Annotated in this window: 45 protein-coding genes and 1 pseudogene (2 of these 46 only partly in view); 32 read left to right on the plus strand and 14 right to left on the minus strand. The window is 40.5% G+C overall.

The window, feature by feature from the left end:
• On the plus strand, positions 1–517 hold the 3' portion of the coding sequence (locus tag LG336_RS07475) for a hypothetical protein (RefSeq protein ID WP_404331946.1). 290 nt of this gene lie to the left of the window's left edge; the window shows 517 of its 807 coding nt (coding positions 291–807); the start codon falls outside the window, past its left edge; its stop codon occupies positions 515–517.
• Between the two features lie 134 nt (positions 518–651).
• On the opposite strand, the gene LG336_RS07480 is transcribed toward LG336_RS07475, so the two are convergent.
• From LG336_RS07480 to LG336_RS07500, 5 genes are all read right to left on the minus strand, one after another.
• Positions 652–1932, minus strand: a complete 1281-nt coding sequence (locus LG336_RS07480) for a S8 family peptidase (protein ID WP_404331947.1) — start codon at positions 1930–1932, stop codon at positions 652–654.
• An 83-nt stretch (positions 1933–2015) separates the two neighbouring features.
• The gene (locus LG336_RS07485) at positions 2016–2492 is read right to left on the minus strand and encodes a glucosaminidase domain-containing protein (RefSeq protein WP_404331948.1); all 477 of its coding nucleotides are present in this window, start codon (positions 2490–2492) and stop codon (positions 2016–2018) included.
• Positions 2493–2555: 63 nt separating this feature from the next.
• Complete coding sequence (locus tag LG336_RS07490) at positions 2556–3383, minus strand: N-acetylmuramoyl-L-alanine amidase (RefSeq protein ID WP_404331949.1); 828 nt, start codon at positions 3381–3383, stop codon at positions 2556–2558.
• 468 nt (positions 3384–3851) lie between these two features.
• A complete protein-coding gene (locus tag LG336_RS07495; RefSeq protein ID WP_404331950.1) occupies positions 3852–3998 on the minus strand; it encodes a GTP-binding protein in 147 nt (48 codons plus the stop codon).
• Between the two features lie 20 nt (positions 3999–4018).
• On the minus strand, positions 4019–5386 hold the full coding sequence (locus LG336_RS07500) for an NAD(P)/FAD-dependent oxidoreductase (RefSeq protein WP_404331951.1): 1368 nt from the start codon (positions 5384–5386) through the stop codon (positions 4019–4021).
• Between the two features lie 356 nt (positions 5387–5742).
• On the opposite strand from LG336_RS07500, the gene fbp reads away from it, so the two are divergent.
• The 7 genes from fbp (at position 5743) to LG336_RS07535 (ending at position 16724) form a co-directional block, all read left to right on the plus strand.
• A complete protein-coding gene (gene fbp, locus LG336_RS07505) occupies positions 5743–7716 on the plus strand; it encodes a fructose-1,6-bisphosphatase (RefSeq protein WP_404331952.1) in 1974 nt (657 codons plus the stop codon).
• Positions 7717–7849: 133 nt separating this feature from the next.
• Positions 7850–9334, plus strand: coding sequence for a helix-turn-helix domain-containing protein (locus LG336_RS07510; RefSeq protein WP_404331953.1), 1485 nt, complete (start codon positions 7850–7852; stop codon positions 9332–9334).
• A 294-nt stretch (positions 9335–9628) separates the two neighbouring features.
• The gene (locus LG336_RS07515) at positions 9629–11209 is read left to right on the plus strand and encodes a BCCT family transporter (protein WP_404331954.1); all 1581 of its coding nucleotides are present in this window, start codon (positions 9629–9631) and stop codon (positions 11207–11209) included.
• A 20-nt stretch (positions 11210–11229) separates the two neighbouring features.
• Positions 11230–12768, plus strand: coding sequence for a histidine ammonia-lyase (gene hutH, locus LG336_RS07520; protein ID WP_404331955.1), 1539 nt, complete (start codon positions 11230–11232; stop codon positions 12766–12768).
• 51 nt (positions 12769–12819) lie between these two features.
• Positions 12820–14496, plus strand: a complete 1677-nt coding sequence (gene hutU, locus LG336_RS07525; protein ID WP_404331956.1) for a urocanate hydratase — start codon at positions 12820–12822, stop codon at positions 14494–14496.
• A gap of 2 nt (positions 14497–14498) precedes the next feature.
• Entirely contained in the window at positions 14499–15758 is a 1260-nt protein-coding gene (gene hutI, locus LG336_RS07530; RefSeq protein WP_404331957.1) for an imidazolonepropionase, read from the plus strand.
• 3 nt (positions 15759–15761) lie between these two features.
• Positions 15762–16724: an agmatinase family protein gene (locus tag LG336_RS07535; RefSeq protein ID WP_404331958.1), complete on the plus strand. Its 963-nt coding sequence runs from the start codon at positions 15762–15764 to the stop codon at positions 16722–16724.
• 894 nt (positions 16725–17618) lie between these two features.
• Here the strand turns inward: LG336_RS07535 and LG336_RS07540 are convergent.
• Positions 17619–18122: a DoxX family protein gene (locus LG336_RS07540; protein WP_404331959.1), complete on the minus strand. Its 504-nt coding sequence runs from the start codon at positions 18120–18122 to the stop codon at positions 17619–17621.
• 557 nt (positions 18123–18679) lie between these two features.
• On the opposite strand from LG336_RS07540, the gene LG336_RS07545 reads away from it, so the two are divergent.
• From LG336_RS07545 to LG336_RS07600, 12 genes are all read left to right on the plus strand, one after another.
• Positions 18680–20227 carry an NADH dehydrogenase subunit 5 gene (locus LG336_RS07545; RefSeq protein WP_404331960.1) on the plus strand — a complete coding sequence of 516 codons (1548 nt, stop codon included), beginning with the start codon at positions 18680–18682 and terminating at the stop codon, positions 20225–20227.
• Positions 20227–22854 carry a DUF2309 domain-containing protein gene (locus LG336_RS07550; RefSeq protein WP_404331961.1) on the plus strand — a complete coding sequence of 876 codons (2628 nt, stop codon included), beginning with the start codon at positions 20227–20229 and terminating at the stop codon, positions 22852–22854. The genes LG336_RS07545 and LG336_RS07550 overlap by 1 nt, the downstream gene beginning before the upstream one ends.
• Positions 22855–22912: 58 nt before the next feature.
• Positions 22913–23434, plus strand: coding sequence for a carbonic anhydrase (locus LG336_RS07555; RefSeq protein ID WP_404331962.1), 522 nt, complete (start codon positions 22913–22915; stop codon positions 23432–23434).
• A gap of 1077 nt (positions 23435–24511) precedes the next feature.
• Complete coding sequence (locus tag LG336_RS07560) at positions 24512–25318, plus strand: GntR family transcriptional regulator (protein WP_404331963.1); 807 nt, start codon at positions 24512–24514, stop codon at positions 25316–25318.
• A 34-nt stretch (positions 25319–25352) separates the two neighbouring features.
• Positions 25353–26375, plus strand: a complete 1023-nt coding sequence (locus LG336_RS07565) for a tripartite tricarboxylate transporter substrate binding protein (protein WP_404331964.1) — start codon at positions 25353–25355, stop codon at positions 26373–26375.
• An 80-nt stretch (positions 26376–26455) separates the two neighbouring features.
• A complete protein-coding gene (locus tag LG336_RS07570) occupies positions 26456–26908 on the plus strand; it encodes a tripartite tricarboxylate transporter TctB family protein (RefSeq protein ID WP_404331965.1) in 453 nt (150 codons plus the stop codon).
• A 27-nt stretch (positions 26909–26935) separates the two neighbouring features.
• Entirely contained in the window at positions 26936–28441 is a 1506-nt protein-coding gene (locus LG336_RS07575; RefSeq protein ID WP_404331966.1) for a tripartite tricarboxylate transporter permease, read from the plus strand.
• Positions 28442–28524: 83 nt separating this feature from the next.
• Entirely contained in the window at positions 28525–29694 is a 1170-nt protein-coding gene (locus LG336_RS07580; RefSeq protein WP_404331967.1) for an acyl-CoA dehydrogenase family protein, read from the plus strand.
• A 27-nt stretch (positions 29695–29721) separates the two neighbouring features.
• Positions 29722–31311 (plus strand): class I adenylate-forming enzyme family protein, encoded by a 1590-nt coding sequence (locus LG336_RS07585; RefSeq protein ID WP_404331968.1) that lies wholly within the window; start codon positions 29722–29724, stop codon positions 31309–31311.
• 49 nt (positions 31312–31360) lie between these two features.
• Complete coding sequence (locus tag LG336_RS07590; protein ID WP_404331969.1) at positions 31361–33241, plus strand: alkyl/aryl-sulfatase; 1881 nt, start codon at positions 31361–31363, stop codon at positions 33239–33241.
• 188 nt (positions 33242–33429) lie between these two features.
• The gene (locus tag LG336_RS07595) at positions 33430–35145 is read left to right on the plus strand and encodes a SulP family inorganic anion transporter (protein WP_404331970.1); all 1716 of its coding nucleotides are present in this window, start codon (positions 33430–33432) and stop codon (positions 35143–35145) included.
• A 270-nt stretch (positions 35146–35415) separates the two neighbouring features.
• Positions 35416–36330, plus strand: coding sequence for a VOC family protein (locus tag LG336_RS07600; protein WP_404331971.1), 915 nt, complete (start codon positions 35416–35418; stop codon positions 36328–36330).
• Between the two features lie 250 nt (positions 36331–36580).
• Here the strand turns inward: LG336_RS07600 and LG336_RS07605 are convergent, their stop codons facing one another.
• A complete protein-coding gene (locus tag LG336_RS07605) occupies positions 36581–36706 on the minus strand; it encodes a hypothetical protein (RefSeq protein WP_404331972.1) in 126 nt (41 codons plus the stop codon).
• A 119-nt stretch (positions 36707–36825) separates the two neighbouring features.
• On the opposite strand from LG336_RS07605, the gene LG336_RS07610 reads away from it, so the two are divergent.
• From LG336_RS07610 to LG336_RS07635, 6 genes are all read left to right on the plus strand, one after another.
• Positions 36826–37446 carry a LysE/ArgO family amino acid transporter gene (locus LG336_RS07610; RefSeq protein ID WP_404331973.1) on the plus strand — a complete coding sequence of 207 codons (621 nt, stop codon included), beginning with the start codon at positions 36826–36828 and terminating at the stop codon, positions 37444–37446.
• A gap of 716 nt (positions 37447–38162) precedes the next feature.
• On the plus strand, positions 38163–39191 hold the full coding sequence (locus tag LG336_RS07615; protein WP_404331974.1) for an autoinducer 2 ABC transporter substrate-binding protein: 1029 nt from the start codon (positions 38163–38165) through the stop codon (positions 39189–39191).
• A gap of 79 nt (positions 39192–39270) precedes the next feature.
• Positions 39271–40221 (plus strand): sugar phosphate isomerase/epimerase family protein, encoded by a 951-nt coding sequence (locus LG336_RS07620; protein WP_404331975.1) that lies wholly within the window; start codon positions 39271–39273, stop codon positions 40219–40221.
• A gap of 321 nt (positions 40222–40542) precedes the next feature.
• Positions 40543–40881: a PadR family transcriptional regulator gene (locus tag LG336_RS07625; protein WP_404331976.1), complete on the plus strand. Its 339-nt coding sequence runs from the start codon at positions 40543–40545 to the stop codon at positions 40879–40881.
• 130 nt (positions 40882–41011) lie between these two features.
• Positions 41012–41365, plus strand: a complete 354-nt coding sequence (locus LG336_RS07630; protein ID WP_404331977.1) for a DUF1048 domain-containing protein — start codon at positions 41012–41014, stop codon at positions 41363–41365.
• Positions 41362–41694 carry a DUF1048 domain-containing protein gene (locus tag LG336_RS07635; protein WP_404331978.1) on the plus strand — a complete coding sequence of 111 codons (333 nt, stop codon included), beginning with the start codon at positions 41362–41364 and terminating at the stop codon, positions 41692–41694. The genes LG336_RS07630 and LG336_RS07635 overlap by 4 nt, the downstream gene beginning before the upstream one ends.
• A gap of 220 nt (positions 41695–41914) precedes the next feature.
• On the opposite strand, the gene arr is transcribed toward LG336_RS07635, so the two are convergent.
• Entirely contained in the window at positions 41915–42331 is a 417-nt protein-coding gene (gene arr / locus LG336_RS07640) for an NAD(+)--rifampin ADP-ribosyltransferase (protein WP_404331980.1), read from the minus strand.
• Between the two features lie 187 nt (positions 42332–42518).
• Between arr and LG336_RS07645 the strand changes: the two genes are divergently transcribed.
• The gene (locus LG336_RS07645; protein WP_404331981.1) at positions 42519–43151 is read left to right on the plus strand and encodes an FMN-dependent NADH-azoreductase; all 633 of its coding nucleotides are present in this window, start codon (positions 42519–42521) and stop codon (positions 43149–43151) included.
• Positions 43152–43384: 233 nt separating this feature from the next.
• Here LG336_RS07645 and LG336_RS07650 read toward each other — a convergent pair whose 3' ends face one another.
• From LG336_RS07650 to LG336_RS07660, 3 genes are read right to left on the minus strand one after another with little or no spacing between them, the layout of a single operon-like run.
• Positions 43385–45505, minus strand: a complete 2121-nt coding sequence (locus LG336_RS07650) for a hypothetical protein (RefSeq protein ID WP_404331982.1) — start codon at positions 45503–45505, stop codon at positions 43385–43387.
• Positions 45506–45512: 7 nt separating this feature from the next.
• Positions 45513–45953 carry a hypothetical protein gene (locus tag LG336_RS07655; RefSeq protein ID WP_404331983.1) on the minus strand — a complete coding sequence of 147 codons (441 nt, stop codon included), beginning with the start codon at positions 45951–45953 and terminating at the stop codon, positions 45513–45515.
• Positions 45954–45972: 19 nt separating this feature from the next.
• Positions 45973–49014: a hypothetical protein gene (locus tag LG336_RS07660; RefSeq protein ID WP_404331984.1), complete on the minus strand. Its 3042-nt coding sequence runs from the start codon at positions 49012–49014 to the stop codon at positions 45973–45975.
• Positions 49015–49488: 474 nt separating this feature from the next.
• Here LG336_RS07660 and LG336_RS07665 point away from each other — a divergent pair, with 474 nt between their 5' ends.
• The 3 genes and pseudogenes from LG336_RS07665 to LG336_RS07675 all read left to right on the plus strand — a co-directional run bounded on the left by LG336_RS07665 (position 49489) and on the right by LG336_RS07675 (position 51988).
• Entirely contained in the window at positions 49489–49764 is a 276-nt protein-coding gene (locus LG336_RS07665; RefSeq protein ID WP_404331985.1) for a hypothetical protein, read from the plus strand.
• Positions 49765–49826: 62 nt separating this feature from the next.
• Positions 49827–50025 (plus strand): annotated as a pseudogene (locus LG336_RS07670) (cold-shock protein).
• Between the two features lie 727 nt (positions 50026–50752).
• Positions 50753–51988, plus strand: a complete 1236-nt coding sequence (locus tag LG336_RS07675; protein ID WP_404331986.1) for an IS110 family transposase — start codon at positions 50753–50755, stop codon at positions 51986–51988.
• A 758-nt stretch (positions 51989–52746) separates the two neighbouring features.
• Here the strand turns inward: LG336_RS07675 and LG336_RS07680 are convergent.
• The 3 genes from LG336_RS07680 to LG336_RS07690 form a co-directional block, all read right to left on the minus strand.
• Complete coding sequence (locus tag LG336_RS07680; RefSeq protein WP_404331987.1) at positions 52747–53358, minus strand: YhcN/YlaJ family sporulation lipoprotein; 612 nt, start codon at positions 53356–53358, stop codon at positions 52747–52749.
• A 670-nt stretch (positions 53359–54028) separates the two neighbouring features.
• Positions 54029–54913, minus strand: coding sequence for a hydroxymethylglutaryl-CoA lyase (locus tag LG336_RS07685; RefSeq protein ID WP_404331988.1), 885 nt, complete (start codon positions 54911–54913; stop codon positions 54029–54031).
• The gene (locus tag LG336_RS07690) at positions 54910–55581 is read right to left on the minus strand and encodes a GntR family transcriptional regulator (protein WP_404331989.1); all 672 of its coding nucleotides are present in this window, start codon (positions 55579–55581) and stop codon (positions 54910–54912) included. Before LG336_RS07690 ends, LG336_RS07685 begins: the two co-directional genes overlap by 4 nt.
• A gap of 222 nt (positions 55582–55803) precedes the next feature.
• Here LG336_RS07690 and LG336_RS07695 point away from each other — a divergent pair, with 222 nt between their 5' ends.
• The gene (locus LG336_RS07695; RefSeq protein WP_404331990.1) at positions 55804–57006 is read left to right on the plus strand and encodes a CaiB/BaiF CoA transferase family protein; all 1203 of its coding nucleotides are present in this window, start codon (positions 55804–55806) and stop codon (positions 57004–57006) included.
• A 13-nt stretch (positions 57007–57019) separates the two neighbouring features.
• Positions 57020–57671: the 5' portion of a 3-isopropylmalate dehydratase large subunit gene (gene leuC / locus LG336_RS07700; protein ID WP_404331991.1), read on the plus strand. The gene runs 773 nt beyond the window's last position; the window shows 652 of its 1425 coding nt (coding positions 1–652); the start codon lies at positions 57020–57022; the stop codon falls past the right edge of the window.

Below are 57671 nucleotides of genomic sequence, written 5' to 3' on the forward strand. Positions count from 1 at the left end.
GCTAGAGATTCTCCGCCATAAAAACTATCTTTTTATTTTAGAAAAAAATAGAGTCACTAAGATTGTGACCTTTGCCGATTTGCAAAAACAACCTATTCGGATGCTGGCCTTTAGTTTGATTTCTCTTTTAGAAATGCTGTTAATTTCACTCATCAGAGAAGCGTATCCTGATGAAAGTTGGAAAGAAAAGCTGTCGGAGGAAAGGCTGCAAAAAGCAGAAGAAATGCTGAAATTTCGAATTGAAAAAAATGAAGCTTTAACCTTATTGGATAATACCCAACTGGCTGATAAGGGAACAATCGTAGTGAAGACGGATAAGCTAAGGAAACAACTAGGCTTTGAATCGAAGACAAGATGTAAGGAATTTTTCAAAAATATCGAGACATTAAGGAATAATACCGCACACGCTCAAGAAGAAATCTATCATAATTCCGAAGAATTAATTGATGTTATTTTAGAACTAGACAGAGTATTAGATAGCAATGCAAGAAGTGAAAGTAATGTGACAAGCCACTAGTGGCTTGTCACAACTTCTTTTTTTTCTTATCCATAGAACACAATGTGATACAAGATTCTTCGGGGTTTGCATTGGCACCATCTCTTTGGCTTGCCCCTTAGAATAAGTCAGTCCTAATGTTGTCTTATCTGCATTTACATTAGACTAGCAGCATTTAAATACCCATTTCCTTGAGTATACTCGTCACGTCCCATATCATCACAGGCTTGAATAAGTTTTAATTTCACGTCGTCAGGGGATTGGTTTGGATTGTTTTGGAGCATTTGGGCGACGACACCTGCACAGATTGGTGTGGCCATGGAGGTTCCTGATAGAGAAAAATAGTTTGTATCGACACGTGCCGAGGCGTTAGTTTTATCTAGAAAGGAACCTGGTGCGCGTAACGAAATAATATTGACGCCAGGTGTTACAAGGTCAGGCTTCATCAAACCATCAATGGTCGGACCGCGGCTTGAAAAGTCAGCGACTCCATCATCGGAGCGGTCGACTGAGTTATAGTCGTTCGCAGCACCTACTGTAATAACTTTTGGGCTTATTCCAGGGCTGGCAACCGTTGAAGAAGTTGGCCCCGAGTTTCCGGCAGCTACACAAACAACCATGCCATTATCCCACGCTTTTTCGACGGCTTTTACTACTGGGTCGTCCTCAGCAGACTGCCGGGCATCACTGCCGAGCGATAAGGAAAGAATGTTAATATTGAATTGTGATTGGTTTTGGATACACCAATCAACACCGGATATGACAGTCGAAAGGGAACCGGAACCCAATTTATCTAGCACCTTTACCCCAACTAAATTGGCTTCAGGGGCAGGTCCAACATACTTTCCACCGGATGAAGCTCCGTTCCCTGCTGCATCTCCTGCACAGTGCGTACCGTGGCCATTATCATCATAGGGGGTCGTTCTGTTGTTAATAAAATCTTTAAATCCTATAATCCGACCTTGCAAATCTTGGTGAGAATAAATGCCTGTATCGATGACCGCAATGGTGACATCTTTTCCTGTTAATCCCGATTGCTGCAATTGGTCGGAGTGGATTGCGGGGGTAGCGGTATCAAGCAAGGCCGTTACTTTCCTGTCATAATAGACTTTTTTTATGTGGGAACAGGTATTAAGTAAATGCTCAATGTCTTCAACGGATAATTTAGTGGAACAGCAGGAAATGGAAGGGTGTTCGTGGAGTGTGCGGTATTTTGTTTTCTTTACATCATTTACACCAAGGTCAAAACAATTCTCTTCAAACTCAATGACAAGTGGCAATTTTTTCACCTTTTTGGTGAAAAATTCAACTGGGCGATGCAAAAAGCATGGCAGGGAAGGAAAAAGGGAATACATTTGCACCAGTTCTTCTCGTATGTTTTTATCCAATTTATGTCCCATTCGACGAACCAATTGAATAACCGAAAAACTAAACATGTGAATCATCCTTTCTTTAAAGTTTTTACAAATTACTAGACTACTAGTAAAGTTGTGGTGAAAACTAGCAACAGGACAAAATCCTAAGAAGATGTCCTTTTGATCTCATTCTCGACTTCTTCTAGATTTTGCCTTGCTCCATTGATCATTCTCCCGTATAGGTCCAAAATGGATTGTCCATAAGTTGTGCCCGGGACAGCCCATTTTCCGTTTAAACCAACCCATGTTGTGGCAGACCCTCGATCAACCAAATCAAAACGTGGATCCACTAATGGATATCTTCTGGGCAATGGTTTCGTCGATGCATAGGCATACAAATGTTGAAGATGGGCTAGTACACCTTCTCTTGGTGTCTCAAAGCTTGCGCCAGGATTATTTGGTCCTGTTGCCCCCAAACCACAAAAGTTGTTTTGCTCTGGCTGCACGACTCCGGTAAAGCGAAGATAATCTGTTTCATGCATGGATTGGGCAAAAGCTACATCTCCTCGGATTCCATAATATTCTCCGAAGGTTAGGTAATACATCCCCAACTCAATGGCATCAGGATTGACCGTTTTCACAAATAGATTCATATGCTCTGGAGAAAGATAGGTTTTCCCGAGGATTGAATATCCAGATGAACCTTAGCTATTTGAGTTCCCGCTTGTGCTTTCAGTAAGGATATAGGCATCTTCAATGCCGGTCCTTTTCACTTCCTCCAAACGTTTTTCTGCATTTTCACGGTTTGAAAAGGCCCCAGCCTGAACCCGGTACCATGTCTCACCTGAAATCGAAAGGGTAACAACAAACGAGTCAATGCCTTTTGAGCGAAGAAATGTGACACGCTCATCTGCATTTTCTCTAGACTTGAACGCTCCGGCGATTACTTTGTAAACTGCATCTGTTTTAGAGTCATCATTTTGCTTTTTTATAAGACTAAATGCTTTTTCAATCCCATTCGCATGACCTTGTGCCACCTTTTGACGCCAAGAAGATTGCTTCATTAGAGCGGCATCTTGTGCATTGTCAATAAAACCATTTTCTGTTAAAAGCGCTGGCATTGCCGATTCGCGCAGTACATGGAAATTGGCCTTTTTCTGACCGCGGTCTTGGAGCTGATTTACTTTTATCACTTCTGCATGGATGATATCCTGGTATTTTGCTGTCGTTGAAGAGTCGGCTAAGCTTGTGTGAATATAGTCTTCATATCCTTTTGCTGAGCCATTGAAGGCATTGCAGTGGATGGACAAGTAAAAATCAGCGTCCCAAGAATTCGCCTCATTTGTTCGCTGACTCAAGCTTTTACTCGTGTCACCGGTGCGGGACATTTTTACCTGGACATTTTCATATTGATTGGTTAAGATCGAGCGTATTTTTAGAGCAATGTCTAAGGCAATATCTTTCTCCCTTAATCCATTTCCAATCGCCCCCGGATCTGAGCCACCATGCCCTGGATCTAAATAAAGTTTCATTCCATTCACCTCCAATTCTTTTTAATAAAATGATCTTACACTTACATATGTATGAGATGGATGGAAAAATGGTTGGGACAAGGTCTATTTTTGTTAAAGAATGAGCATAAAACCTATTGAATCTATAGTGAGGATCTTTTGCTTCCTTTTAAGTAGGTAGTCTAGCATAATGAAGGTGTTTAACTCGGAACATACGTTTGTTTCAGTTCGGGGTGTAAAAAAACAAAGGGTCCCCTTTGCTTTTTAGACAGAGCTATGCAATTGTTAAATTGTCTTTCTAATTCCTCTTTGTTTAGATCATCCCAATCAAGGGCTGACAGATTGTTTTTCTAAATTAGAAAGGGTAACCCGCAGTTTGTTATGGTCTAAATCTTCTCCGATAAAAACAAGTGTATTCTTCATCTTTAGACCTGAATTGGTATGTAGGTGCATGCCATAAGAATATTGAAATAGAAGGGTATCCGGATTTCATTTGAAACTGATATATCCTTTTATACGGTAAATAGTATCAGGCATTGTTCTTAAGAAATTTTCAAACAACTGTTCATCAATTGGGTGTAAAAAGGTATGGACATATGTTTTTATATGGGTATATAGGTGACAGGCACCTTCCATAATGTGGGAGGTGCCTGTCGCTATTTTGGCTTGTTTTCGCTGGGACGATGGCCCTTTGTCCACCTTGTTAAGACACGGATGGAAGTTGTAGGGCGCATTAATTCGGTTATCGGTCGGGTCAAGTTCATGACTTTTATAAAAGAATCATAGATACTCGGGTACTGTGACGATAGTAGGAAGACGTTTTTCGCATACCATTGGAGCAAAGAAAGTCCTAGAGGTTTTTTTCCTTTCGTAGCTGGATAACGAAAGTCCTCTGTTAATACCATATTCCAGATGGGAGCGATGATGTTTCCTGCTTTTTTATGAAAAGCTTGAATCAATTTCTGCTGAGAGTGATGTTGGTTTTGCAACAACTTTTGTAAAGCGAGTGCCTCCAGTACGGCAATACTCATCCCTTGACCAAAAAAAGGATCGATTCTACATAGGCTATCGCCAATCAGCAAAAGGCCATCAGGGAGTTTCTGCCCCTTATCGATTTTTCTCCATAGGATGTTTGGTACACGGTAAACGGCCATAGGAGATAAAACATTTGCATGTTGTAGTTCTTCATAGATATCTGGCTTTGGGAGTTTACGAGCGATTTCAAGGAGCCCCTTATCCTTTTTCAGCAGCTCTTTCTCATTAATTTCGTCATGATATCCGATCATTGTGACGATATAACGATTGCCCTCTACTTTTGAAAGAGATCCACCTATTTTTTCAGAAGGGGGATTGGGGTAGAGGAGTTTGATTTCCCAATCCCTCTTTTTAATGGATGGAAGTTCAACAAGTTGACTCACATAAGTCAAACCAATTTTCACTTCTTCAGTCGGGATATGGATTCCCTGTTCCTTTAACCAACGAAATGACATGCTGCTTGCCCCACTAGCATCTACAATCAGGTCTGCGGTAAGAGTGGTCAAGTTATGTGTTCCATTTATCACTTCAACCCCAGTGATTCGATTATCCTTGTTGTTATAAATATACTTTTTGACCGTTTGGTTATACATCACATCAACATTTGTGATTTTTTGTATGAATTGATCAATATGCCATTCAAGATGGGGACGAGTTTGCAAGGTGGTTGTGTAACCACCATCATAGCGATACTTCCAAACTCCGTGATGAAACCATGCTAGGTCTTTAGTAGAGTTGATTTTTATTGCTCCATTTAAGTGAAAGCGTTCGCTAATGCCTGGAAATAGATTTTCAAGCCCATGCTCCCCCGCATGGAGAAGGGCATGGATATGCTTGCCTTGCGGGACGCCCTTTCTAGGAGTTGGCGTAGTTGTTTCAGAATCTCGTTCTAAAATAATAACCTCTTGGAAAAAATCAGAAAGGACACGAGCAGCAAGTTTACCGGCAATACCGCCGCCGATGATAATCACTTTTTCTCTTTGTTGCAACGGATCAGACACTCCTATCAAGAATTGATGAATTGTAGTTAAATAGATATATTGTGAGATTAATTGTAACACTGTAGAGGAGATATGTTTATTTTTTATTAATAGTTTGTGACTGTGGGGGAGTGTCGCAGATGATCACTGGGACAAGGAACCTGTCCCTTTGTCCCAAAATTTTAGTATTCTTACATAAGGAGAAGTATGGTAATATCATATATAATTAAGAAAATTCTTTTAGATTAAAACTAAATACAATCGAAAAATATTATTCGTTTTATAATTTTATATATAATGGAACGATAAAGTAATGCATCTTTTTAACGTAACATTAAGACGAATAAAGAAAGGGATGCTAACTTGTGAATACAAAATACCTAGATTTACTGGCACAAACATATGACAATGAGGAAAAGGTAGTTACTGAAATTATTAATCTAGAAGCCATCCTTAATCTACCAAAGGGGACAGAGCATTTTGTTAGTGATTTACACGGGGAGTATCAAGCTTTTCAGCACGTGTTAAGAAATGGCTCGGGGAAGGTAAAAGAGAAAATCGAAGACATTTATAAAAAGGTATTAACGGAAAAAGAGATAAAAGAATTTGCAACCTTGGTTTACTATCCTGAAGAAAAAATCAAGTTAATTAAGAACGGGTTTGACAATGAACAAGAATTGCATCAATGGTATATAGTGATTATTGAGCGTATGATTAAACTCATTTCCTATGCCTCCTCTAAATATACCCGGTCGAAATTACGTAAAGCCTTGCCTAGTCAGTTTGTTTATATTATCGAAGAGCTTCTATACAAAGCGGATGAATTCACCAATTTTAAGGAACCTTATTATACAAAAATTGTTCAACAAATTATTTCCCTCGGTCAAGCGGATAAGCTTATTACGGGACTAGCCTATACGACGCAGAGATTGGTTGTTGACCATCTTCATGTGGTAGGGGATATTTATGATCGTGGACCCGAACCTGATAAAATTATGGAAGCTCTCATTCATTATCATTCTGTCGATATTCAGTGGGGAAATCATGATGTCCTATGGATTGGTGCCTTTGCGGGTTCAAAGGTTTGTCTGGCCAATATTATTCGGATTTGTGCTCGTTATAATAATTTGGATATTATTGAAGATGTGTATGGAATCAATCTTAGACCACTACTTAATCTGGCGGAAAAGTACTATCAAGATAATCCGGTTTTTAGACCAAAAATCCAATCAGGTGAAACCATATCTGAGGAAGAACGATTACAGATTACGAAAATTCATCAAGCGATTGCCATGATTCAGTTTAAGCTTGAAAGCCCAATCATCAAGAGACGACCTAATTTTGATATGTCTGAAAGACTTTTACTTGAGAAAGTAGATTATGATAAAAAGGAATTAACGATTCGTGGAACTTCTTATTCACTAGAAAATACTTGCTTTGAAACCGTCAATCCCTTGCAGCCTGATCAGCTCTTGGAGGAAGAAGCACAAGTGATGGACAAGCTGTTATTTTCTGTTCAGCATTCAGAAAAGCTCGCAAGACATATGAATTTTCTTGTGAAAAAAGGCAGTCTCTATCTGAAATATAACGGAAACTTATTAATACACGGCTGTATTCCTTTAGATGAAGAAGGAAATATGGAAAAAATGATGATTGAAAACAAAGCCTATGCAGGTCGTGAATTACTGGATATTTTCGAACATTATTTACGCCATGCTTTTGCCCATCCCGAAGAGACAGATGATCTTGCGACAGATATGGTCTGGTATTTATGGACAGGACAATATTCATCCCTTTTTGGCAAAAGAGAAATGACGACCTTTGAAAGATATTTCATTAAGGATAAGACAACCCATAAAGAAAAAAAGAACCCCTATTACTATTTACGTGAGAATGAGGAAACTTGCCGCAACATCCTAGCAGAATTTGATCTTGATCCTAATCAAGGTCATATTATAAATGGACATACACCCGTTAAAGAAATTAATGGAGAAAATCCAATTAAAGCAAATGGGATGATGATTGTCATTGATGGGGGCTTTTCAAAGGCTTACCAATCAACAACGGGTATTGCTGGTTATACGTTATTATATAATTCCTTTGGCATGCAGCTTGTCGCACATCAACAATTCAATTCGAAAGAAGATGTCCTACTAAATGGCACAGATGTTTTGTCAGTCAAAAGAGTGGTAGATAAAGAGCTTGAAAGAAAAAAGGTTCTCGAAACGAATATTGGAGCGGAATTATTACAGGAAATAAGTATTTTAAAAAGTTTGTTGGAATATCGGTATATGAAGCGGGAGAAGGGGCCTAAGGGAAGTGTTCCTGTCCAGCAATGAAAAATCCCCCCACTAATTTTCTACCGAAAATTAGAAGTGGGGGATTTTTTATGTATGCATTATATTACGATGCCGGGAACCTTTATTGATAGTATACTTTATCTAGTTTTCATCGAAGAGGTGGTCAGAAAATATGAAAATAGTAATTGCAGAGCGGGATAATCATGAGGGAGTTGCGATCGAATGGCTGATTTCCACCTATTCGATCCCGATTAACACGGTTTTTATTACTAATACAGTAAAGGAAACAATGGCTACACTTGAAAAAGAGATGCCAGAACTTCTATATCTCGAATTAGATATGATTCCCGCTGAACATTGGCTGCAAATTCAGCGATATGTAAAAATCTTTTCTCCTAAAATTATTGCGGTCACAGCAGAAGCGACTTTTGAACGGGCAAAACAGGCAATTGAACTAGGGAGTGTTGACCTGCTTGTAAAACCACTCGACCCTGTAAAAATAAGGCAATGTCTTCAAACGGCATTGTCACTTGTTGCTCATCGCGAGACGGTTGATGTCTTTGCCTCACATCATGATGAGGGGTATTCGTATCAAACATTATTTTTAGATCATGAGCAAAACAATGGAGAAATGGCATTGATGTTATTACATACGGAAACGAACGATAAGGTAGCTGATTTGCTGCAATTTCTAACGTATTTTCCCTTTCGTGAACATCCAACGATTCTTCCGTTAACCGATATGGTTGTTTGTTTATTCCAAAATCCGTCCCAGCATTTAAGAGATGAGGCATGGAAGGTATTGACCGAATGGGAAACTTCTAGTTTTGAGCCCCTTGCTGCGGTCATTATCCCAGCTAATCGAGAGATGAAGTCCGTGCATGAAATGTATCTAGCTGCAAGAAGGCTGTTAGAAATGACCTTTTTTATTGGGTATCGCCAAGTGATTTCACCGAAAGAAGGGTATGAATCGTGGTATGAAGTGGACCCGTTTTTAACGTCTGCGGAACAGCGCGAATGGGTCGAGATGTTAAATAACTTTGATAAACAGAAAATAAAAGAATGGATGCATGAAGAGTTTTTGCATATGGAATCGCCTTTTCCTAATCCAGAGAAATTAAGGACAAGACTGACGAGTATTTTAGCTCAAGTACGTCGCTTTATGAAAACATACCAACTTGATCAGGATGAAATGGAAACGTACTATATGAAAATTTTTTCTGAAATCTTGTACAACCGTGTGTTATACAGAATTGTCCAAGAAATGCTTTTATTTCTTTATGAGTTACTTGATCGGTCAAAGATTGCTGAAGTCTTTTCGAAAAAGGATGTGATTGAAAGAGGGATCCTTTATATCGAAAAGCATTATAGTAATCCTGATTTAACATTAGAAAATGTTGCTGGAGCAGTTGGAAGAAGTACGGCTTACTACAGCCATTTGTTAATGAAAAGGCAGGGAATGTCGTTTCGCCAGCTGTTAGCTGCTAAAAGGATTAACGAATCGAAACGACTGCTGAATGGAAGCCAGCTTTCAATTAAAGAAATCGCCAATCAAGTGGGATTCCGTAATCCTAGTTATTTTACACGATTGTTTAAAGAAATGACAATGATGTCCCCTCGTGAATATCGGTTGCATATCAGAGAGGGAATGGAGTAGGTGCTGAGATTATCGTTGTTTTCAGTGTCTTTCGATTTACACTTAAAATCGTAAATAATTATAAAAATCGTAAATAATTATTATTTTTTGAACAGAAAACGAATAATAACATCGCCCTCTTCAAAAAAAAGTATCGATTTTCGAAAATGAATCATCTATTTTTCCGTACAACTATTGTTTATAATTTTTGTTATATTATGATAAATGAATTCATCCAAAGGAGCTTTCCAAGTTTCTGAGAGCTGTCTCTTTTAGATGCTAATTCTTTTATTATTAAAAAAGGGGGAATCGATCATGTCTTTGCCAACAGAGAAGGGAATCGCATCTGAAGTTGTCACGAGTAAAAAGCAGCAAACGCGTCTTTCCGTATTCTTGCCCGCCTTTCTTGTCGTTGGAGGAGGAGCCATTTTAGGAATTGTAAACAATCAATTATTAGCAGAGATTTCAATGAACGGATTTATCGGCTCTTTACGAGGACTTGGCTGGCTTTATCAGGTTATTTCGATTGTCGCACTTATCATTGTATTTTTGGTAACGTTTTCAAAAATAGGGAACATTCGCTTAGGAGGTTCTGACGCAAAGCCGAAATATTCATTTCTCGCTTGGTTTGCGATGGCTTTGACGGGCGGAATTGCGACTGGAGTCATAACTTATGGTGTAAATGAACCAATCATTTATTTTGGAAGCATATATGGTGAAATGGCCAATACGGGTGTGGAGCCTGGTACATCCGCGGCAGCTATTTATGCGATGGGAAGATCGTTTTACAACTGGACATTTATTCCTTATGCGATGTATTCGCTGAGCGGTTTAGTTGTTGCTTATATGTATTTTAATCGTAAACAACCATTATCGGTGACGGGTACATTAACGCCTCTTTTTGGCAGCAAAATTACAAAGGGAATTTGGCCAGGGATTATCGATACTTTAGCTGTGTTAGCAATTGCGCTAGGTTTAGCTTCTTCCTTAGGTGCAGGCTTGGCATTAGTAGGTTCGGGGATTGAGACGGTTTACGGGATTAAACAAGGTCCGCTGGTTTGGTTCATTTTAGTGGTTGTTATCACTGGATTGTTTACGATATCTGCGTTAAAAGGTTTGGATAAAGGGATTCGCCGGATGTCAGATATTAATGCAAAGGTGTTTTATGTCCTGCTTGTGGTTTTGATTATTATTGGTCCTACTTTATACATTTTACAATCGTCAACAGCTGGAATGGCTCATTGGCTGCAAAACTTTTGGGAGTGGGGTCTTGATCCAGGTCTAATTGGTGGAGAAGCACTTGTTATGTGGTGGACTTTATACGACTGGGCCATTTGGATTGCTTATGCACCGTTAATGGGGATTTTCCTTGCGATTATCTCATATGGCCGAACGATTCGACAGTTCATGGTGATTAATTGGATTTTACCAGCGGTATTCAGTATTCTTTGGTTCGGTGTGTTTGGTGGAACAGCACTCAATTGGCAGCAAAACGGGACAGTTGATTTAGTTGGAACGATTACGGAAAGTGGTGCGGTTGCAGGGTTATGGGCATTCTTAGCTAATATGCCGTTAGCTGCCGTGATTATTCCAGTCGTCATGATTGCGCTCATCCTTTCATTCGCGACAGCAGCGGACTCGATGGTGCGGGCGATTGCGACGTTATGCACGGTCAATATTCGATATGATGAAGAACCTGCGAAATGGAAAATGTTGGTCTGGGCAATTACGATTGCAATCATTGCCTATGTGATGGTTACGTTCGCTGGCGGGGTCCAGGGCGTTGATGGCGTAAAATATTTAGCTGCGCTGGGCGGCTCTGCTGTACTCTTCGTCTTTGTACTGCAAGTCATATCAGCCATCAAAATGTTTTTTATCGATAAAATCGAAAAATAAAACGAGAAAGAGGGGGTCACATGGCGGATCAAGAGGTGAAAAAGGTTGCCCTAGGGAATGCAATAACATTAGAGATGTTTGTCTCGGTAGCACGTTATCGAGCTGATGTAGATTTTACTGAAGTTTACCGCCAAAGAGTCGAAAAGTCTTTTCAACTTGTCAACAAGTGGATTGATGAAGAGAAGATCATGTACGGGGTAAATACAGGATTTGGTGCGTTATCAACCCAAATGATAACCAAAGATCAGACCGCTTTATTACAAAGGAATATCCTATTATCTCATGCAACATCTGTTGGGGAACCATTGGAAGCAGAATGTGTCAGAGCGATTATGCTCATGGTACTGCAAAATTTAGGTCAAGGGTATTCTGGGGTTCGGATTGAGACATTGGAGCTTTATCGCCAATGTTTAAATCGTGGAGTCATTCCATTTACACCACGAGAAGGTTCGGTTGGATATTTAAGTGTTGAAGCGCATATTGCCTTAGTGATGATTGGTGAAGGAAAGGCCTATGTTGATGGGGAGTTGATGTCTGGAAAGGATGCTCTTCATAAGGTAGGCTTGAAGCCGATTGAACTCTCGGCGAAAGAAGGCTTAGCCTTAATTAGTGGAACGACAAGTCCAACTGGCCTTGGTGCACTGGCATTAGCCGATATGTTGCAAGCAGTAAAGGCTGCCGATATTATTGCGGCAATGTCGTTAGAGGTGTTACGCGGTACAACCCGTGCCTTTGATGACCGATTGATGAGAGCTCGTCCACATGAACACCAGCGAAATACGGCTGCAAATATAAGAAAGATTTTAGCAGACTCAGAGATTGCAAAACAGTCGATCGATCATCGCTTACAGGATGCCTTATCATTAAGAGCGATCCCGCAGCTTCATGGAGCAGCGAAGAAAACGCTCCTAGATGCGTTAGCTACCTTTGAAATAGAGATGAATGCATGCTGTGACAACCCGATTTTATGGCCGGATGAAGAAGAGGGGGGTACGATTTCAGGAAGCAATTGCGATTCATCGTATGTCGGAATCGAATTAGATTCCACGTGTATCGCGGCTACGGCGATTGCCAAAATGTCTGAACGAAGAAATTATCGTCTAATCAACTCGCATCTTTCAGGCTATCCTCCGTTCCTTGTTCAGAAAGCGGGACTCAATTCAGGATTAATGATCCCGCAGTATTCACAAGCAGGACTTTTGAATGATATGAAACGACTATCTCATCCTGCAACGGTTGATAGCATTCCGACTTGTGCGGACCAAGAGGACTATGTAGGCATGGGCTACAATTCAGCAAAAAAAGCACTTGAAGTTGCGCGAAAGCTTGAATATGTCGTCGCAATTGAGCTTTTATCGATCTATAGTGCTCATCAATTTGTGGAAGAGAATCGAACCCCTGGCTCTGCAACGAAGGCTGTGTTAGAGCGGATTGAACAGTCCATCCCGAGACTGACGGAAGACACCTATCTTTACCCTTATCTAGAACGATTGAGAGATTTTATTCATTCAGGAGAGATCATCTCAGTGGTAGAAGAGAAAGTCGGTACACTGCTTTAAGTTTTTATTTTTATTAAAAAGAAATAAATGGATAAATCAGAGGAGGCCATTATGGTGGAACAAACAAAAACGCAAAAAGTCATTCGTTATCGCGGAACGGAATTAAATACAAAAGGCTGGTTACAAGAGGCTGCACTGCGGATGTTAATGAATAATTTGGATCCAGAGGTTGCAGAACGGCCAGAGGACCTTGTTGTCTATGGCGGGATTGGAAAAGCGGCCCGAAATTGGGACTGCTTTGATGCGATTGTAAAATCGTTAAAAGAACTCGAAAGTGATGAAACATTATTGGTGCAATCAGGTAAACCAGTCGCTGTTTTTAAATCGCATGCCGATGCACCGCGTGTATTGATTGCAAATTCCAATATTGTCCCCGCCTATGCGAATTGGGATACCTTCCATGAATTAGATAAAAAGGGGCTTATGATGTATGGACAAATGACAGCTGGGAGCTGGATCTATATCGGTTCGCAAGGGATTGTCCAAGGAACGTACGAAACGTTCGCGGAGTTAGCCAAGCAACATTTCGAAGGTACTCTTAAACATACAATCACGGTCACTGCGGGTCTTGGTGGCATGGGTGGTGCTCAACCACTTGCGGTCACAATGAATGGCGGTGTTTGTATCGGAATTGATGTGGATGAAAGCCGAATCGACCGCCGGATTGAAACGCGTTATACCGATGTGAAAACAGATTCTTTAGATAAAGCCATCGAGCTTGCTACTGAGGCAAAGCTTGCAGGGGAAACATTATCAATCGGTCTGATTGGCAACGCTGCTGACATTCTGCCGGAGATGATTGCGAAAGGGTTTATTCCTGAGATTGTGACCGATCAAACGTCTGCCCACGATCCTTTGAATGGTTATGTTCCTTCGAAAATGTCCCTTGCTGAGGCGGCGCAATTGCGGGTGAATGATTCAGCAGAATATGTTAGACAATCGAAAGCTTCAATGGCTCAACACGTTCAAGCAATGCTTGATCTGATGGAGAAAGGAGCGGTTGCTTTTGATTATGGGAACAATATCCGCCAAGTTGCTAAGGATGAAGGGGTAGAAAACGCGTTTGCTTTCCCAGGTTTTGTGCCAGCCTATATTCGCCCGCAATTCTGCGAGGGAAAAGGACCGTTTCGATGGGTGGCCCTTTCAGGAGATTCAGAAGATATTTATAAACTCGATGAAGTCATTTTACGTGAATTTAGTGACAACGACCATTTATGTAACTGGATTCAGATGGCAAAGGAAAAAATTCAATTTCAAGGTCTGCCTTCTCGAATTTGCTGGCTTGGATATGGAGAGAGAGCACGCTTTGGGAAAATTATTAATCAAATGGTTGCGAGTGGCGAGCTAAAGGCGCCGATTGTGATTGGCCGTGACCATCTTGATTCAGGATCGGTTGCCTCCCCGAACCGCGAAACAGAAGCAATGAAGGATGGCTCTGATGTGGTTGCCGACTGGCCGATTTTAAATGCGATGATTAACGCTGTCGGTGGCGCGACATGGGTGTCCTTGCATCACGGTGGTGGAGTTGGTATGGGGTATTCGATCCACTCGGGAATCGTCATTGTCGCTGATGGCACGAAGGAAGCAGAAGCACGGATTGAACGCGTGCTAACAACAGATCCTGGAATGGGCGTTGTCCGCCACGTTGATGCTGGCTATGAAATAGCGAAGAAAACAGCGCGTGAGCGTGGAGTGAAAATTCCTATGTTAGAAATGGAGACTGAATAAACATGACAAAACCGATTTGGATCAAAAACATTCATCAATTAACAACTCTTGCATCCAAAGAGGAAGGTCCACGCTCAAAGGCAGCGATGTCTGCGTTGGGCATTATTGAAGACGGCAGTTTATGGATCGAAGACGGAGTGATCCAATCAGTCGGATCCACCGAAGAAGTAGAACGACTGTACGCAACAAGAATACACGAAGCTGACATTGTGGATGCAACCGGGCACCTAGTCACCCCCGGTTTAGTCGATCCACACACACATATTGCTTTTGGTGGAAGTCGTGAACGTGAATTTGAAATGCGCCTTGAGGGCGTATCGTATATGGATATTATGAATGCGGGTGGTGGGATTCATGCCACTACTCGCATGACCCGTGAAGCGAAAGAGGAAGAGATCATCAGCCAAACAACGAAGCGACTTGATTCTTTTTTACACCACGGTGTCACAACTGTGGAAGGAAAAAGTGGCTACGGAATGAATTTGGAAACAGAGTTGAAACAGCTGCGTGTGATGAAGCAGTTGCAACAATCCCATCCAGTTGATCTTGTGCCAACCTTTATGGGCGCACATGCCGTTCCGCCCGAGTTCAAAGGCAGAGAGGACGAATTCATCGATCATTTAATTGATGAGATGCTTCCGGTAGTAGCGGATGAGAAATTAGCGGAATTTAATGATGTTTTTTGTGAAAAGGATGTTTTTACCCCAGAACAATCAAAGCGAATATTGGAAGCTGGAAAAAAGTACGGTTTGATACCAAAAATTCATGCAGATGAAATCGTTGCCTACGGAGGAGCGGAATTAGCGGCCAAGGTTGGCGCGATTTCAGCAGAACATTTATTAAAGGCATCAGACGAGGGCATCAAAGCAATGGCCAAGGCAGGAACGATCGCCTGTCTGCTGCCAGCTACCGCTCTCTATTTGCGTGAGGATGCAGCGAATGGCAGAAAGATGATTGATGAAGGTGTTGCCGTAGCGATTTCAACTGATTGCAACCCCGGCTCTTCGCCGACAACCTCGATGCCGCTTGTCATGAACTTAGCCTGTATCTCAATGCGGATGACACCGGCTGAGGCCTTAACTGCTGCTACATACAATGCAGCTTGTGCTATCAATCGTCAAGACAAAATTGGCTCTCTTGAAGTAGGAAAGCAAGCTGATGTCGTGTTATGGAACGTGAAAAACTATCAGGAATTACAATATCTATTTGGCGTGAATCACACGAAGACCGTTTGGAAAAAAGGTGTAAAGGTGGTTGGATAACAAATGAGTCAATGGCTTCAACCATCCGAATGGTTATGGAATGTAAAAACAGACCAGCCAACTTATGTACATCAATGGGTTAAGCAGCTTTCAGCTATCGAGGGGAAACCGGACCTCGTTGTATATGGGGCACCGATTTCTCGGTCTTCGATCAGTGTATCTGGAGCATCGTTATATCCGAACGAATTTCGGCGGTTGTGGAAGGGATTTGCAACCTATAATTTAGATGAGGATGCCGATTTAACTGATTTGAAGGTGGCTGATGCAGGCGATATCGTGATGCATACAACCGATATTCTTTTGTCTCACCGTCGAATTGAAGAGGTAACAAGTGAAATAGTTAACAAATATTCCGAAAGCATTACATCGATGATTGGCGGTGATCACTCCGTAACGGCGTGTGCTGTTCGGGGAGTGAAGAAGGTGTATCCGAGTGAAAGAATCGGAATTTTGCAGCTTGACACCCATCTCGATGTCCGGGACCCTGCTGATTTAGGGCCGGCGAACGGTACCCCGATTAGGCAGCTAATTGATGAGGGGATTGTTAGGGGGGAAGATATCTTCAACATTGGCTTACATGGCTATTTTAATGCAAAACCATTGATTGACTATGCAAAACAACATTCGATTCAAATGGTGACATTAAAAAACGCTCGGAAAGCTGGGGTTGTTGAATCCGTTAAGGAAGCGCTTAGTCAATTATCCGAAAAAGTAGATCGAATCTATGTAACTGTCGATATGGATGTTCTCGATATTTCAGTAGCTCCAGGAGTGCCTGCCTCCACACCAGGAGGTTTGTCTGCATCTGAGTTATTCGATTCTTTGCTCGTGGTTGGAAAGTATCCTTCAGTCCGTCATATCGACTTTGTCTGTTTGGATCCGAGTAAAGATTCTCCAGTAGCAGAAACCACTAAAACCGGAGTATATGCCTGGCTGCAATTTGTAACAGGCCTAAAATTACGGTAAAGGGTCAGCGGGGACAGGCACCTTGTCCAGGGAAAAACATGGGACCGGGTTCGGCTGCTTCCTATTTTGGAATGGATGAAGCCGTCTTCCGTCCCCGTACTTTTAGCCCCCCATGTTTTTCGGTATTTCGAAGGAGTCATTCCCTTTAGTTTTTTGAGGACCTTTCAAGAATAGTCAACGCAAGGGGATGTACCTTGTGCTTGAAACACCCGTTTGAGATGTTAGAATGAGTTTTTTATGCTATTACCTAAGGGTACTGAGGATCGTGAGAGGCATAAAACACAAATTGGGCTCAATCCTATAATTAACAGGATTGAGCTTTCTTATTATTTGTCGATGTTTTTCGGGGCTCACCAGCTCAGGACGTCGAGATCAAATTTTATCGAAAACATTTTGTAGTTAAGTCTCAAAACTTAGTCTATTTCAAAAAGTCCATTAATTTTTGGGACGTACCATTGCACCGAGTTCAAGAAGAATGGTAACCTTCCTATGTCTCCATAGACTAAATAGATTTTTAAACTATTAAAATAGAAGCAAAAGGTACATCCCTTTGCTTCTATGGTGATTGGATATTTAGTATTTAAGGCTGAACTCATACTCATAAACAGCAAAGGGTACGCCCCCTTTACTCATTCTCATTTGGGACAATGTACCTGTCCCTTGTGTCCCTACCCCCACTTAATTTTCTACTAGAAGATTAAGTGGGGGTATTTTACGTATGCGCTATACAAGGACGTTTAACAGTCAGTTAACTTCCAAGTTGGTTTCTTTGACAAGGTCTTTCAATTCTTGGGTAGTGCCAGGCACCGAAACAATTGGACTAGTGGGAAGGATCTGCCGTTTGCCTGAACATAATAGTTCAGGAGTGGAAAAGATAAGAACAGTCCCTATGCATCAATTCTCTTTAATTATTAACATACCTCTTTTTGTGTGAAAATGCTTTTTAAAATATGGGATAACAAATCTATCGAGGCCATAGTAATATCTGCTTTTTCCAATAAATAATAGAATCATTGCTATGACGAAAAGTTTTGAATCTAGGCTAGATAAGCCAACCCCTGACATGATAAAGTTCGCATTCATGAAAGCACCAGCAATTAAGGCTGGAACTGTCGCTAATCCTGAGATTAATCCTAAGCCAACAAGAAGTTCTCCCCAAGGAATTAGAATGTTAAAAAACTCTATATTTGGTAACGCAGCTGTTTCGAGGAAGCTGGCATACCAACCTTGAACTCTAGGATTCTCTCCACTAGCACTTGCAATGGCTCCTTGTATAAATCCACTTGCATCAAATTCAGATCCAAGTTTAGAATAACCTGCTTTGAGCCATTGAAGTCCTAACCAAATTCGTACAATCGATAAACCAATTGCTACTAGTCCATTTAAATGTTTTCTCATAATGAGTGTCTCCTTTTAATTTCTATACGCTTATTTTAACGAGCCACTTCATCAATTACGGTGATTGAGGTCAAATTTTCAGGATTTTGTTTGGGAGATGTTGAATTCCATTAAAATCGGAAAAGTGTTTTCTTGTTGACATTTTTTAAAACTTGCCATAAAATTTTAAATTAATAATCGATAGATGTTTATTTTTAACTTCTTAACCATTTAGGGCTTTAGCATTCTTTTAATATTTTCATATTGACTGGATGAAAAGGTTCTAAAAGATAAGAATGGAAGAATATCGTAAATCGGTGCATGTTCGTTTATACATATCCCGTTTCTGTTTAGAAAGGGAATTTTTAACATCGTTCATTTTTCCATAAAAAGGTAGTTCTTTAAAAAACTTAGTTTAAGTTAGTTGAAGGAAAACCGACAATTTTCAAAGCTGCAATGATTTTAAAGAATCATTGAAGTTTTGAAGTTGTCGGTTTTTTTTATTTTAAAAAACATATGGGCAAACAAAACCTATGACTTTTAGAAACTTTTTCTAAAAGAAAATTTATTATGTTTTAATGCTGTTTGAAAGGAGATTGTTTGATGTGAGTTCATCATTATTGTTATCTGTATTTCTTATGATGCTTGTTGTTTCTGGAATTAGTAGTCTATTATTTTTACACCCGCGAGTACCCTTGAGGTTTGTTCGGATACATATTGGAGTTGTTGCCGTACCGCCATTGGTTGCCTTATTGGCTGTTACGAATACTCGTACGACTGAAGTTGTTGGGCCTTTGTACTTAGATACATTAGCTTGGTTAATGGCTTTCTTTGTCCTTTTCATTGGTTTAATTATTCAGCGTTTTTCTGTTCGCTACCTGATGGGTGATCGCTCTTATCGGAAGTATTTTACGCTGTTTACCTTTACGACAAGTGTGGCTTCGATTGCATGGTTAAGTGGTGATTTCCGTTTAATGGTGATCTCCTGGGGAGCCACTCTTCTTGGTTTAATCTTGCTTATCAAGCTAAATAGTGGATGGAAAGTAGCCAGTGAAGCAGCCAAGGTTACGGGTCGCTTATTTACATTGAGTTGGTTTTCATTATTCTTCGCGGTGATTTGGCTTTTTCAAGTCACAGGTCAATGGCAGTTATCACTCGCGTTAACAAATGAAAGTTTGGCTCAACTTGGAGTGTGGGATAGAACTGGGGTTAATTTATTGATCGTATTAGCAGTAATTATTCCTGCAGCCCAATGGCCTTTCCATAGATGGTTAATTGAGTCTGTCGTTGCTCCGACTCCTGTTTCTGCGATTATGCACGCAGGTTTAGTGAATGCTGGTGGGATTATGCTCACTCGATTTTCCCCTCTTTTTAACGGGGAGATCGCTTCAATTCTGTTACTGATTCTGGCAAGTATTTCTGTATTGATTGGATCTGGAATTAGTTTAGTCCAGGTTGACTATAAACGTCAGTTAGTAGGATCCACGATTGGGCAAATGGGGTTTATGCTCATTCAGTGTGCATTAGGTGCGTATATCGCAGCCATCATTCATCTGATTTTACATGGTTTGTTCAAAGCGACGCTGTTTTTACAGGCTGGTTCAGCGGTACGTCGTTTCGAAGTATCGAAGAGTGTGAATGAAAGGTCATCCTATTTATGGATCATAGCGGGAAGGGCTTTAGGATTAGTGGTAGGGGTTGCTTTTTGGCTCATCGCTCCTGGAGAAGGATATCAATTAATCAGTGCGCTTATTTTAGGGTGGTCATTGTCCGTTTCTTGGACCCAGCTCGTCGCTTTTGGAGAGGGGAGAATTGGCAAAATCGCTGGCGTATCCTTTTTAGGAGGAGCAGCCATCATTTATTTTTTCATTCATTCCCTTTTCTATGAGATGTTGCATACAACCGTTTATCAAAGTGTTCAACCACCAATGACGGTTGTCATCCTTGTCATTTGTCTCTTGCTTTTAGGCAGTGCTATAGGGGCGTGGGTTGCTCGGAATACTTCTTCCGTCTCCTTCGCAGTCATCTATCTGTGGTTAGTACGATTGGGTGAAGCAAAGCCAAAGTCAGTAGAAAGTCATCCAAACTACCTTAAACATTATTTAACACAAGGAGGTAAGCAGTGATGGGTGTAGCATCAGCAGTAATGAAAGAAGATTTTAAAAAGAAAACTAGATCTATTCATCTCGAAATAAGGGAAATCAGCGTTTTAGTTGAGTCTGCCAGCCAAGTGATTGCACCGCTTTGGCCAATTTCTTCCTTTGCAGCACGTAATCCGTGGTTGGGACTTGAGAAGCTATCTTTTGACCAGGTTGCAGGGGGATTAAAACACAATCATGATGTGGACATCTATCCAAGTGCTTCGATGATTCTATCGGCAAAGAAGAAAGGGGAGATAGATGAAGCAAATGTGGGCGTGGAGCTACAGCGCTGGCTTGATTCACAATCACTTTCGATTCCACGGGATGTTGCCGAGCGATTCTGTCAGGCGGCACTAAAGTTAGAAGCATTGCCTTCTGAACTTTTATCATCACGAGAGGTAGAGAAATTAGTCGGTGAAGTTGGTGGACTGAATACGGAGGGTGTTGAGACTTGTTCGATGCAGCCAATCAGTTCTCAAATCGAGAATCAAGATCGTGAAAAGCTAGTCCATCTTCTCGATCACCATATGATCAAGTGGTGCAAATTATACCTCGATAACTCTCAGGCAGGTTGGACGATGCCAAATCGCGAAGAAGGATTCTATCGTGCGTGGCAGCGTCTCGTTCGATACGATCCGGCCCTTACTAAAGTTCAGCGTGATAGTTTAAAAGATTGGCCACAAGAGCCACAAAAGGCTTTGGAAAGAGCGTTAGTCAGACTAGAAATCTCTGAATCAGACATACAGTCTTATCTGGAAGGTCACCTGCTTTCCTTACCTGGGTGGGCAGGGATGATGCTTTACCGCTCCCGACAAAATAGCCATGAACATGCACTCTTAACAGAATATTTAGCCGTTCGACTATCTTTGGAGTGGGCGTTGGTAAAGCCATATTTGCCTCTGACCAACCAACCTGCCGAGAAGAAAGTTTCGATGACTTCGCTGTTAGCGGCTTGGATCCAGTGGGGCGAGCTTACCCTCGAGGAATGGTCACAGCTGTCAGCCACTGAACAAAACGAATACTTATTATTTGCCTATAAATTCGATAAGAAGCTTTGCAGAAAACTTTGGTTAGAAGCTTGGGAGCAAACCTACACAGAGCGGTTGAGCCAGAAGCTTCTTTCGAAACAACAGGAAATCAACTATAAAAAATCGTCACTCGCTCAATTTGCCTTCTGCATTGATGTACGATCAGAACCCTTTCGTCGTCAACTTGAAAAACAAGGTCCAATTGAAACGATTGGAATCGCTGGTTTCTTTGGCTTGCCGATTGCAACGAGTGAACTCGCGAGCAATCATAGTCATGCTTCTTTACCGGTCATCCTAAAACCTCAGCACAAAATTAAAGAGTCAGCGGATGACAAGGAACTCCAGTCCTATCAACAGCGGAAGCAAGCGGTCAATTCGTTAAGTTATACCTTTAAAACAATGAAACAAAATGTCCTTCCGAGTTTACTTTTACCTGAGTTAAGTGGCCCTTGGCTTAGTCTACAAATGGTCGCACGGAGCTTTGTGCCCAAAAGTGCCAATCGCCTGATTCGTAATGTTCGCGAAACTTGGTTGCGCAAACCGAATACAAAGCTTACATTAAACCATACCAATCGCACAAAAGCGGAGGTCCCTGTTGGTTTTTCCGAAAAAGAAAAAGTCAATTATGCACGCCAAGCTTTAAAAATGATGGGGCTAACAGAGAATATCGCACCATTAGTGGTCATTTGCGGCCATGGTAGTAGTAGTATAAACAACCCTTATGCCTCTGCCCTCGACTGTGGTGCTTGCGGTGGGGCGGCTGGTGGATTTAACGCAAGGGTATTGGCTGCATTATGTAATCTTCCAGAGGTAAGGAAAGAGCTTGCTGCTGAAGGAATTGACATCCCTAAGGACACCGTTTTTGCAGCCGCTGAGCACAATACAACCGTCGATGAATTAGGTTGGCTTTATGTTCCTGAACTTTCCGAGGCAGCACAAGAAGCCTTTGATTATATAGAAGCGATTATGCCGAAAGTAAGCCAAAAGGCCAATGAAGAGCGTTTAGCTCAATTGCCAAATTTTCAATCCCAACTTAAAAATCCGCAGGCTGAAGCACACCGATTTGCCGAGGATTGGAGTGAAGTACGTCCAGAATGGGGATTAGCACGGAATGCCGCTTTTATTATCGGTCCACGTGAATTAACCCAGGATTGTGATTTGGAAGGGAGAGCGTTCCTTCATAATTATGATTGGAAGCAGGATAAAAGTGGGGAGCTCTTAGCTAATATTATTGCAGGACCGGGAACGGTTACTCAATGGATCAATCTACAGTATTATGCCTCAACGGTAGCCCCTCATTATTATGGAAGTGGAAATAAAGCCACACAAACCGTTACGTCAGGCCTTGGGGTGATGCAAGGGAATGCAAGTGACTTATTAACCGGACTCCCTTGGCAATCGGTCATGCAATCCGATCACGAAGCGTATCATTCTCCTCTGCGTTTGCTGATTGTGATCCAAGCACCTAGTAAATATATCGAACGGTTATTAAAGAATGATTCAGCCTTTCGAGAAAAAGTTCAAAATGGATGGGTTCGACTTGCTAGTATGAATCCGCAAGGACATTGGAAAAATTGGTATTAAAAATTAGCCGGATAAAATGATTTGTTATTCATTTCATCAAACGTGAAGGGTGGACACGATGAATTCAAATAAAAATAAAAAGGCTTTAGTTTTAACAGACATGGAAAGTGGATGGGGGCCGGTCCTGCAACAAGTGACGAACATTCAATTAGAAAATATGTTGATGATTCAAAGCGATGGACCCGTCATCTCCCATCCTTATGGAGATATCATGAGGTCAATTGTCCTTGCTATTTATCAGGAAAATGTGGAGGAGATCTTTGTTGTGGGAACTAAAGAGAAAGGGACCACTTCAGTTCATGGTCAAAGCCCTTTTGATCTAGTAAAAGATAAAATCCAAACAGTAGACTATCTTTTTCAAAATTGTATGCCTGAATTCTCAGGTGGTACGGTCAAGGAATGGCTAAATGGAAATGAAAATGGGACGGGGCAGGTCGAAAAGAGTGTGAAGATCATTCGTCATCATCCCTTAGTTCCAGCATATGTTAAAGTGCGAGGGTTCATGGTAAATGATAGAGATGGAGAGATCTCAAATGTGGAGCTTTCTCAAATAGAACAGCTAAAACAGCGTCAAGCATAACCTGATTCCTACGTGTTTTTTGGAATCGATGGTCCTGTAAAAAAGAAGGCAGAAACGTTTATCAATAGTAAACGCTTCTGCCTTCTTTTTTTAAGGTTCATTTTCTTATTACACTATGTGTAAAATGCAAAATCACATCTACTTTGACTTCGTTCGAAGTAGATCGTTTATATAAAATTTCGATTGCTCGGTCCGACAGTAAGTGGTTGGAACAGCGCTTGGACAGTTGAGCGTCCGTAATATGACCAGAATTATGGTGCGATTTTCCATAGGATGCATTACCTATTAGCGAATGGTGCCTGGCACTGTTCGCCCTATACTCCATCGCGGGTGGCAGACCTCAACTAACCGAGAAAATATAAAATAATATCGATATAATATTATAAATAGTTTGACAATTATAAATAATTTTAATACACTAAGAGAGATTAAAAGTTTCATAACCTAATATTCTAATTAACAACTTGATAGAATATTAGTTTTGTAAGCACTTAATCAACAGAAGTTTTTATACGTTTACTTCCGAAAAATTCCATCTTGTTTATTTTAGGAGGAATTGTCATTGGAATTATAGTCTTTATGCAAAAAGTCACTATTTAGAAGGGAGTTGAAAAAGGACTCAAAGGGAAGGAATTTATGGTGAAGACATGATTTACCTGTCAGTTTCATGTTGCTCCATTTAATTCTCTGATTTCCAAAAAAGGTCACCCAGTTCTTATTGAAGTAGTTGTATTAACTCACTAAGATCTTTTATTGATAGGTACGTAGGATAAACAGCAACAAGTTCAAATTAGTAATCTTGTTAAATCGACACCTTCAGCCCGCTACATAAAGTAACTGAATAACAATCATGTATATATTTTTTTTTACTTGCTATATAACATCTGTATACATGTATAGATGTGGGTTGTTAAAAAAAGGGACGAGTTCAAAATTGGTTTTTCAAAAAGAATGCTAGTTTGCTATAGACCGTTTGTCAACGGCCTTTCACAAAATGAATAAGAATCATGTAGGAGATTTTTTTTAACTTGCTATATAACATCTGTATACATGTATAAATGTGTGGGGGGAGATAGGATGAGTGTAAGTCGTAATAGTCACATACCTTTGTATCAACAAATTGCTAATGATCTTCAAAATAAAATTGAAAATCACATCTATGAACCGGGTCAGAGATTACCTAGTGAGAATGAATTAACCGAAGAATATCAGGTAAGTAGGTTAACGGTTCGTAAATCGATAAAGCTTTTATTAGAAAATGATCTAATTATTATTCAACAAGGAAAAGGGATGTATGTTAAATTCCCGGCTATTCAAACAGATATTATGAATGATGTTTTAGACGTTAGTAATTTCAAAGGAATTTTTGAAACGCTAACAATGCAAGGTCTCAATCTCAAAATAAAATTAGTCAAATACGGTGAAGAACAGATACCAAAAAATATTGCAGAAGCGTTGGGGTGTCCGTTAGATACAAAAATACGTACAATCTACCGCCTATTTTATTTAAAAGATATGCCGATTGCTTATAATATTACGTATTTATCACCAGATTTAGCTTTTACAAAAGAGATGGTCGATGAAGTAGAACAACAGCCTTTAAGTACACTGATTAGATCAAACAATAATAATTCTCACCTGCATCTTGAGGAAATAAGCTGTTCCATAGGAGTTCGTCCTGTTACAAATGATATTTCAAAGATGCTAGACGTCGCCATAGGTCATCCACTTATGACATTAAGTAGAGTTTTCTATTATAAAAACGCTACCCCTCTAGTGGTTGGGGTCATGTATTTAAACACAGATTGTTATCAATTCACAATTAAAAGTAAAAGTAAAGATGAAAATAATGAAGCATCTTTAGAAATGTTATCAATTTACTGATAATTATTATTTTTAAAACAAGGGGGAGTATTGAATGGGGAAGAAAATGAAAGCGGGTTCATTTTTTATGGTTTTGCTAGTTACGGCACTCATGCTAGTTTTAGCGGCTTGTAATTCATCTGATGAAACGTCCTCTTCTGAAAAGTCAGAAGGTGGAAGTGAGGGTTTGCCCAAAAATTATCCTAATAAATCGATTGATGCACTGGTTGGCTATGCTCCTGGTGGTGGACAAGATTTAATTATGCGTACAACAGGGCAAATTTTAAATGAAGAAGAGATTATGAAACAACCTTTTGTCGTGACAAACAAAGCAGGTGCTGGGGGACGTATTGCAAGTGAAGAAGTAGCGAAGCAAAAGGATAATCCTTACAAATTAATCGTTATCCCTGAATATGGGACAGGATGGGATCCGAGGATTAATCTAAAGTTTTCAGATTTTAAACCAATTGCATCCCTTGCCACTAGTGAACTTTTTATCTATGTTCACAAGGATTCCCCGTATGAAACGATGGAAGAATTGTTAAGTTCATTAAAAACAGAAAAAGATTTAACAATTGGGACTCTCGGTCCAGTTGATGGTGGTGAAGCGTTCAAATGGGATGTGATTAGACAAGGCGCTGGGATCGAAAAATTAAACTTTGTTCCGATGGCAGGGGCTTCAGAAAGTTTAACGGCTGTATTGGGTGGCCAAATCGACACGACATTAGGTGTACTTCCAGTTATGAAAGATTATATCAAGACTGGTGAAGTGCGAGTGTTAGCTGTCCTTTCTGAAGAACGTTCCAAAGATTTACCAGATGTTCCTACTTTAAAAGAAGCAGGAGTGGATGTAACGTTCAACCGTTATACAGGAATTTGGACAGGTGGAGACGTTCCAGATGCGGTTGTTAACTATTGGGCAGAAAACCTTAAGAAAATGACTGAAACAGATACATGGAAAGAATTTTTAGCGAATCGGGGGTTATCTCCTTATTATCTCGATACTGAAGAGTATACAAAATTAATTGAAACTGAGGGTAGTAAATTTAAAGAATATGTGGAAGGCCTTGAACAATAATCTCTAATTCTTAAAGGGAGTGATACAGGCAATTTGGGAAGCACTCCCATATACGATAATTCCTCAGATGGAGGTTCAATATGTTATTAGAACGCTACTTTGGTTTCTTTTTACTGCTTATTTGTTCTATTTTCCTCACCATGTCTTTTGGCTTACCTTTATATTCGACGAATGTGGGGGCGGTAGGGCCAGGGTTTTTCCCTCGTATCATTTCAATCATGCTTGTGCTTTTAATTTGTTTACACCTCATTCAGATTATGAGAAAGAAGATAATAAAGTCAGAGGAAGGGGGAGATAAAAAAATCCTTCTTCAACAAACTTATCTCATGGTCTTTCTTGCCGTTACCATTGGATTAACACAATTGATTGGCATGCTAGTAAGTATAGGGGTTTTTATGTTCACGATCTTAGCGTTTGTACAGAAAATACCTTGGTTTAAAGCGCTTACTTTTACGATGGTCGTTTTGGTTATGATGTATGCGATTTTCGTATTGTGGTTAGAAAGTCCGTTACCACTAGGTATTTTTGGATAAAAAGTGAATGATTTTGGGGGTGAGAATGTGTTATCGGAATTATTAACTGGATTTACAACGATGCTCTCAAGTCCAGAAGCAATGCTCTGGTGTTTAATTGGGGTAACGTTAGGAACAATAATGGGTGCCTTACCTGGCCTAGGTCCTATTACCGGCATGGCCCTTCTTTTACCATTAACGTTTCAGATGGACCAATTAAGTTCTTTAATTTTATTAATGAGTATTTATTTAGGAACGATGTATGGGGGACGGATCAGTTCAATCTTAATTAACGTACCTGGTGACGGTGGTGCGATTGTGACAACGTTTGATGGTTATCCGTTGGCAAGAAAAGGTAGAGCAGGGTTTGCTTTAACATTGAGTGCGATTGCTTCCTTTGTTGGGGGAGTTGTCGGGTTTGTCGGAATGGTGTTTTTGACCACAATCCTTGCTAGAGTGGCGCTCATGTTTGGTCCTGCCGAATATTTTTCGCTCATATTATTTACCTTAATTGCAGCTTGTGGATTAACACAGAAAAACCCCTTAAAGCCGATCATCGCCACCTTATTTGGTTTATTACTCTCCACAATTGGAACGGATATGGTGACTGGTGACGAACGTTTGACGTTTGGCTTTGTTGAATTGTGGGATGGAATTAACATCGCTGTCGTCGGAATCGGGCTTTTTGGGATTTCAGAAGCACTATTTAGACTTGAAGAGAAAGTGAATACAGGGGGGATGAAGACAAAGTTAAAATTCTCTTCTTTATTTCCAAAAGTAAGCGAGGTAGTAAGTAACACGGGTTCGATGATAAGGGGATCAATCATTGGATTTATTGTTGGAATCTTACCGGGGACCGGTGCTCTCCTTTCCACGTTTATGTCTTATAGTGTGGAGAAAAAATTATCGAAAAACCCTGAGGAGTTCGGCAAAGGTGCTCCAGCCGGCTTAAGTGGCCCAGAAGCATCCAATAATGCGTCTGTAGGTGGTGCGCTAATTCCTACATTTGCATTAGGAATCCCTGGTTCCGCATCGGCAGCCATATTGATGGGTGGACTTCTCATGGTTGGCTTACAGCCTGGACCTCTTCTTTTTGAAAATTCTTCAACAATCGTGTGGGCATCTTTTGCAGGTTTTTTCATTGCGAACATTTTGCTGTTAATTTTGAACGTTGCCTTTGTGCCGGTGTTTGCCATTTTAATCGAAAAAATTGAACCATTTTTAATTCCATTTATTGCAGCTTTTTGTTTTATTGGCGTTTATATGATTAATTACAGTCTATTTGATATCTGGCTTTTGATCATTTTTGGACTGCTTGGGTATTTCTTAAGAAAAGTGAATTTCCCGTTGGCTCCGTTCTTTTTCGCCTTTATTTTAGGACCAATGCTTGAAGATAATCTTCGTAAAGCAATCCTAACATCGACAGGCGATTTAACCGTATTTTTTAAGAGCCCGATTTCACTATTTTTCTTAATAGCAACAGCGATCGTTCTAGTACTTCCACATGTGAGGAAGAATAAGCCAGAGGTAAAACCTCCTTCTAAAAGCATTTAAATAGAAGAGATAAATCGTAATTTCCTAGTTTGATATAGGATGTATACAGATGTCTATTAACACTATAAGGAGTGTGGGTATATATGGTAATAACTAGAGAATCAGAAGAACTACTAAATAAAATGCGTAATTTTATTGACAATGAACTGCTTCCCTATGAGAAAGAAATGAATATTAAGACCGAGGAGGAATTTCCGGTAGAAGCCATTCAGTGGGTTCGAAATAGATCCATTGAGTTAGGGTTTTACGGAATCTCTCTACCAATCGAATACGGTGGCCAAAATGTAAGTTTAAAAGAATTATGTTTACTAAAAGAAGAACTAGCTCGTTCAGGAGCTGCTTTATGGGGATTTGTTTTAGGGGAAAAAGGCGGGGTCCTAAGAATCGGGCAGATGCTTGAATCGTTTACAAAAGAACAGATAGAAAAGTATGTCCATCCATTAATTAAAGGGGAAACAAGTTGCTGTTTCGCTTTAACTGAACCGGGAGCGGGTTCAGATGCAAGGGCCATCCAAACGACAGCTGTAAAAGATGGAGATGAGTACATTTTAAACGGCAAAAAGCATTTTATTAGTGCAGCTCCTTATTCCGACTTTGCCATTGTTATTTGTAAAGAAGTCGTTGAGGGGAAATTTGCTGGCATAACTGCATTTTTAGTTGATAAAAAAACAGATGAAAAACCTGGCTATGAATTAGGGGAGACGCAAATTCCGATTTCAGGAGAACGTGGGACGGGTGAACTGATTTTTAATAACTGTCGTGTACCAGCTGAAAATATTCTTGGTGCACCAGGAAAAGGGTTTTTACTTGGGATAAAAAGGATCAGTCAAAATCGAGCCATTTGGGGCGTTACATACATTGGGGTGGCCCAAAGAGCATTAGCTCTAGCGATCGACCGTGCAAATGAACGAAAGCAATTTGGACAGTCAATCGGTGAGTTTCAAGCCATTCAACATATGCTGGCCGATATGGCAACAGAGATCTATGCAGCAAGATGTATGGTGTACGATGCAATCGAAAGGCTGGACCGAGGGGAAGATAATCGAGCGAATGCTTCGATGGTGAAGTTGTTTACTTCCGAAGTGGCTGGGCGTGTATTGGACAAGGCAGTACAAATCTTCGGAGGCCAAGGGCTCATGAAAGGCCATCCAATTGAACAAATGTATCGCACCGTAAGAATGTTTAGAGTTCTAACGGGTACTTCTGAAATTCAAAGAAATACAATCGCAAAAGAATTGTTAAAGACAAAATAAAAATATAGTAAAGGATCGGTGATTTTTGTGAGTATAGAAACCATTCAAGGTTATATGAATAAAGCGTTAAAACGATTTGAAGAACATCCTGCGGTCACATTTTTGCCAACAAACGAAACATTAACCTACCGTGAATTACGTAAAGAGGTAGATAAGATTGCAAGTTATTTAGTCAACCTTGGTGTAAAAAAAGGTTCGCACGTTGCTTATCTTATTCCAAATAGTATGGAATTCGTTCTTTTCAGCCAAGCTGTTGCCCGCACGGGTGCGACTTCCATTCCGATGGGGGTTAAATTAGGAATTCGTGAGGTTGATTTTATATTAAACCATTCGGAACCGGATTTTGTTCTTATGGCGACGGAAATGCATATGGAGACAGTATTGAACTACGTAAATGATAAAAAAAAGCAACAACAATCCGTGAAAGTAATAGGGTTAGAAGGATTTCATTTACAATACCCTGAAGAATTTATCACGATAAATAGACAAGAAATCGATAAGGTTGAGAATGTATCCTCGTTCCCAGACGTGTCACCTGATGATATTTCTACGATTTCCTATACAGGGGGAACGACCGGAATGCCCAAAGGGGTCATGCATTCTCAAAGAGGGAAAGCTGCTGCGCTTATTGCGAGCTTCATAGAGTTTCCAATGGATGACCGCGATAAGGTATTATTAACGACCCCTCTCCAGCATTCAGCGGGAAGTTTGATGCTGCGGGCATTAGCCGGTGGAGCGCATGTATATATTGATACCTTTAAGCCTGATACTTTTTTAAAGACGGTTCAAGAGAACCGGATTACGGTTACGTTCACAGTGCCAACAATCATTTATCGTATCATTGATACGGCGAAAAAGATGAACTATGACGTGAGTTCTTTACGAAGCATTCACTATGGTTCATCGCCTATTTCTTCCGAACGATTAAAAGAAGCGATGGAGTTGTTTGGTCCCGTGTTTGTTCAACAGTATGGAGCAACCGAAGCGAACGTTCTCATTACGAGAATGCATAAATTCGATCATGTACGAGCGTTAGAGACAGGTGCAAAGTTTCTACAAAGCTGTGGGAAACCTTGTTTAATGACACAAATTCGAACAGTAGACGATCATGGTCAAGATGTAAAACCATTCGAAAAAGGAGAAATCATTTTAAAATCGCCGTACTTAATGGAAGGCTATTACAAACGACCTGACTTAACCGTAGAAGCGATCAAAGATGGATGGTTCCATACAGGGGATATTGGACAATTCGATGAAGAAGGGTTTTTATATATTGTTGACCGAAAGAAAGATATGATCATCTCAGGTGGAATGAATGTTTATTCTGTTGAAGTTGAAAAGGTTGTCAATCAACATCCTGCTGTTCGGATGAGTGCATGTATTGGCGTACCTGACCCTGATTGGGGCGAACTAGTAACCGTTTTTGTCGTGTTACGCGATGGAGTGAAGTGTTCAGAAGAAGAAATTATTGAGTTTTGTAAGGAACGTACATCTAGTTATATGGTTCCTAAAAAAGTGCATTTTAAGGAGAATTTACCGTTAACCCAGGTAGGGAAAATTGATAAAAAGGAACTGAAAAAGGATTTCTGGAAAGATAAAGAACGACAAATAAATTAAAGATATCAGGAAATAGCCCTTTTCCTATGAATCTAGGAGGTATATGAAATTGAAAAGTTCTATTCCGGCAAGTCATCGAACGAACTACACAAAGAACGCTACTTCTTTTACTCAGAAAGCAAACAAGGATGTATATGAGTATCTTAATTTCGAAGACAAGCAAGATTTCGAAGATGCGGATAAAGGTCTCATTGCTTCGTTTGAAAATAGGATAGAAAATTTACATGTCCAAGATCGACCGTCACCTGATACGGTCAATCCAAGCTTGTGGAGAAATGTACAATTACAAGCCAAGTCTGGTCTTTTTAAAGTCGTGGAAGGTGTCTATCAAGTTCGTGGTCTTTCATTAGCTACGATGATTTTCGTAGAAGGGAAAAGCGGCGTCATTGTCATTGATACTTCATCGGGAAACCGTGCTGCTAAAGCAGCAATCGAACTATATTTTAATCATCGACCGAAGAAACCAGTGACTGCCATCATTATTAGTCAAAGCCATTCCGACCATTTTGGGGGTACACAGGCCATTCTCCAATATGCGGAGAATTCTAGTATTCCAATTATTGTTCCCGAGCATTTTGCAAAAGAGCTGTTTAGTGAAAATGTTTTGTTAGGTCCAATTATGTCTCGGCGTGCAGGTTACCAATTCGGTTCATTTTTACCTGTCGGAGAAAAAGGCTTTTTATCCGCAGGTATTGGATCCGTTTTTGGACCAGGTAATGGATTTGAAATGCCCAATATAGAAATAAAAAATGAATTTGAACAATTGGAAGTAGATGGGATCACCTTCGAATTCCTCTTAACACCAAATACGGAAGCACCTGCAGAAATGCATGTTTATATTCAAGATCACAAAGTATTATTCGTATCAGAGAACGCAAATAAAACGATGCATCAAATTTATACGATTAGAGGGGCAAAAACTCGGGATACTCTTGAATGGGTGAAGGCACTCGACAAAACGATTGATATATTTGGAGAAAAAGAGATTGAGGCTTTAGTCATGGCTCATGCTTGGCCGGTGTGGGGAAAAGAGCTTGCTTTTGAACATTTGGAATTACAACGTGATCTATACAAATATATCCATGACCAAACGATCCGATTAGCCAATCACGGCTATACGATGGAAGAAATAGCAGAAATGCTCAAGCTTCCTAAGACGCTGGACAAATATTGGGGAAATCGGGGATACTATGGTACGTTAAAGCACAATTCTAAGGGTGTTTACAATTTTTACTTAGGCTATTATAGTGGTCATCCTTCCGATTTAGATCCCCTTCCGCAAGTAGATGCCGGTCAAAAGTATGTGCAATATATGGGTGGCTCAGCGAATGTAATCAAACAAGCAAAAGTTGATTATGAAAATGGGGAGTATCGTTGGGTGGCTCAAGTATTAAAACATGTAGTAATGGCTGATCCAGATAACAATAAAGCAAAAGAGTTGTTAGCAGACGCCTTCGAACAATTAGGATACCAATCTGAATCAGCAAATTGGCGGAACTCGTATCTAATTGGTGCATCAGAACTAAGAAATGGGTTTAGTGAGAAGACCCCACCTTTAAAAGGGATTCCGGCGACGATGCTTAGCATGCCGTTCGAGGAATTTTTCAAATTCCTTTCCGTCAGGCTAAATGGTCCGAAAGCAGAAGGTGAAAAAATAATAGTGAATATCTCTCTATCTGATGTAAACGAAAATCACACCATTTATCTAGAAAATTCCGTACTCAATAAGAAGAATAATTTGGATGCGAATCCAGATGTTTCACTAGTCGTTGATAAGGCAACATTGTATGCGATTGGAATCGGAATCCTAGAGCCGGAACAAGCGATTACATCTAATAAACTAGAATTATCAGGTGACCAAAATAAACTGGATGAATTTTTAAACCTACTGGATGACTTCAATCATTCTATCAATATTGTCACTCCTTAAGGTTGCCATTTTATTCTTATGATAGAAATTTAAACCTGAAATGCATATAAAAAAAGATGTTCTTTTACTGTAAAAAGAAGAGAGAGAAAGCTAAACTTTTAATGTTAGGGCAGAAATGCCCTTTTTCTTTTCCAACTATCGTTTATAGAAAAAATCATTACACTCATACAATAAAAGGATAGATTAATATGTTAATTAAAAAATATAATCCTTTCAAGATGAACAAATCATATAATCAGAACCTTTTAAAAAAAGATTTCATCTCAGCGTTGACTCTCTTTGTGATGCTTGTTCCACAAGGAATGGCCTATGCGATGTTAGCTGGACTCCCTCCTGTAATCGGGCTATATGCATCAACGTTGCCATTACTCATCTATGCCATATTCTCATCTTCTAGGCATTTATCCGTTGGCCCAACTGCCATTACCTCATTATTGGTTTTTTCTGGGGTTTCTGCTCTTGAAATACCAGGTACGTCGGAGTATATAAACCTTGTCATCTTATTAGCTTTAATGGTTGGGATTTTTCAACTTCTCTTAGCTGTTTTTAAAATGGGCTTTATCGTTAAATATATTTCTCCATCTGTTTTAGGCGGCTATACCTCTGCTGCTGCCATTATTATTGGACTCAGTCAATTAAAGCATTTAGTAGGGATTCAATTAGGGACTTACTTTCAAATTCACCTAATCCTACTGGATGTACTCAAAGGGGTTTCTGACATTCATTGGCTCACCCTTTTCATTGGGGGATGCAGCATCGTTTTTTTACTTTTACTAAAAAAAATAAATGCAAGGATTCCAGCAGCACTACTTTTAATTGTTTTGTCCATTTTATGTGTTCATTACTTAGAATTACATGAAAGAGGGGTTCAAATTGTAAGAGAGGTACCTGGTGGTTTCCCAACTCTGAAGCTTCCAACCATCACTATAGAAGCAGTCAGTCAATTAATTCTTCCGGCTCTTACCATTGCCCTGTTAGGATTTATGGAGTCGCTTACGATAGGAAAAACAATCGCAGAAAAGGAAAAGTATAAAATAAACCCGAATCGAGAATTAACCTCTTTAGGACTTGCAAATTTTTTCGGATCTTTCTTTCAAATCTTACCGATTAATGGCAGCTTTTCCAGAAGTGCAGTAAACCACCAAAGCGGTGGAGCGACCCAAATGGTGTCAATATTTACAGGCCTACTCATTATCATCACCCTTCAATTTTTTACTTCATATTTTTATTACCTGCCTAACACAGTATTAGCTGCGGTTATTATGGTAGCCGTTTATAAATTAGTAGATTTCAAGCAATTGAGAAATATGTTTACGATAAAAGCTGTAGACGGCTGGAGTTGGTTAGTGACTTTTACGGCAACATTAGTGATTGGAATCCAATGGGGAATCATTATCGGGGTTGTTTTTAATATCTTATTATTAATAAGCAGAATATCTAAACCTAATGTAGTAGAAATAGGATATTTAGAAAAGGAAAAAATATTTCGGGATGTAAAACGATTTCCCGACGCAAAAACACGAGATGATTTAATGATCGTCCGAATTGATTCTTCAATTCATTTTTCAAATACTTCTTATTTAGAGGAGAAATTAAAGGGGTTTATCTCCATTAAACCCCATGCAAAATTATTCATTATTGATTTTTCAGGGGTAAATGATATGGATGCCCCTTCATTTACATCTTTGGAAGAAATGATCGACCAATTTAAAAAAGAAAAAGGGATTTCTTTGTACTTTGTAGGGATGAAAGGACCTATCCGTGATACCGCTGATAAAGCCGGTTGGACAAAGAAGTATGAGAAGGAGATTGGTTATTTCTCTATCGAACAACTACTTGAAGACAAGAAAATAAAGTTTCATTCTCAATCTGAAAGTATGAATTCGTTTTATTATATGATATAAATGGGTGGAAAAAAGAAGTTTCGGGGTCAGTCCCCCGGTGGGGTAACGCTTTACTTCGCTTGGGGACTGTCCCCTTTTTTCTACTTTTGTTATAGATTACCAGTTAAATAAGGACCCATGATTACTCATGCAATGATTATCATACAGAACCTTAAAAAAGAAAACCCACAGGCATAAGAGGAATGAGATCTTGAGGGTAGAATCCTTATACTAGAGGTTTAATCGTATTTCTTTTGTAAAAAATAATTATAAAACGAAGGAGTACTAACGATGTCAAAATTCAAGCAAAAAATCGTTCCACATTTATGGTTTGACAAGGAGGCAAAAGAAGCAGCTAAGTTTTACACTTCGATTTTTCCGGAATCGAAAATTACGAATGTAACAACCATCCATGACACTCCATCAGGGGACTCCGATATGGTCTCTTTTGAGCTATGGGGTCAGAAGTTCATGGCAATCAGTGCAGGGCCACACTTCAAGCTCAATCCGTCCATTTCTTTCATTGTTAATTTTGATCCATCACGAATAAAAGATGCGAGCGAAAAAATGAATGAGGTTTGGAACAAGTTATCCGATGGAGGCACGGCGTTAATGCCGCTTGATAAATATCCGTTCAGCGAAAGGTATGGGTGGATTCAGGATAAGTATGGTTTATCCTGGCAGTTAATGCTGACCAATCCAGAAGGTGAAGAGCGACCAGAAATCATTCCGTCATTATTGTTTGTCGGCGATAAATGTGGCAAAGCGGAAGAGGCATTAAATTTTTATTTATCCGTATTTAAAAATGCAAAGCAGGGACATCTCGCCCGCTATCCTAAAGGCATGGAACCTGACAAAGAAGGAACCATTATGTTTTCTGATTTTAGCTTAGAAAATCAGTGGTTTGTCGCCATGGATAGCGCACAAGAGCATCAATTTACTTTTAACGAGGCGATCTCATTTATGGTTTACTGCGACACACAAGAAGAGATTGATTCCTACTGGGAAAGGCTCTCTGCGGTTCCTGAAGCCGAGCAATGCGGCTGGTTAAAAGATGAGTATGGCGTATCGTGGCAAATTGTGCCAAGTGAGATGGACGCGATGATGAGTCAGGGCACATCAGAGCAAATTGCCCGTATAACGGAAGCATTTCTAAAAATGAAGAAATTTGATCTTACCGAATTACAAAAAGCATACAAAGGCTAATGAGAGGACGCGGGTCCCGTAGGGAATTAACGGTCTAGGGCCGTGGTTGACCTGTCCCTATGTCCCGTTCTAGTTCAGAAAAAATTGCGACCAGTGCCAAGCACTGGTCGCAATGAGTTTAGAGGTGTTGTGTAAACTAAAAAGGATACAGAAAATTCTCTCCACTTGGTCTTTATCTTCTTTCCCTTTCAGATGGTTTTCATAAGCCTCTTTTGCTTTGTCTGGTTTCGGCGCTACTTTCGATAACCTTTTATGGATATCGTTTAGTACCTGCTGTCCATTCACCATTCATTATTTTCTTTTTCATATAATCAGATATTTGCTGATGTAAAGGAATGGATGAAGTTTTTTGTGGTTTCCACTCTATTTCAGGCATAGACGATCTCCAATCATTTTTAAAAATTATAACAAATTGGTTGGATAAAATCCCATCCAATTGGTTGGAGACATAATGGACATTCTTCGCTATTCTATATAAGAGTAGGGGGAATCATAGTGGAACCGTTATTACATGGAATGATATTGGCATTTGGATTAATCTTACCTTTAGGGGTTCAAAATGTATTTGTATTTAATCAAGGAGCGACACACAACAAATTCACCAATGCTTTACCTGCGATTATTACAGCAGGAGTTTGTGATACCATCCTTATTTATTTGGCTGTGGCCGGGGTATCCATTATTGTTTTTAGTTTTGAATGGTTAAAGATTTTGTTATTTTTGGTTGGATTCTTTTTTTTAGCCTATATGGGTTGGGTTATGTGGAAAAACACACCTGAAGTAAACACGAATCAAGAACAAACCCGTTTTTCTGCACGTCGTCAGGTTACGTTTGCGGCGTCTGTCTCATTACTAAATCCACACGCTATTATGGATACAATTGGAGTGATTGGAACGAGTTCATTGGCTTATACAGGAATTGATAAATGGGTGTTTACCATGGCTTGTATAGTGGTATCTTGGATCTGGTTCTTCCTCTTAGCGATTTCCGGAAGGAAGATTGGTCAAATTGATAAAAAAGGCACGTTCTTAAAGCGTATGAATCAAGTTTCCGCACTTATTATATGGACTATGGCGATTTATATGGGATATCAATTGTACTCCTTAGTAAATTAACATGAACGTTAGCGTGCTTTCCCATAGAAGCAAAATGAACCGTATCACTAGTGTTGGTAAAGCAACAAATTGAGGTTACTTTTGATAAATCCATTCTAAAACAATATATAAAAAGTAAATAGTAAGTTGAATAAGAGGCTTGGTTTGAAAATGAACCAAGCCTCTTATTTATAAAAGGAAAAAATGATCTGTTTTGTGACAAGTAACAGCGACTTGTCACATTTATGAGGCATTTAAGTGGACTTATTAATGGTTCACTTTTTTTGTATTTCTGTTGTATCTGCATGAATAAAGAAGTTGTATTATGAGTAATTAGTGCGAAAGTCCGGAACATTTTTGTACTCGATATTAAAAATACTGAAAATTTATAAAATTATGGTATTGATAAAAAAGAATAACGATGATAAAATAATTTTGAAACAAATTACATAAGGTGAAATAAATTTCACGACTTGTGATATTTTTTACCCTAGAAATTCAGAACATTTTTAACAAAAACAATATTTAGTATTTTTATTATCAAGCGAAGAGAACTGATTTGCTTATTGAAAACGCTGTCATGAATAAGTTGGATACAGGGAAATCATGAAAGAAGAAACCAAGGATGCAAGTGCAAAAAAATCAGTCTGGAAAATTTAAAAGTATTTGTCTAACTATGATTTTGCCCTAGACAAAATTCTAGGTAAAAATAAAACAACTAATAAGGGGAGAATTTGATGAAAAAGTTTTTCTTAAACCTTTTATCCGTCATGTTAATTGGAGGAGTTTTGTCTGGCTGTGTTTCTAGTAATACCGGAAGTTCAAATGATGGAGGTTCAGATGGTGACTCTGCCAACGACAAATTAACTATTGCAGTAGTACCAAAACTTATTGGTATTCCTTACTTCAATGCATCAGAGAAAGGTGCATTAGCAGCGGGTAAAGAATTAGGGGTAGAAGTTGAATATACTGGCCCTACACAAGCGGACGCAGCTGGACAGGTGAAAATTATTGAGGACTTAATTTCAAGAAATGTGGATGTAATTGCGGTTGCTCCAAATGATCCTGCAGCAGTTGAACCTGTGCTTAGGAAGGCAAAAGATCAGGGAATTCACATTATGGACTGGGATACACCAGCGAATAATGTAGATATATCCGTCAGATCGGTTGATGATGAAGAATTTGGTCGTCATTCAGCAAAAAAATTAATTGAAGCTATGGGCACAGAAGAAGGAGAAATCGCGATTTTAACAGGTGGCCTTTCCGCGGCTAATCTTAATGCATGGATTGAATATGCGTTGAAAGAGTTTGAAGAAAATTACCCAGGTATTAAGGTTGTAACTGAAAAAATCCCAACAGATGAAAAACAGCAGGTAGCACACCAAAAAACACTAGATTTGATCAAATCGTATCCGAATTTAAAAGGGATTCTAGCTATGTCAACACCTGCACCACTAGGAGCTGCTCAAGCAATTCAAGAAAAAGGACTTCAAGATAAGATTTCTGTTGTTGGTACTGCTTTACCTACAGATTCCCTTCCTTTTCTTCAAGACGGATCTTTAGATACTGCAGTACTATGGAATCCCTCTAATCTTGGATATCTAACAGTTGCATTAGGAAAATTATTAGCAGAAGAAAAGCAAATTGAGGATGGAATGAATATTGAAGGGATAGGAGAAATCACAGTACTGGAAGATGGAATTAGTGTAATTATGGCTCCTCCTGCGGACTTTACAAAAGAGAATGCAGCAGACTATGATTTTTAGTGATTTTATGATGTATTCTTTGTCCTTCTTTCTATGGGTACAAATCTAATAAATAATGATAGAAGGGATGTTAATAAATATGAAATTACAAACCTACCAAATGAAAAATGAAAAAATAAAAAAAGCGTTTCTAGAATTAAAAAGAGAACATCCAGACCGTTTTCAACAGAGGTTAAAATTATCCTGGAGTAACTGGTGCTTTGGTTTAGAAACATTGGAAGAATCTGTGGACCGATTAAAAGAAGCTGGAATTGATTATATTGAACTTCATGGGAATCATTATGGAGATGATCTTGGTTACGAGGTAAACGAAACATTAGAGATATTGAAGAAATACGATATGAATGTATCCGGTGTTTGTGGTATATTTTCTGCTGAAAATGATCTCTCTAGTAATATACCTAGTAAGCGCCAGGCAGCTATTAGCTACATTAAACGTGAATTGGCTTTTACAAAGGCAGTAGGAGGGAAATACCTCTTAATTGTTCCAGGTGCTGTGGGACGACCAGTTGCGTACGATGATACGGAATTTGACCGAAGTGTACAAACGTTGCGTGGGTTAGGTAATATTTTTCATGAAAGTGGTGTAAGGGCTGCCATTGAACCCATTCGTGCTGCTGAAGTAAGTTTTACACATACCGTTACAGATGCAAAAAAATATATATCGGCTGTAAATCATGAAGGAATAAACCACATTAATGGGGATATTTACCATATGCAATCAGAAGAGGCTCATATTGGGGAAGCGATACTAGAAGCCGGGAATCAGCTTATTAACCTACATCTTGCAGATAGTAATAGAGGAGCACTAGGTGAAGGCTTTATGGATATTGATACAATTATTATGGCTCTTTATTTAATTGGGTATAACCAAGGAGATAAATTCCTTACAGCAGAGCCATTAGGTCCGGGAGGAGATCCATATCCTGCTATGAATGCTTTTCCGGATAAGGAAAAAATGAATCATCTAGTCAACCAAACTGTCAAATACTTTAGAGAACGTGAAAGCGTACTGTTAGAATTATTTTAGTTTTCATTATTAGGGACAAGGGGACAGGTCCCTAGTCCCAAAAACACCTATCATTGCATATCATAAAAGACCTAAAGGTAGATTTTTAAATCTATTTTTAGGTCTTTTGTATTTTATAGGGACAAGGAGACATCGTCCTGGTTAGTTTCAGACTGCGGGACAATGTACCTGTCCCCACGAGACTTTTAACGTGCTTTTTGAAGAAATGATTTATGTTTGACAAGTGTTGCTATTCTGCGTTACTATATACCGGTAATAAGTAATACTCAATACCAGTGATACAGAGTACTGAAAATAGCGAAATACAAATGAGGGATCAATTTGGAAAATATCACAGAAATGCTGAAAGGGGTACTCGAGGGTTGTGTGCTTGAGATCATCAGTCGTGGCGAAACTTACGGCTATGAAATCACACAGCAGCTGCGAGTACTTGGCTTCACTGATGTGGTTGAAGGCACAGTTTATACAATTACCATGCGGCTTGAGAAAAACAATCTGGTGGATATTGAGAAAAAGAAATCCACTGTGGGACCGCCGAGAAAATTTTACACGCTCAACGCAGCAGGTCAAAAGCAACTTGAACTATTTTGGGGAAAATGGGATTTCATCTCAAGCAAAATGATCGAACTCAAAACGAAAGAAATCAAAAGAAGAAGGTAAAATGAGTTTTATTGAAAAAAATTATCGGGAATCTGGATGACAAGCGGGAATGGAAGGGGATGGAGACGCGTGCGAAGGCACTTCCAAGATAATAGAACCTTGCTGAACAGCTTAGAAGGAGGAGACTAAAATGAACTTTTTAGAAAAAATAACAGGAAACGATATGACTAAAGTAATGAAAAGTTTTGAAGCGCGAGCCAAAGTCTTGCCAGCCGAATATCAAACTGCTTGGAAAGAAATAACAAGCAATCTCTGGTTTCATGGAGATTTCACCGGTCGTAATCTGATGCCGATTCTTGACAGTGCTCTTGAACTGCTAGAAGTTACATCAGCAGACGGCCAGAGCGTCGAAGAAGTACTAGGAGATGATATCGAAGGTTTCTGCGCAGCGCTTGTGGGTGACGAAGGTGCAAAAACGTATAGAGATAAATGGCGTGAGCAACTCAACAAGAACGTAGCAAGAAAATTAGGAGGGCTGAAATGAGTATCAAAAAAATCATCGAAGGCAAAAAAGAATGGAGAGCCCATGTTTCGCGTGTCAAAGCACTTCCACAAGAGTACCAAATTGTCTATAAAGAGATCCAAAAATATCTCTTCAAAGTCGGTCCTGTTGAGCTAAACGAAGGGATCGGACTGCTCTCTGAAATTCTCAGCTTCTTTGAAGAAGGCGCAGCTGCGGGGAAAGGTGTGCTTGAAGTCACAGGAACAGACGTTGCTGCTTTCTGCGATGCGCTGATTGAAGATTCAAAAACCTACGCGGATCTCTATCAAGAATTGGTCAGTCAAAAAGTTGATAAGGCTATGAAAAAATAAAGGAACGAAGTACTTGACGGCAAAATTCTATCGAACTTATGCCTAAGTACGCCAAAATCGAAAATATAACTAGAAACGGCTGCCGTGGAGCAGCCGTTATTGTGTTTAATCAGCGAATAGGAGCTCAAAATCTATTCTAGAATTGGGCGCTTTACCAACATTAAAAAGCACCCGATTTTCGTTAACGGCTTTATTAAGTTGAAAAGGATCCCTTAAAGGATTAATCGTCGATTACAGCTTTTCCTTGTTCACGTAACTTTTTTAAAGATGTCAGCATATGATTGATTTCTTCATCGGAATGTCTTTCCCATGAACCTAATTCAGCGATTATTTTCAAAGGCGATTTAGACCTATAAGATCGTGTTGGGTTTCCAGGAAATCTTTTGTTTGTTAGGTTCGGATCATTTTCAAAATCACCTAATGGTTCTACAATATAAATTCTTTCCTTTGATTTAGATGTTGCTAATTCTGCACCCCATTTAGCAGCATCTAGGGTTGCAGAAAAATAGATATAGTTAGATTTTTTATCTTGGTAATTTGATAAGTGTTGCGGCTCTAATAAATCTCCAATTTTTAATTCTGCCTTAGTACCATGAAAAAAAGGACCATTATCTAATAAATCTTTTTTGTCATTCATACTGATACACCTCTTATATTCTTTAATATGTGTTTAACATTATACCCTGAACCTGAACTTAATATGGTGACTTTTTCCAAAATGGATCATTTATAAAATAATCATATAAGTTGACTTATATATAATAGTTTTATATATTGTTAATTCGAGATAATTTAATTAAGGATAAAAAGGAGAATACAATATAATGAATGTATTAGTTGTAAAAGCAAATAATCGTCCAGCATCAGAAGCTATATCAAGTAAAATGTATGAAACGTTTATGGAGAATCTAGAGGGTGTTAACGTAACGACATTTGATGTTTTTGCTGAAGACATGCCATACTTCGGTCAAGATTTATTTAATGCTTTTGGTAAAATGAGCTCGGGCGAAGAATTAACAGATGTTGAACAACGGATTGTAGCTGCTAAACAAAAGGCGAAAGATGCTTTATCAGCAGCAGATATCGTGGTATTTGCATTCCCATTGTGGAACTTAACAATCCCTGCCAAATTACAAACATTTATTGACTATGTGTACGAAGCAGGATTTTCATTCAAATATGATGAAAATGGTCAAGCTGTACAGTTATTGACCGATAAAAAGGCAGTGATTCTAAGCGCACGTGGAGGGATCTATTCTTCTCCTGAAGCAGCACCAATGGAAATGGCTGCTACTTATATGAAAAACGTATTAGGTGGAGTATTTGGGATGAAAATCATTGATGAAGTCATTATTGAAGGTCACAATGCGATGCCTAACCAAGCCGAAAGTATTGTAGCTGAAGGGTTAGAAAAAGTAGCTGCTGTAGCAAAGAATTTATCTGCAGTATCAGTTTAATATACAGGTGCCTTGTCCCAGCTTGTCCTAGCAGATTCCGACACTAGGTACAAATCATGTATTACGCCCTAAGATACTCTATTAATGAGAGAAAAGCCGCCCACTAATTAGTAGGCGGTTTTATTATAGAATAGAAATTTTCTAAAATGAAAGCCAATCATTGCACCTGAATGATTGGCTTTTTTTGTTTAGGATGCAAGGGATGGGGGTGAAACTTGAATGGCCTATCTAGTTTAGTTTGCAACCCAGCCCGAGTCGGTCCCGGAGACGATTTTTCTATCGGATTCTAGGAAGATGCGGATATGCGATGGAACACCGTTTTTGTATCCTTTTGCTTGGGCTACGACTCGAAAAGACTGCCCAGTGTCTTGGAGGCGTAAGGCTGCTTTGAACACTTTATCCTCTGCGCGAAACCACTCTCCCGTAAAACGGTTAAGTTCACTCGGCTGGGGAAATCCCCCGTGAGGTCCCAGCTGCGCATCGATGTGTCCGAATCGGATGCCGAGCAGATGGCCAAAATCTTTTCCGGCTTCCATACCGGGGATTTTCGTAAACGAAGAATCGCGTATTCCCACCGTGATCCGGGTGGTGGACGCCTCAATCAGATTTTTATCCATATCTAGCGTATATTGGCGCGGACCAAATCCGTAAGTCTTTCCTTTCTCAAGAAATTCGTAAGAGGGCAATCTGAATTTCTTTGGATTCAATTTCGGCATTAGCTGTACATAGTTCAATTGGTCTTCCATGGACTGCATCAGCGTACTGGCATTAAATGGCTTGGCGTAGGACACCTCAAGCGCATCGGGTCTCGTCTGTTTTAGCTTCCGCCGTTTTCGTTTGCTCGGGTTCCACATATCTTCTGTCCATGGCCCCGTGATCAATTCGTCGAAGGGCTCGCCGGTATCAGGAGGCAATTCGATTCCAGCCCCGGTTACTTCATTGGGACGCACATCAATCCCTCTGTCGGATGAGGATACGGTTTCTTCCCGATTAACCGCCGAATTTTCCTTCCCTCTGCTCCGAATTCCCGGATCACCGGTACCGGTCGAGTCCACTTTCAAATCCATATCCTGTTTTAAGGCCCGCTTAGGTGGATCAGGAATAGCTTGAGCCTCATCAACACCTGCGCCTACACGTTCTGCAGAAACTCCAGATGCAGCAGCACGTTCCATGGCACGAGCCTTCAATTCCTTGAGCAAAGCAGCGGTGGCCCCAAACAGTGCGATGGCTGTAAGCAGGGCCGTGGCACCGGCCAATTTCGTTCCTTCAAAGTTCGTTTCGGAGGCGAGCTGCTGATCTATGCTGCGGAATCCAGACGCTTTCGCACCAAGTTCCTGCTCGCGCTCTTCCATGTACGTCAACCCCGTATCATACACCGAGGCGGTCAGCTCTAATGTTCCGATGACCACTAGTCCATAAGGACCGGAAAAAACGACTCCGAGGCATAAAAGAGCAAGCTCGACATGAAACAAAACCATCTGCTCAACACTTTTTCTCTTAATCTTTGAGAGAGCCCTCACGTACTCTGCGAATCCCGGAACTTCCTCCATTCCCATCAGTTTAACCCCGCCCATTAGAAGAGGCTCATAACGCCATATGTGGTTGGGATTCCGGATCAGTTCCGTGCCGAATTCTATGATGGCATCGTAGGCCTCTTGAACACACGAGAGCGATACTTTGATGCCGTCGGTTAAGGACCGGTCAAATGCTTCCATTATCGCGACTCCCCGCGGATGGGCAAAGAGTGTAGCCAGAAGCTCGGTAATTTTTCTTGTATCTCCCGACTCCTCCAATTCCTTTCTTAACGCCGCGGCGAGCCGTTTCCGTTTCAATTTTACTTTAAGTTCCAATGCCTCTTTCATTGCATTTTGATTAGGTCTTGTAGACAAATTGGCAGCCCTCAATAGCTCCTCTGCTATTTTCTCCTCGTCAGTCTGGGGAACCTGTTTGGAGTGACTCCAAACCCGCTGAGCGGCTTGATAGAGCTCGACTCCGACGGCCGTTTGTTTGATGGTTTTCAACAAAATGAATAATTTCTTTGCTTCATTATTCAACGTTTGGTTGGCCCAGGACATTGTCTGCTTCTCCAGCTCCGGGATGATGGCATCGTGTGCTCTATGATAGAGCTCCTGCGCAGTCACATAGGTTTCTCTCCCATACTTCCTATACCGTTCACCATCAGTCCCATACATTTTATATAGGGAATCAAGCATTACGGACACATTCATGTAAAAGGGTGCCTGGGTATTGTGCGGGAGCCAGCCAACCTTTTTTAGACGCAGATAAATCCAGCCAATCTCTGTTGCTGCTGTCAGGAGCGTCGGTGCTCCGCTATTCTTTACCAGCTCGGGCACGAAATCATCACCCCCGGTTCTGCATTCCGAATCCCTCAAATTCGGTTAAGTACCTGGACAGCTCGCTGTGTAGGCGTTCTGTAGACCTTGGCGCCTGCTCTTGGAACTCGCGCATATAGGCAAGACTGATAATGGCTTCACGGCGTTCAGAGATCACCGTATCGAAATCCACCCGCTTTCCGTTGCTTTTGCTCCACTTTTCCTCAACTTCCTTCGAGAACGTCTCGCGAAGCTCCGGGTTCTCGTGGAGGAAGCTGCGGACCACCTTGAGACGGGCCGAAAGCGCATTGGATAGGTGGGGTGCTTGCTCACCTGGAAGATCCAATGAATCCAGTGGTGTCGCACCAAGTAGCACCTTCTCGGTGGCATCAAGTCTTACCCTAGGCTTCACATCGGGTCTGACAGGCAAGTTTATCGTTATTTTTTCCCTATCGATATTATTTGGCATGTTCATCATCTCCGCTCCATTATTCATTTGGTTCTGTATTCTCGTCCGTAATGGAATCTGAATTTGGACCTGTAGGATCTGTATCGGTGTCCATTTCGTCCATCTGATCCAACATAGCCACTAGGTCTTTATTGATGCTATCGGAAATCACACTAACCCGCTCAATTTCGGGGTCGCCCAGTAGGGACTTATTCAGGAGCTCCGTCCGTCTCTGATTCTCCAACTGGCGTCGCTTCAATTCCTCATACTCCTTTTTGACATCAATATAGCGATGCAGTCGTTTGAAGGGCTCAAGCGCAGGAGTCTGGCTGATTTCCAAATCCAGCACGAGGTTGGTCGTATCCAGTGTCACCAATCTGCCGGTGTCCCGCATCATCAGATAATGATGATAATTTTCGCGGAATGCGTTTTTTTCTTCCTCAGGAAGTGCGGCCCAACCAATCAGACCTTGACTAGGCGAAAGCTCCGGCATGATGTCTGCCATCTCTTGAAGCAGCTTGTTTGTAAAAAATAAAGGTTCATCCGCAGATGCCGGAAGCGGGTTCTGCATCTGGATAAAACGCAAATGAGGGTCCTCAAGATTACCGGTCGCCATGACACGGATGTCCAGTGTGTCACCGTCAGCCGGGTTGCCGTCCAGCCAAATCCGGAAGCCGAGTATGTCCAAAATCCCATTGGATAAGGAATTCACCACAGGCCAATCCATTTCGTCTGGAATGGACGTTTTAACAAGCCATGTCCCTCTTTGCTCTCTATATAGCAGGGTATAATTTGCAGAGAAGCTCCGCGGCTCATAGCATACCGCCTGCCGGACAGTTAATCCCGGATTCGAGGATGTCACAGCTACTTCAAAGCGTTGATAGGCACTTCGCAAATAGGCCAAAGCCTGATGAAGATTGGCTAGTTTCGGATTATCTCGCAGCTGGTAGATCGCGCAATTAAACAGGTAGCCGATGGGTCCAATCGGATTGATCACTTCGGTGAGCGGGCGTACACTTCCCGCAACCGGCATAAACACTCCTTCAGCCTCAAAAGGATTGCTGTTTGCTCCATTCGGAACAAACGTCCACTCCGTAGGCACACGCATGCGGCTGTATCGCTGCATTTTCTGGTCATAGTCCTCACTCGACCAAATCGCACGCATATAATGCAGGATGTTCCGTCGGATGTGCACCAATAGCCTGTTCTTTTGATGAGTCCGCCTCGCTTGCTCCATTTTTAAAGCATTCTCACGTTCGTAGTGGCGTTCATAGGCTTGCTGCCCTGAAGCAAGCAAATCCGGCATTTCACCGCCGCCTGTAAAATTCTTATAGGACCCGGCTGCGGCTATCCCTGCATCTACCGCAAGCCTGAATATTGTGGAATCGGAATATTCGAGGTCTGCGGGTTCTTTACAAATCGCCGCAAGCACCGGTCCAAAATCGGGATTTAACAGCGCTCCGGCAATGATGTCGCCATGCTCACGCAACCAATCCTCTGTGATATCATCCCAAGCTGGAATCGGCTCGGGAACGAAGACGACCGAATAGACCTCGGCAATCTCTGTGCTCACCCAGAAGCGCTGCTGCAGCTGATGGTACAAATACGTGATAGCAATTTCATCATTCGGGTTGACCAACTCCGATGAACGCGTTTCCTCAAACGTCTGCTCAATCTCGCTACTGACCGTCACCTTAGTATCCCGCTTCATCTTGCTTGCCGTTTTTTGCATGAGCTCGTTCAGCCGGGTTTTCGTATCCTTGCTCGATGTTGCGGTATCCTGCGCCAGACCTCCGGAAACCTTCGCCTGCACAAATGGCCCATATCCGCCGCTTATTTCAGCCTCTGCGTGCATGTTCATCTTCTCCGATGCTTCACTCACCACCTCTGAAGTGTCTTTAGAAGAGGTACTGCTGTCCGCAGATGTCTCGAATGACGACGAATTCTCTGATGAACGCGTCATTTTCTTGCGGGTTTGTATCTGTACACTTACCTTTTGGGACTCTTTAGGCCCCAGCGGAATCGTTTTCACCAATTCACCTCGTCCATAGCCCAGCAGGTGCCAGCTCTGACGGTTCACAACCTGAAGCCCGAAAAGGACCTCATCGGCAGGATACGGGTCAAATGGATACTCGCCGTCCGGAACGGAAGGGTCGACTAGGGGAATACCATTTAGGTCAAAATACTCCTTAAACACTCCATCCAAAACCTCTTCCCAATAAGACGCCGTTGCCAATAGAGATATCTTGGTGCTGTCGCCATTACTGGAGAAAAAATTTTCCGCATCCTTTTTGTTAAAAGAGCCAAGGAAGTAAAAGAGACATTGCCCGTAATATTCAGCAGAAGAAGAAACGCTAAATTGCTTCTTAATCTCGGATTGGCTGTATCGGAGCAGCTGATTGTATGCCCGCATTGCGCATACCTGGAACCACCAGCTATACAGAGTCTGCCTTAGGCTGGCGGTAAGTATGTCCATTTGCGGAAGCTTCCTAAACCCTAGGGAGACGTATTCAACGAAATTTGCAATTCCTTTCCCCGCTTCGTTCAATAACAGCTGAAACTGAGGATCGGATGGAAATAAAGGCTTCTGCCCGTTGCCCAATGTGTTGGTCGGAAGGGAGTCGTCGGGGTGCCGAAGCAAAATATATTCATTGAAATCATAGGAAGCATCTGCCGCATTTGCTTTGAATCTCGAGGACAATACGTCTGACCCATCCCCAAGCATCGCCTCGGAATGTTGGTTGAATCGCTGGTCCGAATCCTCAAACATAGATGCAAAAGGGGTTGCTTCCGTTGCAAGAACCGTGCTTCTAAGCACCTTTTTCCTTTCCGGGGAGTCTGCAATCAACCTATCAATTTCGCGGTTTTCCAATGTGGGAGAAAGGAGTGGTTCGCGCTCCTTCATGCGAAGATGGGGTGGTGAGAACACCATCGCAGGCTGCCATTCATCCCCTTTCTCTGTCACCTTAAGATCAAGCGGTAAAGAACCTGTGATCATTCTTGGTGTCAACACGTTTAATGGACGAGGTAGTCTAGTCTGCTCACCTTGCGTATTCCCTTTATTCATATTTACTGGCGTCATTTCCTCAGCTCTCTTTCTTTTACTTTACCTACTAAGAAAATATTAATAGGTAAAAAATAAAAACACTGTCGAAATGTAACAAGATTTAAAATTTTCAGATAAATGATACCGGGCACAGTCGCATTTATGGCTTTTTCATGTAGTTGAAATTCTAAGTTAGCATGGTTACTGCAATTGATTACTCACCCGATATGTTAAACAAAGCTAAAACAAAACTTGTTGATTAAGCAATTAACTTTTTTAGAAATGGATCACAACAGGTAAGTTTCAAAAATGAGTCCTTTGATGTAGTAGAGTTTCAGTGGTTCCCAATCCTAGTAAGTCTTTTGAGGAAATGACAAGAAGTATGGTAACGAAGCTATGGCTCCATAGTCAAACTATTCCTTTTAATATAGAAGCCAAATGATACATCCCTTTGCTCCTCCGCAACTTTTAACATTACTTTACGTCTAATTGGTAAAAGGAGGGAATGACATGAAAAAATTCGGATCTATTCTTTTGTTTATATTATTGTTATTGATCTCTACTAGTTGTGGAAGTACTAGCCCAAAGATAACAGAAGAACAAGCGAAATCAATCGTCATAGAACATCACACCGATAGCATTGGAGAAGTGGAAATCATATCTATTACACATAAAAATAACAAGTATAGGATTGAATGGGAAAACAAAGAAAATTGTGAGAATGGTATAGACATGATAAATGATGAAAATGGTGATATCGAAATGGTTGAGGCTTCGATATGTTAGGGGGATAACAAGGATAGTAGACAAACACAATGCGTGCGATGCACCAAGGAGGAAATAGGTTTATGGAAGAAGGTACAGTTAAAGGGTTTAATGCAGAAAAAGGCTTCGGGTTTATTGAGCATGAAAGCGGGAACGATGTATTCGTTATTCTCAGCTATCTAAAGCGAAGGCTTTAAGTCTCTTGACGAAGGCCACAAAGTTACGTTTGAAGTAGAACAAGGTCAACGTGGACCTCAAGCTTCGAATGTGCAAAAAGTATAATAACCCAGATAAATAAAAAAAGACTCTTATTACAGAGCTTTTTTTTTTTGGAAAGGCCCCAAAAAAACCCGCTCCATAAAAAGAACGGATTCTGTTTTGAAGTACAAAATATGAATTAACATTGCTTTTCGAATCGTAATTCGCACTAGAATTAAAAAGCAATTTGGCAAGTAAATCAGCAAAGAAAAATGCTTGGAGACAAATTAAATGCTCCAAGCATTTTTTATCCCAAATAAGCACCGGTTCATCGATTTCCAAATCTTCAAGAATTGCCAGGCGATAAGCTATTAAAATAAGGGGAGAAATTCCTCTTATTTAGGAAATTACACGAAAAATAGATGAAATAGAGGGAAAGATTCCCGCTATTTACTCGAAAAACATGAAAATGGACCATTTTGGTCTCCCTTAACGGGAAAACTCCCCTTATATCCCCCGAACCGAGCCCTATTCTGCAGGTTAACGGGAAAAACTCCCCTTCGTATTATAAGGTCAGCCAGATATTTCTGGTTGACCATTTTTTATATGGTTTTATTATTACGGTAGCCGGGGTAGAACGTAACTCCCCTTGGGAAGAAGATCCCGTTAAATAAACTGTTCACCCCCTACTTGCTTAAACATGATTTGGCTGGTTGGGACAACGATCCCGTATAACAAGCGAAGCTATGAAACTGCAAGAAGGACTAGGGGTTGCCGGCAAATTTAGATATTTATTGGAGGAGATATAAAAATGAATCCTGTTATTGGACTTGATGTGGCCAAAGGCGAAAGCCAAGTACAGGCTTTCCTGGATAAGAAAAAACCTTATAAAGCAAGCTTTAAAGTACCTCATACTCAAGAGGGATTTAAAATGTTAAGTAAGTTTCTTAGAGAAATAGTAGATCTTACGGGGATAACCCCACCCATTGTTCTGGAGTCTACAGGGCATTACCATATTCCAGTCGTCCAGTATTTTGACGAAAAAGGCTACCTGTTTATTATTGTAAACCCACTCGTTTCCCATCGGGCAAAAAGCTCTTCCTTGCGGAAGGTAAAAACAGACATAATCGATGCCAGGCATCTTTGCGAGCTCTATTACAAAGAGGATCTGGAGCCGTATAAAAAGCGTGGAATTCAGATTTTGAACCTTCGCAACCTTACGAGGCAGCACGAAAGCATGACAGGTATGTATGTACAAACAAAGCTCCATTTTCAGGCAGTGCTTGATCAAGTATTTCCAGAATACGAAAATGTTTTTGGTGACTTGTATTCGGTTGTCTCCCTATTAACTTTATTGGAATTCCCGACATCCAAAGAGGTATTGCGGATCGAAGAAGAAACCTTAGCCAACCGGATTAATGAACTTTGTAGAAGCCGTTCTAGTAAGTGGGCATGGACACAGGCAAAAAAGCTTATCGAGGCAGCCTGTAGGAATCCAATCAAGGAAGTTTTGTATCAAAGTCATATTGTAAGTCTGAAAATGCATATAGATATGCTTCTGGAGTACCAAAAACATCTATCAACACTAGAAGCAGAGATAGATGCTTTGGCTAAAGAAATGGAAGAATATAAAATCATTCAATCAATCCCTGGAATAGGTCGAAAGATCGCTGCAACGATCACTTCGGAAATCGGAGAGATTGAACGGTTTAACCACCCTAAAAAACTTGTTGCATTTGCCGGCGTTGACCCGAGTATCTTTGAGTCTGGGAGATTCAAAGGGACCGTGAACCGGATTACAAAAAGAGGTTCAAGCAGGCTAAGACACGCTTTATACATGGCTGTGCAATGTGCCATCCGTGATTCCCGAAAGAAGAAAACGACACCGGAAATCATCCCACGTAATAGGAAGATGCGGGAGTTCTATGATAAGAAACGTGAAGAAGGAAAGCCATACAAGGTAGCCATAATTGCGTGTGCAAATAAGCTTTTACATTGGATTTATGCACTATTAAAGAGCAATTCAACTTTCCAGGATATAGTCTAAAATGTAAGGTTAGCTAAATATACTAAAACCTTCCAAAATTGTTCTATCGGTTATTTGGCATGCTTATTTTTAGAATACCACACAATAAAAAGTCTTTTAAATGAAAAATGTTGACAAACTATTAGCTGGTTTATTTAAACAATCAGTGGTTACTCAATTAAGGATAAGAAAGAATATCTGCTTCATGTATCTGCCTCTCAGACATCAACACCCACCCTCTGCTAGTTAATATCATTTGTAGCACACCAATTGGTACAACAATTAGCATGCGAATTTTAATGCCGACAAAAACTTATGACACCTTGTTAAAAGGGTTCGAAATTCAGGGCGGATTTACCGTTTATTTTATTAAACCCCATATATATCAACAAAAAAGAAGCAGTCTAGTTCAGTTGCGAACAGGACTGCTAATTGGTATGCTAAATTAGTTTTTGTATTCGAAATCCGAACCCCGAACCCGTTACATAAAAAGAACGGGGTTTTTGCAATAAAGCAAATGGTAGACAAAGTATAACACAGTTGTTTGGTATACCACTTTTTTCTTGTAGCCACCTAATACATTATTGCTAATAGAACAAAAATAAATGAAAAACAACGGTCCCTTAGGAAAGGGAACAATTTATCACAACCCAGAGGGACAGGAGCTGAAATAAAATCGAAAATGGAGTCTGCCCCCCAGTATGATAAGGCATTAACGCTTTCGTACAGCGGGCGACTGACGCCAAAATGATGGTCCCAATGATTATAGAGATCACTCGCTAATTGTTTTGTCCTCCAAAGAAGTCATTGACCATGTCGTTAAAATCTTCAAATAGGCCATCATTGTTTCGACCAGTATTAATATTGTTTGAATAAGTAGTCAATTGATTGTACAAATCAGGATTGGCTGAAACGTAAACTTCGTGAATTTTATTATCAGCTTCCCTTACTTGGTCCGCTACTTTTTGCTCAAATTCACTAGATACTTTGCTATACCTATCATTGGTGTTATTACCCGCGTTCTCAGCACCGGCATGGCCATTGTCTGTATTCCGGTCATCACCTTGTCTATTTACAACGCCATTATTTGTACGGTTTCCTTCCTCGTTATTGAGGCTAGTAAGCTTTATAGCCACATAGGCATTATTGTTTGAGATAATCACATGCGCGTCATCCACTTCATTCATTTCTTCCACTTGCTGCTCCGCACGATCTGAGATGGTAAGGGTTTTATTATTCCGATTTTCATCAAAAACCCTTGGTGCTGCATTGTTAGTTTGTACCTGTTGATTACCATTGTTGTTGCCCCCGGCTGAATTATCATTCCCAGCACAGGCTGTAAGTGATAGTGTCAAAACTGCCGACCCTAAGATGACCCAACTTTTTTTCATATGATTCACTCCTTTTCATTACTCTGTTCTTATGATGACAAAATTGGATAGAACTATTCGTAAAAAGGAGGAAGTTCCCGCTAACAAGATGCGCGAGTAAAAGTCACAGAAACGCCCCGGATTTTCTTGTTTCACAAAATGTTCACCAGCCAGGGGAAAATGAGAACAATCTAGGCACTATTGGCATTTCATTCATTTTAGAGTTGGGGTTTGTAAGGAGAATGTGCGGTTTATGGCCTTGGTCGTGAGGCCTGGAAATCCATTAGAAAATGGACTTCCCTCAAATAATAATTTTCTTATGGTTCCTTTGTTTGAGTCTGTGCTCGTAGAAATCCCATTACCCACCATATTCAATTAGGTCTTTTGTTTTTTGGGGGGATAGGGGAGCATTTAAGTTTGGTATTTTGTTCTTTTTTAAAAAGTAGAAAGTGCCAGGCACTTTTTGTAACCTATGCCTTTGTCATGTGTGAAAAAAGGAAAAAGGTGGAATTTAGCTACTGAACCAATCGAAGTGAAAATTAAATAATCAATAAAGGGTCAGGGGTTTCTGACCCAATTTATACTATTAAATTACGAGTTCATTGCTGGTATTAAGCAACACTAACAATATGATTTAATCAATTAAACCTGTTTGATATGCTCGAAGACATTGTGAGTAACCAATACGAATTTAAGCAATTCCGGCTTTCATTAGCATTCCGTCTAAAGGGCGGTTCATATTACCTTCTAGCCATTGGGCGGTATCGATAAGCTTGTTCAAATCTGTGCCTGTTTCAATCCCCATTCCATGGAACATATTCACCATGTCTTCCGTACATGCATTGCCGACTGCTTTTGGTGCAAACGGGCAGCCACCAAGACCAGCAATCGAAGAATCAAAACGCTGCACGCCAGCTTGGTAACCTGCTAAGATGTTGGCTAAACCGAGACCGCGTGTATTGTGGAAATGCAGACCTAATGATAAATCATTTCCAAACTGTTCATAGAAAGCTGCAACCACGGTCTGAACTTGTATAGGGTTGGCCAATCCTGTTGTATCCGCTAGAGTAATTTCCGAACATCCTGCTTTTAAAAATTTCTCGGCCACTGATAGCACTTTTTTTAATGGAACTTCTCCCTCAAATGGGCATCCAAATGCAGTTCCGAGTACTCCTGCTACCCCTTTATTGGATTCAGCTCCCTCTTGAATGACTTTTGAAAGTTCTTCAACAGCTTGATCAACGGTTCTTTTCGCGTTTCTTAAATTAAAGGAATCACTAGTCGTTGTCACGATATGAAGAAAGTCAACATCGGTGGTTAGTGCACGCTCAAGACCCGAACGGCTTAAGACGAGTCCGCCATAGCGGATATCCTTAGATTTTGGAAGGATCTTAAGCAGTTCTTCAGCATCGGCCATTTGCGGAACAACCTTTGGGTTGACAAAGGACACGGCCTCAATATTGCGGATTCCAGCATCAATTAATTTGGAGATTAATTTCGCTTTTGTTTCGGTGCTAAGAATTTTTTTCTCATTTTGTAATCCGTCCCGAGGACCTACTTCGCAAATTTCAATCATTTTTCTTCCTCCTTAAATAAGTGACTAATTTTAATATCATCTAAATGTTTTAACACATTGTCGCGTCCTTGGAAGATATGTTCGTGCATCGCAATTCGAGCTCGTTCAGGTTCTTTGTTTTCAATGGCAGTAAAAATGGTTTTATGAACTTCAAGAGATTGTTGCAGGTGAAAATCGGTGTACCAATAAAATGAACGAAAGACGATTGGAATGACAACCACTTTTGAGATATGAAAATGAAGATGTTTGTTTTTCGCAGCCGAAACAATAGCTTCATGAAATCTTTGATTCACTCTGACAATTTTACGGATGTTGGTCATATCGGATTGAAAGTTTTCATTGATTGCTTTTTCATATAACTCATTTGCGATTTTCAGTTCAATCAGATCTTCTTCCGTTCGATTAATGGCAGCCTGACTAGCTGCATAGCTTTCAAGCAAACTTCTTAAATCGTAGATCTCTCTGATATCCTCTTTCGTAAAGCGCCTGACCCCGACTCCTCTTTTTAAAGGAATAACCAACCCTTCCGCTTCCAATTGTTTAATGGCCTCTCTGATAGGCGTTCTGCTGATGTTTAGTTCTTTCGCTAAAGTTTCTTCACCCAACCTCATCCCGGGCTCATATTTTCCAAGAATAATGGCATCTTTAATAAACTTGTATGCATCCATTCCAACACCTCAGGTATATTGTATACAAAGGGCAAAAACTTTTCAACGAATTTTCTGAAAACTATATAAAAATGGTCTATTTATTGTTAATTTACTACCAAAGTAGCGATTTATCTTAAAATTTAAAAAATAGTATTGACTTATTGTATACAAACCAATAAATTTGTATACATAAGTCAGAAAATTCAAATCAAATCTAAATACAACCTTGGGGGGATGGACATGACGGAACATACATTACCATTGGAAGATTTACGTGTGTTAGAATTGGGAACTTTATTGGCTGGTCCGTTTACTGGTAGATTACTAGGAGACTTTGGTGCGGAAGTGATTAAAGTAGAACCGCCTGGAAAATCGGATCCAATGCGTGATTGGGGAAAATCAAAAGATGGAGTCGGGCTTTGGTGGCCAATCCAATCTAGAAACAAAAAATCCATTACGCTGAACTTGCGCGAAGAAGAAGGGCAACAGATTTTAAAAGAATTAGTAAAAGAAGCAGATATTCTCATTGAGAATTTTCGTCCTGGAACAATGGAAAAGTGGAATCTTTCCTATGAAACCCTTTCAGAAATTAATCCTAAACTAGTGATGGTGCGGACATCTGGCTTCGGACAAACTGGGCCATATAAAAATCGCGCTGGATTTGGTAGTGTGGGAGAAGCAATGGGAGGGCTTCGAAATGTAACCGGTTTCGAAGACCGTCCGCCATCAAGAATTGGCGTTTCCATGGGCGACACTTTATCCGCTTTGTTTGCAACCATCGGCTGCCTTGTTGCGGTCCATGAACGTAAACAATCTGGAAGAGGACAAGTGGTGGATACCGCCCTTTATGAATCCGTTTTCTCCGTCATGGAAAGCATTATCCCAGATTATCTACTAGCAGGCTATATTCGTGAACGGATGGGGAATATACTCCCTGGTGTGGCACCATCCAATATTTATTTTACAAAAGACAAAACCTATATTGTCATCGGTGCAAACGCAGATGGCGTGTTTCGTAGACTTTGTGAGGCAATGGAACAGCCTGAACTCGCAGATGATCCACGTTTTGCGACCCACCATGCAAGGGGAGAAAATATGAAGCTCCTTGATTCGATGATAGAAGAGTGGACGAAAACCCTGCCAGCTAAAGAGGCATTAGCCATTCTTGAAGAAAAAGGAGTGCCTTCAGGACTAATCTATACGGCGAAGGACATTATTGAAGATCCGCAATATCAAGCCAGGGAAATGATCGTTCACGTGGAGCATCCGCAGCTAGGTGATTTCCCGATGCCAGGAGTTGTACCAAAACTAAGCAGAACTCCAGGTGAAATTAAGCATGTAGGTCCAGAGCTGATGGGGAAACATAATGAAGAAATCTATCAAGGACTGCTAGGATTTGATGATGAAAAATTAAAAGAATTAGAGGAAATGAAGATCATTTAAAGGAGGCTGTCAAATGGGCAAAACATTGTATGAAAAAATTTGGGAGAGGCATCTTGTTGTCGATGAGAAGGATCAGCCATCTGTAGTGTACGTCGATCTTCATTTGGTTCATGAAGTCACTTCTCCACAAGCATTTGAAGGACTTCGAATTCATAATCGCAAAGTGCGCCGGCCGGATTTAACTTTGGCGACGATGGACCACAGTATTCCAACTAGAAACCGTTCTTTGCCAATTCAAGATGAAATCGCAAGGAAACAAGTGGATACACTGGTGGACAATTGCCGTGATTTTGGGATCAAGCTTTTTGATTTGAAAAGTAGCAATCAAGGAATTGTCCATGTCATTGCTCCTGAGTTGGGGATTACCCAACCAGGGCAAACCATCGTCTGTGGTGACAGCCATACCTCCACACATGGAGCGTTCGGTGCCTTAGCTTTTGGAATTGGCACAAGTGAAGTCGAACATGTCTTAGCAACTCAAACCTTAAAACAATATCAATCTAAAACACTTGCAATCAATGTAAAAGGGGAGTTGCCACTTGGGACGACAGCGAAAGACTTGATTCTTTCGATTATTGGAAAATACGGGCATGATTTTGCGACCGGTTATGTAATTGAATATCGTGGCGAAGCCATCCGAAAACTTTCAATGGAAGAGCGAATGA

The sequence above is a fragment of the Mesobacillus maritimus genome (genome assembly GCF_044803185.1).
GTDB lineage: Bacteria > Bacillota > Bacilli > Bacillales > Cytobacillaceae > Mesobacillus_B > Mesobacillus_B maritimus_B.

Excerpts from the sequence above, each read along its gene's own strand:
- LG336_RS07480 (WP_404331947.1), bottom strand. The coding sequence starts at position 1,932 with ATGTTTAGTTTTTCGGTTATTCAATTGGTTCGTCGAATGGGACATAAA.
- LG336_RS07490 (WP_404331949.1), bottom strand. The coding sequence starts at position 3,383 with ATGAAACTTTATTTAGATCCAGGGCATGGTGGCTCAGATCCGGGGGCG.
- LG336_RS07495 (WP_404331950.1), bottom strand. The coding sequence starts at position 3,998 with ATGGAAGGTGCCTGTCACCTATATACCCATATAAAAACATATGTCCAT.
- LG336_RS07510 (WP_404331953.1), top strand. The coding sequence starts at position 7,850 with ATGAAAATAGTAATTGCAGAGCGGGATAATCATGAGGGAGTTGCGATC.
- LG336_RS07515 (WP_404331954.1), top strand. The coding sequence starts at position 9,629 with ATGTCTTTGCCAACAGAGAAGGGAATCGCATCTGAAGTTGTCACGAGT.
- hutH (WP_404331955.1), top strand. The coding sequence starts at position 11,230 with ATGGCGGATCAAGAGGTGAAAAAGGTTGCCCTAGGGAATGCAATAACA.
- hutU (WP_404331956.1), top strand. The coding sequence starts at position 12,820 with ATGGTGGAACAAACAAAAACGCAAAAAGTCATTCGTTATCGCGGAACG.
- hutI (WP_404331957.1), top strand. The coding sequence starts at position 14,499 with ATGACAAAACCGATTTGGATCAAAAACATTCATCAATTAACAACTCTT.
- LG336_RS07535 (WP_404331958.1), top strand. The coding sequence starts at position 15,762 with ATGAGTCAATGGCTTCAACCATCCGAATGGTTATGGAATGTAAAAACA.
- LG336_RS07540 (WP_404331959.1), bottom strand. The coding sequence starts at position 18,122 with ATGAGAAAACATTTAAATGGACTAGTAGCAATTGGTTTATCGATTGTA.
- LG336_RS07545 (WP_404331960.1), top strand. The coding sequence starts at position 18,680 with ATGCTGTTTGAAAGGAGATTGTTTGATGTGAGTTCATCATTATTGTTA.
- LG336_RS07550 (WP_404331961.1), top strand. The coding sequence starts at position 20,227 with ATGGGTGTAGCATCAGCAGTAATGAAAGAAGATTTTAAAAAGAAAACT.
- LG336_RS07555 (WP_404331962.1), top strand. The coding sequence starts at position 22,913 with ATGAATTCAAATAAAAATAAAAAGGCTTTAGTTTTAACAGACATGGAA.
- LG336_RS07560 (WP_404331963.1), top strand. The coding sequence starts at position 24,512 with ATGAGTGTAAGTCGTAATAGTCACATACCTTTGTATCAACAAATTGCT.
- LG336_RS07565 (WP_404331964.1), top strand. The coding sequence starts at position 25,353 with ATGGGGAAGAAAATGAAAGCGGGTTCATTTTTTATGGTTTTGCTAGTT.
- LG336_RS07570 (WP_404331965.1), top strand. The coding sequence starts at position 26,456 with ATGTTATTAGAACGCTACTTTGGTTTCTTTTTACTGCTTATTTGTTCT.
- LG336_RS07580 (WP_404331967.1), top strand. The coding sequence starts at position 28,525 with ATGGTAATAACTAGAGAATCAGAAGAACTACTAAATAAAATGCGTAAT.
- LG336_RS07595 (WP_404331970.1), top strand. The coding sequence starts at position 33,430 with ATGTTAATTAAAAAATATAATCCTTTCAAGATGAACAAATCATATAAT.
- LG336_RS07600 (WP_404331971.1), top strand. The coding sequence starts at position 35,416 with ATGTCAAAATTCAAGCAAAAAATCGTTCCACATTTATGGTTTGACAAG.
- LG336_RS07605 (WP_404331972.1), bottom strand. The coding sequence starts at position 36,706 with ATGCCTGAAATAGAGTGGAAACCACAAAAAACTTCATCCATTCCTTTA.
- LG336_RS07615 (WP_404331974.1), top strand. The coding sequence starts at position 38,163 with ATGAAAAAGTTTTTCTTAAACCTTTTATCCGTCATGTTAATTGGAGGA.
- LG336_RS07620 (WP_404331975.1), top strand. The coding sequence starts at position 39,271 with ATGAAATTACAAACCTACCAAATGAAAAATGAAAAAATAAAAAAAGCG.
- LG336_RS07630 (WP_404331977.1), top strand. The coding sequence starts at position 41,012 with ATGAACTTTTTAGAAAAAATAACAGGAAACGATATGACTAAAGTAATG.
- LG336_RS07635 (WP_404331978.1), top strand. The coding sequence starts at position 41,362 with ATGAGTATCAAAAAAATCATCGAAGGCAAAAAAGAATGGAGAGCCCAT.
- arr (WP_404331980.1), bottom strand. The coding sequence starts at position 42,331 with ATGAATGACAAAAAAGATTTATTAGATAATGGTCCTTTTTTTCATGGT.
- LG336_RS07645 (WP_404331981.1), top strand. The coding sequence starts at position 42,519 with ATGAATGTATTAGTTGTAAAAGCAAATAATCGTCCAGCATCAGAAGCT.
- LG336_RS07655 (WP_404331983.1), bottom strand. The coding sequence starts at position 45,953 with ATGCCAAATAATATCGATAGGGAAAAAATAACGATAAACTTGCCTGTC.
- LG336_RS07660 (WP_404331984.1), bottom strand. The coding sequence starts at position 49,014 with ATGACGCCAGTAAATATGAATAAAGGGAATACGCAAGGTGAGCAGACT.
- LG336_RS07665 (WP_404331985.1), top strand. The coding sequence starts at position 49,489 with ATGAAAAAATTCGGATCTATTCTTTTGTTTATATTATTGTTATTGATC.
- LG336_RS07675 (WP_404331986.1), top strand. The coding sequence starts at position 50,753 with ATGAATCCTGTTATTGGACTTGATGTGGCCAAAGGCGAAAGCCAAGTA.
- LG336_RS07680 (WP_404331987.1), bottom strand. The coding sequence starts at position 53,358 with ATGAAAAAAAGTTGGGTCATCTTAGGGTCGGCAGTTTTGACACTATCA.
- LG336_RS07685 (WP_404331988.1), bottom strand. The coding sequence starts at position 54,913 with ATGATTGAAATTTGCGAAGTAGGTCCTCGGGACGGATTACAAAATGAG.
- LG336_RS07690 (WP_404331989.1), bottom strand. The coding sequence starts at position 55,581 with ATGGATGCATACAAGTTTATTAAAGATGCCATTATTCTTGGAAAATAT.
- LG336_RS07695 (WP_404331990.1), top strand. The coding sequence starts at position 55,804 with ATGACGGAACATACATTACCATTGGAAGATTTACGTGTGTTAGAATTG.